General features: G+C 70.7%; 47 protein-coding genes and 2 pseudogenes. 30 read left to right on the top strand and 19 right to left on the bottom strand.

Features of this window, described 5'->3' with window-relative positions:
- Positions 1–95: 95 nt before the first annotated feature.
- The 16 genes and pseudogenes from AB0N07_RS22905 to AB0N07_RS22830 all read left to right on the top strand — a co-directional run.
- Positions 96–254, top strand: a pseudogene (locus AB0N07_RS22905) (TOBE domain-containing protein); the annotation flags it as partial.
- 27 nt (positions 255–281) lie between these two features.
- A complete protein-coding gene (locus AB0N07_RS22900) occupies positions 282–1,484 on the top strand; it encodes an ABC transporter substrate-binding protein (RefSeq protein ID WP_365837831.1) in 1,203 nt (400 codons plus the stop codon).
- A 3-nt stretch (positions 1,485–1,487) separates the two neighbouring features.
- The gene (locus AB0N07_RS22895; protein ID WP_365837829.1) at positions 1,488–2,351 is read left to right on the top strand and encodes an ABC transporter permease; all 864 of its coding nucleotides are present in this window, start codon (positions 1,488–1,490) and stop codon (positions 2,349–2,351) included.
- An 11-nt stretch (positions 2,352–2,362) separates the two neighbouring features.
- Positions 2,363–3,178 (top strand): ABC transporter permease, encoded by an 816-nt coding sequence (locus AB0N07_RS22890; protein ID WP_365837827.1) that lies wholly within the window; start codon positions 2,363–2,365, stop codon positions 3,176–3,178.
- A gap of 94 nt (positions 3,179–3,272) precedes the next feature.
- Complete coding sequence (locus AB0N07_RS22885) at positions 3,273–4,424, top strand: FAD-binding oxidoreductase (protein WP_365837825.1); 1,152 nt, start codon at positions 3,273–3,275, stop codon at positions 4,422–4,424.
- Positions 4,421–4,723, top strand: coding sequence for a (2Fe-2S)-binding protein (locus AB0N07_RS22880; protein WP_365837823.1), 303 nt, complete (start codon positions 4,421–4,423; stop codon positions 4,721–4,723). Before AB0N07_RS22885 ends, AB0N07_RS22880 begins: the two co-directional genes overlap by 4 nt.
- Positions 4,713–6,125, top strand: coding sequence for an FAD-dependent oxidoreductase (locus AB0N07_RS22875; protein WP_365837821.1), 1,413 nt, complete (start codon positions 4,713–4,715; stop codon positions 6,123–6,125). The genes AB0N07_RS22880 and AB0N07_RS22875 overlap by 11 nt, the downstream gene beginning before the upstream one ends.
- Positions 6,116–7,012, top strand: a complete 897-nt coding sequence (locus AB0N07_RS22870; RefSeq protein ID WP_365837888.1) for a dihydrodipicolinate synthase family protein — start codon at positions 6,116–6,118, stop codon at positions 7,010–7,012. Before AB0N07_RS22875 ends, AB0N07_RS22870 begins: the two co-directional genes overlap by 10 nt.
- Before the next feature lie 18 nt (positions 7,013–7,030).
- Positions 7,031–8,032, top strand: a complete 1,002-nt coding sequence (locus AB0N07_RS22865; RefSeq protein WP_365837819.1) for a proline racemase family protein — start codon at positions 7,031–7,033, stop codon at positions 8,030–8,032.
- A gap of 41 nt (positions 8,033–8,073) precedes the next feature.
- The gene (locus tag AB0N07_RS22860; RefSeq protein ID WP_365837817.1) at positions 8,074–8,745 is read left to right on the top strand and encodes a GntR family transcriptional regulator; all 672 of its coding nucleotides are present in this window, start codon (positions 8,074–8,076) and stop codon (positions 8,743–8,745) included.
- Positions 8,746–8,802: 57 nt separating this feature from the next.
- Complete coding sequence (locus AB0N07_RS22855) at positions 8,803–9,798, top strand: LacI family DNA-binding transcriptional regulator (RefSeq protein WP_365837815.1); 996 nt, start codon at positions 8,803–8,805, stop codon at positions 9,796–9,798.
- 110 nt (positions 9,799–9,908) lie between these two features.
- The gene (locus AB0N07_RS22850; protein WP_365837813.1) at positions 9,909–11,258 is read left to right on the top strand and encodes an extracellular solute-binding protein; all 1,350 of its coding nucleotides are present in this window, start codon (positions 9,909–9,911) and stop codon (positions 11,256–11,258) included.
- A 4-nt stretch (positions 11,259–11,262) separates the two neighbouring features.
- Positions 11,263–12,219, top strand: a complete 957-nt coding sequence (locus tag AB0N07_RS22845; protein WP_365837811.1) for a sugar ABC transporter permease — start codon at positions 11,263–11,265, stop codon at positions 12,217–12,219.
- A complete protein-coding gene (locus AB0N07_RS22840; RefSeq protein ID WP_365837809.1) occupies positions 12,216–13,094 on the top strand; it encodes a carbohydrate ABC transporter permease in 879 nt (292 codons plus the stop codon). The genes AB0N07_RS22845 and AB0N07_RS22840 overlap by 4 nt, the downstream gene beginning before the upstream one ends.
- Positions 13,095–13,124: 30 nt before the next feature.
- Positions 13,125–14,705, top strand: a complete 1,581-nt coding sequence (locus AB0N07_RS22835) for a glycoside hydrolase family 13 protein (protein WP_365837807.1) — start codon at positions 13,125–13,127, stop codon at positions 14,703–14,705.
- Positions 14,706–14,760: 55 nt separating this feature from the next.
- A complete protein-coding gene (locus AB0N07_RS22830; RefSeq protein ID WP_365837805.1) occupies positions 14,761–16,923 on the top strand; it encodes a discoidin domain-containing protein in 2,163 nt (720 codons plus the stop codon).
- A gap of 73 nt (positions 16,924–16,996) precedes the next feature.
- Here the strand turns inward: AB0N07_RS22830 and AB0N07_RS22825 are convergent, their stop codons facing one another.
- Genes AB0N07_RS22825 through AB0N07_RS22815 form a run of 3 tightly spaced genes read right to left on the bottom strand, consistent with a single transcriptional unit; the run spans position 16,997 to position 19,178 of the window.
- Positions 16,997–17,932 carry a PDR/VanB family oxidoreductase gene (locus tag AB0N07_RS22825; RefSeq protein WP_365837803.1) on the bottom strand — a complete coding sequence of 312 codons (936 nt, stop codon included), beginning with the start codon at positions 17,930–17,932 and terminating at the stop codon, positions 16,997–16,999.
- Positions 17,929–18,108 (bottom strand): hypothetical protein, encoded by a 180-nt coding sequence (locus AB0N07_RS22820; protein WP_115910368.1) that lies wholly within the window; start codon positions 18,106–18,108, stop codon positions 17,929–17,931. Before AB0N07_RS22820 ends, AB0N07_RS22825 begins: the two co-directional genes overlap by 4 nt.
- A complete protein-coding gene (locus AB0N07_RS22815; protein ID WP_365837800.1) occupies positions 18,105–19,178 on the bottom strand; it encodes an aromatic ring-hydroxylating dioxygenase subunit alpha in 1,074 nt (357 codons plus the stop codon). The genes AB0N07_RS22820 and AB0N07_RS22815 overlap by 4 nt, the downstream gene beginning before the upstream one ends.
- A gap of 193 nt (positions 19,179–19,371) precedes the next feature.
- On the opposite strand from AB0N07_RS22815, the gene AB0N07_RS22810 reads away from it, so the two are divergent.
- The 6 genes from AB0N07_RS22810 to AB0N07_RS22785 all read left to right on the top strand — a co-directional run bounded on the left by AB0N07_RS22810 (position 19,372) and on the right by AB0N07_RS22785 (position 25,654).
- A complete protein-coding gene (locus AB0N07_RS22810; protein WP_365837798.1) occupies positions 19,372–19,899 on the top strand; it encodes an ATP-binding protein in 528 nt (175 codons plus the stop codon).
- A gap of 302 nt (positions 19,900–20,201) precedes the next feature.
- On the top strand, positions 20,202–20,324 hold the full coding sequence (locus AB0N07_RS22805) for a hypothetical protein (protein WP_365837796.1): 123 nt from the start codon (positions 20,202–20,204) through the stop codon (positions 20,322–20,324).
- A 324-nt stretch (positions 20,325–20,648) separates the two neighbouring features.
- A complete protein-coding gene (locus AB0N07_RS22800; RefSeq protein WP_365837794.1) occupies positions 20,649–21,008 on the top strand; it encodes a signal peptidase I in 360 nt (119 codons plus the stop codon).
- A gap of 795 nt (positions 21,009–21,803) precedes the next feature.
- Complete coding sequence (locus tag AB0N07_RS22795; protein ID WP_365837792.1) at positions 21,804–22,538, top strand: polysaccharide deacetylase family protein; 735 nt, start codon at positions 21,804–21,806, stop codon at positions 22,536–22,538.
- 150 nt (positions 22,539–22,688) lie between these two features.
- Positions 22,689–24,746 (top strand): phosphocholine-specific phospholipase C, encoded by a 2,058-nt coding sequence (locus AB0N07_RS22790; protein ID WP_365837790.1) that lies wholly within the window; start codon positions 22,689–22,691, stop codon positions 24,744–24,746.
- Positions 24,747–24,823: 77 nt separating this feature from the next.
- Positions 24,824–25,654 carry a phospholipid scramblase-related protein gene (locus AB0N07_RS22785; RefSeq protein WP_365837788.1) on the top strand — a complete coding sequence of 277 codons (831 nt, stop codon included), beginning with the start codon at positions 24,824–24,826 and terminating at the stop codon, positions 25,652–25,654.
- Between the two features lie 19 nt (positions 25,655–25,673).
- Here the strand turns inward: AB0N07_RS22785 and AB0N07_RS22780 are convergent, their stop codons facing one another.
- On the bottom strand, positions 25,674–26,621 hold the full coding sequence (locus AB0N07_RS22780; protein WP_365837786.1) for a hypothetical protein: 948 nt from the start codon (positions 26,619–26,621) through the stop codon (positions 25,674–25,676).
- Positions 26,618–27,460: a phosphatase PAP2 family protein gene (locus AB0N07_RS22775; RefSeq protein ID WP_365837784.1), complete on the bottom strand. Its 843-nt coding sequence runs from the start codon at positions 27,458–27,460 to the stop codon at positions 26,618–26,620. The genes AB0N07_RS22780 and AB0N07_RS22775 overlap by 4 nt, the downstream gene beginning before the upstream one ends.
- Positions 27,461–27,689: 229 nt before the next feature.
- Between AB0N07_RS22775 and AB0N07_RS22770 the strand changes: the two genes are divergently transcribed.
- Positions 27,690–28,304 (top strand): TetR/AcrR family transcriptional regulator, encoded by a 615-nt coding sequence (locus AB0N07_RS22770; protein WP_365837782.1) that lies wholly within the window; start codon positions 27,690–27,692, stop codon positions 28,302–28,304.
- Positions 28,305–28,449: 145 nt separating this feature from the next.
- On the opposite strand, the gene AB0N07_RS22765 is transcribed toward AB0N07_RS22770, so the two are convergent.
- Together AB0N07_RS22765 and AB0N07_RS22760 are read right to left on the bottom strand one after the other, a co-directional pair.
- Positions 28,450–29,460 carry a DUF2510 domain-containing protein gene (locus AB0N07_RS22765; RefSeq protein WP_365837780.1) on the bottom strand — a complete coding sequence of 337 codons (1,011 nt, stop codon included), beginning with the start codon at positions 29,458–29,460 and terminating at the stop codon, positions 28,450–28,452.
- Positions 29,461–29,510: 50 nt separating this feature from the next.
- Positions 29,511–30,534 (bottom strand): annotated as a pseudogene (locus AB0N07_RS22760) (anhydro-N-acetylmuramic acid kinase).
- A gap of 181 nt (positions 30,535–30,715) precedes the next feature.
- Between AB0N07_RS22760 and AB0N07_RS22755 the strand changes: the two are divergent.
- Entirely contained in the window at positions 30,716–33,400 is a 2,685-nt protein-coding gene (locus tag AB0N07_RS22755) for an AAA family ATPase (RefSeq protein WP_365837777.1), read from the top strand.
- Positions 33,401–33,448: 48 nt separating this feature from the next.
- Here AB0N07_RS22755 and AB0N07_RS22750 read toward each other — a convergent pair whose 3' ends face one another.
- The 8 genes from AB0N07_RS22750 to AB0N07_RS22715 all read right to left on the bottom strand — a co-directional run bounded on the left by AB0N07_RS22750 (position 33,449) and on the right by AB0N07_RS22715 (position 40,789).
- Positions 33,449–34,240 carry an SDR family NAD(P)-dependent oxidoreductase gene (locus tag AB0N07_RS22750; RefSeq protein ID WP_365837775.1) on the bottom strand — a complete coding sequence of 264 codons (792 nt, stop codon included), beginning with the start codon at positions 34,238–34,240 and terminating at the stop codon, positions 33,449–33,451.
- An 87-nt stretch (positions 34,241–34,327) separates the two neighbouring features.
- Positions 34,328–35,449 (bottom strand): 3-oxoadipate enol-lactonase, encoded by a 1,122-nt coding sequence (gene pcaD, locus AB0N07_RS22745; protein ID WP_365837773.1) that lies wholly within the window; start codon positions 35,447–35,449, stop codon positions 34,328–34,330.
- Positions 35,446–36,780 (bottom strand): 3-carboxy-cis,cis-muconate cycloisomerase, encoded by a 1,335-nt coding sequence (gene pcaB / locus AB0N07_RS22740; RefSeq protein ID WP_365837771.1) that lies wholly within the window; start codon positions 36,778–36,780, stop codon positions 35,446–35,448. Before pcaB ends, pcaD begins: the two co-directional genes overlap by 4 nt.
- The gene (pcaG, locus tag AB0N07_RS22735; protein ID WP_365837769.1) at positions 36,777–37,382 is read right to left on the bottom strand and encodes a protocatechuate 3,4-dioxygenase subunit alpha; all 606 of its coding nucleotides are present in this window, start codon (positions 37,380–37,382) and stop codon (positions 36,777–36,779) included. Before pcaG ends, pcaB begins: the two co-directional genes overlap by 4 nt.
- Before the next feature lie 6 nt (positions 37,383–37,388).
- Positions 37,389–38,162, bottom strand: coding sequence for a protocatechuate 3,4-dioxygenase subunit beta (gene pcaH / locus AB0N07_RS22730; RefSeq protein ID WP_365837767.1), 774 nt, complete (start codon positions 38,160–38,162; stop codon positions 37,389–37,391).
- A 28-nt stretch (positions 38,163–38,190) separates the two neighbouring features.
- Positions 38,191–39,393, bottom strand: a complete 1,203-nt coding sequence (locus AB0N07_RS22725; protein WP_365837765.1) for a thiolase family protein — start codon at positions 39,391–39,393, stop codon at positions 38,191–38,193.
- Complete coding sequence (locus AB0N07_RS22720) at positions 39,390–40,034, bottom strand: CoA transferase subunit B (RefSeq protein ID WP_365837763.1); 645 nt, start codon at positions 40,032–40,034, stop codon at positions 39,390–39,392. Before AB0N07_RS22720 ends, AB0N07_RS22725 begins: the two co-directional genes overlap by 4 nt.
- Entirely contained in the window at positions 40,034–40,789 is a 756-nt protein-coding gene (locus AB0N07_RS22715) for a CoA transferase subunit A (protein WP_365837761.1), read from the bottom strand. Before AB0N07_RS22715 ends, AB0N07_RS22720 begins: the two co-directional genes overlap by 1 nt.
- A 211-nt stretch (positions 40,790–41,000) precedes the next feature.
- On the opposite strand from AB0N07_RS22715, the gene AB0N07_RS22710 reads away from it, so the two are divergent.
- Positions 41,001–41,465, top strand: coding sequence for a MarR family transcriptional regulator (locus tag AB0N07_RS22710; protein ID WP_099932670.1), 465 nt, complete (start codon positions 41,001–41,003; stop codon positions 41,463–41,465).
- A gap of 11 nt (positions 41,466–41,476) precedes the next feature.
- On the opposite strand, the gene AB0N07_RS22705 is transcribed toward AB0N07_RS22710, so the two are convergent.
- Positions 41,477–42,424, bottom strand: a complete 948-nt coding sequence (locus AB0N07_RS22705) for a DUF3048 domain-containing protein (protein WP_365837886.1) — start codon at positions 42,422–42,424, stop codon at positions 41,477–41,479.
- Positions 42,425–42,686: 262 nt separating this feature from the next.
- On the opposite strand from AB0N07_RS22705, the gene AB0N07_RS22700 reads away from it, so the two are divergent.
- Entirely contained in the window at positions 42,687–43,877 is a 1,191-nt protein-coding gene (locus AB0N07_RS22700) for a zinc-dependent alcohol dehydrogenase (RefSeq protein ID WP_365837758.1), read from the top strand.
- A 25-nt stretch (positions 43,878–43,902) separates the two neighbouring features.
- Here the strand turns inward: AB0N07_RS22700 and AB0N07_RS22695 are convergent, their stop codons facing one another.
- Entirely contained in the window at positions 43,903–44,976 is a 1,074-nt protein-coding gene (locus AB0N07_RS22695; RefSeq protein WP_365837756.1) for an ATP-dependent DNA ligase, read from the bottom strand.
- Between the two features lie 74 nt (positions 44,977–45,050).
- Between AB0N07_RS22695 and ligD the strand changes: the two genes are divergently transcribed.
- Positions 45,051–46,076: a non-homologous end-joining DNA ligase gene (gene ligD / locus AB0N07_RS22690; protein WP_365837754.1), complete on the top strand. Its 1,026-nt coding sequence runs from the start codon at positions 45,051–45,053 to the stop codon at positions 46,074–46,076.
- 160 nt (positions 46,077–46,236) lie between these two features.
- The gene (locus AB0N07_RS22685; protein ID WP_365837752.1) at positions 46,237–47,274 is read left to right on the top strand and encodes a LacI family DNA-binding transcriptional regulator; all 1,038 of its coding nucleotides are present in this window, start codon (positions 46,237–46,239) and stop codon (positions 47,272–47,274) included.
- Between the two features lie 62 nt (positions 47,275–47,336).
- On the opposite strand, the gene AB0N07_RS22680 is transcribed toward AB0N07_RS22685, so the two are convergent.
- Entirely contained in the window at positions 47,337–47,678 is a 342-nt protein-coding gene (locus AB0N07_RS22680; RefSeq protein ID WP_365837750.1) for an ArsR family transcriptional regulator, read from the bottom strand.
- Between the two features lie 132 nt (positions 47,679–47,810).
- Here AB0N07_RS22680 and AB0N07_RS22675 point away from each other — a divergent pair, with 132 nt between their 5' ends.
- Positions 47,811–48,491: an ANTAR domain-containing protein gene (locus AB0N07_RS22675; RefSeq protein WP_365837748.1), complete on the top strand. Its 681-nt coding sequence runs from the start codon at positions 47,811–47,813 to the stop codon at positions 48,489–48,491.
- A 21-nt stretch (positions 48,492–48,512) separates the two neighbouring features.
- On the opposite strand, the gene AB0N07_RS22670 is transcribed toward AB0N07_RS22675, so the two are convergent.
- The gene (locus AB0N07_RS22670) at positions 48,513–49,298 is read right to left on the bottom strand and encodes a VOC family protein (protein WP_365837746.1); all 786 of its coding nucleotides are present in this window, start codon (positions 49,296–49,298) and stop codon (positions 48,513–48,515) included.
- A gap of 215 nt (positions 49,299–49,513) precedes the next feature.
- Between AB0N07_RS22670 and AB0N07_RS22665 the strand changes: the two genes are divergently transcribed.
- Positions 49,514–49,765, top strand: coding sequence for a WhiB family transcriptional regulator (locus AB0N07_RS22665; protein ID WP_365837744.1), 252 nt, complete (start codon positions 49,514–49,516; stop codon positions 49,763–49,765).
- Positions 49,766–49,817 lie beyond the last annotated feature (52 nt).

Below are 49,817 nucleotides of genomic sequence, written 5' to 3'. Positions count from 1 at the left end.
TCTCCTGCGTCTGAATCTGGTGCGGGGGGGGCGCATCCAGTCCGTAATCCGCATCGACCACTGGATCTTGCGGTTTTTTTTTCTCAGGGGCTCCCGCCACCCGCTTCCTCGTCGACCTCGACGCCGGCGGCCGCCTCACCGCACTCCAGCAGAACCTGGAGACCTCCGCCGAGGACGTCGCCGCCTACCGCGGCACCCGGGTGCGACTGCAATGGCACCACCGCCACACCGTCCAGGTCCCCGACGCCCGCTGAAGCCCCTTGTCCCGTAGGGAGAACGTCGTGCGCCCCACCCGAACCCTCCAGGTCGCGGCCTGCGCCGCCGCACTGCTCCTCGCCGCCACCGCCTGCGGCTCCTCCGGCAACGGCGGCGGCTCCGCGGCCACCGGCCTCAACCCCCCGGACCTCAAGGCCCCCACCAAGCTCGGCAGGACCGAGGGCAAGGTCAACCTGATCGCCTGGGCCGGCTATGTCGAGAACGGCTCCAACGACCCCAAGGTCGACTGGGTCACCCCCTTCGAGAAACAGACCGGCTGTCAGGTCGACTCCAAGGTCGCGGCCAGCTCCGACGAGATGGTCAAACTGATGAAGACCGGCGAGTACGACGCCGTCTCCGCCTCCGGCGACGCCTCCCTGCGCCTGATCGCCTCCGGCGACGCGGCACCCGTCAACACCAAGCTGGTACCGAACTACAAGGACATCTTCAGCGGCCTGAAGAACGGCAGCTGGAACTCGGTCAAGGGCCAGATGTACGGCATCCCGCACGGCCGCGGCGCCAACCTGCTGATGTACAACACGCAGAAGGTCACGCCGGCGCCGACCTCCTGGGCCGCCGTCTTCGACGACGCCGCCAAGTACAAGGGCCACGTCACCGCGTACGACTCGCCGATCTACATCGCCGACGCCGCCCTGTATCTCAAGGCCACCAAGCCCGAGTTGAAGATCAGGAACCCGTACGCGCTCGACCAGAAGCAGTTCGACGCCGCCGTCGCCCTGCTGAAGAAGCAGAACGGCAGCATAGGCGAGTACTGGAGCGACTATCTGAAGGAGATCTCCGCCTTCAAGAGCGGCGACTCCGTCGTCGGCGCCACCTGGCAGGTCATCGCCAACCTCGCCGCCGGCGAGGGCGCGAAGGTCAAGGCCTTCGTGCCCAAGGAGGGTTCGACCGGCTGGTCCGACACCTGGATGGTCTCGGCCAAGGCCAAGCACCCCAACTGCGCCTACAAATGGCTCGACTGGATCATCTCCCCGAAGGTCAACGCCCAAGTCGCCGAGTACTTCGGCGAGGCCCCCGCCAACTCCAAGGCCTGCGACCTGACCAGCGACAAGAACTTCTGCACGACGTTCCACGCCGCCGACGAGAGCTACTGGAAGAACATCGCCTTCTGGAACACGCCCATCGAGCAGTGCCTGGACGGCCGGACCGACGTCAAGTGCGTGCCCTACGCAAAGTGGGTCCAGGCCTGGACCGAGATCAAGGGCTGAGGCATGGCAGTACTGACCCGGACCGCCGGGGTGCTGCACCGGCGCCCCCGCCTCCGGCTGACCCTGCTGCTGACGGCGCCGCTGCTGTGGCTGGCCGTGCTCTATCTCGGCTCGCTCGGTGTGCTGTTCGCCTCCGCGTTCTGGACGACCAACTCCTTCACCTCCCAGGTGGTGAAGGTCTGGTCGACCGACAACTTCCGTGAGCTGTTCACCACGCCCGTGTACCGGCAGGTCGTCTTCCGCAGCATCGGCGTGGCCCTCGCGGTCACCGCCCTGTGCGCGGTGACCGCCTTCCCGGTCGCCTTCTACACCGCCCGGGTCGCCAGGCCCAGGTGGCGTCCGCTCCTCGTCGTCGCCATCCTCACGCCGCTGTGGGCCAGCTATCTGGTGAAGGTGTACGCGTGGCGGCTGATCCTGTCGGGGGGCGGGCTCGCCGACTGGATGCTGAGACCGTTCGGGCTGAGCGGGCCGGGGTTCGGCCTGCCGGCCACGGTGCTGACACTGACGTACCTGTGGCTGCCGTACATGATCCTGCCGATCCACACGGCGCTGGAGCAGCTGCCCGCCGACCTGCTCGACGCGTCCGCCGACCTGGGCGCCCGGGCCTGGCGGACCTTCCGGTCGGTGGTGCTGCCGATGGTGCTGCCGTCCGTCGCCGCCGGGTCGGTCTTCACCTTTTCGCTCAGCCTCGGCGACTACATCACGGTGCAGATCGTCGGCGGTAAGACCCAGCTGATCGGCAACGTCGTCTACTCCAACATCGAACTCAACCTGCCGATGGCCGCTGCGCTGGGCACCGTGCCGGTCGTCGTCATCGTGGTGTATCTGCTGGCGATGCGGCGCACCGGTGCGCTGAGCGCCCTGTAGAGGAGCCTGCCGTGCAACTGACCCGCTCCGCGCGCATCGCTCTGCGCACCGCCGCCGGCCTCGGCTTCGCGGTCGTCTACGTCCCGCTGCTGCTCGTCCTCGTCAACTCCCTGAACCCTGATCGCAGTGCGAGCTGGCCACCGCCCGGACTCACCCTCCACTGGTGGTCCGTCGCCTGGCAGAACTCCGGTGCGCGGGAAGCCCTTTGGGTCTCCGTCGAGGCGGGCCTCGGCGCCACCGCGATCGCCCTGGTCCTCGGCACCCTGATCGCCTTCGCCGTGGCCCGGCACCGGTTCTTCGGCCGTGACGCCGTCTCCTTCGTGGTCGTCCTGCCGATCGCCCTGCCCGGCATCGTCACGGGCATCGCCCTCAACTCGGCCTTCGGCACGGTCCTTGCGCCGCTCGGCGTCGGGCTCGGCCTGTTCACGGTGGTCGTCGGACATGCCACCTTCTGCATCGTCGTCGTCTTCAACAACGTCGTGGCCAGGCTGCGACGCACCGCCGGCTCGTACGAGGAGGCGGCGATGGACCTCGGTGCGAACGCCTTCCGCGCCTTCGTCGACGTCACCTTCCCGCTGGTGCGCTCGGCGCTGTTCGCGGGCGGGCTGCTCGCCTTCGCGCTCTCCTTCGACGAGATCGTGGTGACGACCTTCACCGCCGGGCCCGGTGTCGAGACCCTGCCCATCTGGATCTTCAACAACATGACCCGCCCGCAACAGGCACCGGTGGTGAACGTGGTGGCGGTCGTGCTCGTTCTGCTCTCCGTCGTTCCGATCTACGTCGCTCAGCGGCTGTCGGCGGACACGGCGACCGGAGGCCGGGTCTGACTGCACCCCGGCGGGGCCGTGGAGGTGATGGCGGCGGCGGCCGGCCGTGTGCGTGCCATGTTCAGAATCAGTGGTATGTGACATAGTACTGTTCGTGAGTCAGCCACTGACCTGCGATGTCGTGATCGTCGGAGCCGGCATGACGGGCGCCGCCTGCGCCCTCTGTGCCGCCCGCGCAGGCCTGGACGTCATCGTCGTGGACCGCGGCCCCGTGGCCGGCGGCACGACCGGCGCGGGGGAGGGCAACCTCCTCGTCTCCGACAAGGAGCCCGGCCCGGAGCTCGACCTCGCGCTTCTCTCGAACCGCCTGTGGGCCGAACTGGCGCAGGAGTTCGGGCAGACCATCGAGTACGAGGCCAAGGGCGGCGTGGTCGTGGCCGCCTCTCCCGGCGGTCTCGTCGCGCTGGAGGACTTCGCCGCCGGGCAGCGAGCCGCCGGAGTGACCGCCACGACCGTCGCGGGCACCGAACTGTACGAACTCGAACCCCATCTCGCCCCCGGCCTGCCCGGCGCCGTCCACTACCCGCAGGACGCCCAGGTCATGCCTGCCCTGGCCGCCGCCCACCTCGTCAGGGCATCCGGCGCGCGCCTGCTCACCGGCCGGACGGTGACGGGCGTGCTACGCACAACTGACGGGAAAGTACGGGCAGTTCGCACAGACCACGGTGACATCCACACTCCGGCCGTGGTCAACGCGGCCGGCACCTGGGGCGGAGACCTCGCCGCCCTCGCAGGCACCTCCCTGCCCGTCCTTCCGCGGCGCGGCTTCGTCCTCGTCACCGAACCGCTGCCCCGCATGGTCCACCACAAGGTGTACGCCGCCGACTACGTGGCCGACGTGGCCAGCGACTCGGCCGCGCTGCAGACCTCACCGGTCGTGGAGGGCACGGCCGCAGGACCGATCCTGATCGGCGCGAGCCGGGAACGGGTCGGCTTCGACCGGTCGTTCTCGCTGCCGGCCCTGCGCGCCCTCGCGGCCGACGCAACCCGGCTGTTCCCTTTCCTGTCCGACGTCCGCGCCATCCGCTCGTACGCCGGTTTCCGCCCGTACATGCCCGACCATCTGCCCGCCATCGGCCCCGACCCCCGCGTCCCCGGCCTCTTCCACGCCTGCGGCCACGAGGGCGCGGGCATCGGACTCGCGACCGGCACCGGACACCTGATCGCCCAGACCCTGACCGCCAAGACACCCGACCTGGACCTTGCCCCGTTCCGCCCCGACCGCTTCCCCGAGGAGACCCCGTGAGCTCCCCACTGGACCTGGCACAGGCCCATCCGCGCCCGGCCTTCACGGTCACCCTGGACGGCCGGGAGATCGAGGTGCTGCCCGGCCGGACGGTCGCCGCCGCGCTCTGGGCGGCAGGCGTCACCTCCTGGCGCACCACCCGGGACGGAGGCCGCCCGCGCGGCGTCTTCTGCGGGATCGGCGTCTGCTTCGACTGCCTGGTGACCGTCAACGACCGTCCCAATCAACGGGCTTGCCTCGTTCCCCTGCGGCCCGGCGACGCGATCCGCACCCAGGAGGGGACCGGCCATGACGACTGACCGACCCCACCTCGCCGTCATCGGCGCGGGCCCGGCGGGCCTGGCCGCGACGGTGGCCGCCGCCGCGCACGGCGTGCGGGTCACGCTCCTGGACTCGGCCGCACAACCGGGCGGCCAGTTCTACCGGCAGCCCGCCGCCGAACTGCGCGCGCACCGCCCCCAGGCGCTGCACCACGACTGGCGGACCTGGGAGCGACTGCGGGACGCGCTCGACACATACGTAGAGGCAGGTGCCGTAACGCACTTGACGGACCATCATGTCTGGTTCGTCGAACGGCATGCGGACCGGTTCACCGTGCACGCACTGCTCGGCCCCGAGCAGGAGGACCCGGTCGCCGCGCACGCCGACGCCGTGCTCCTGGCCACCGGGGGCTACGAGAAGGTGCTGCCCTTCCCGGGCTGGGCCCTTCCCGGCGTCCTCACCGCAGGCGGCGCCCAGGCCTTGCTCAAGGGAACCCTCGCGGTGTCCGGACGTACCGCCGTGGTCGCCGGCTCCGGGCCGCTGCTGCTGCCGGTCGCGACCGGGCTCGCCGCGGCCGGGGTGCAGATTGCCGCGCTGGTCGAATCCGCGGATCCCAAGGCGTTCGTACGACGGTCCCGGGCGCTCGCGGCGCAACCGGGCAAGCTCGCCGAAGGGGCCGGATACGCGGTCCGGTTGCTCCGGCACCGCGTGCGCACCCTCACCCGGCACACCGTCGTCGAGGCGCACGGCACCGGGCGACTGGAGGCGGTGACCGTTGCCGCGCTGGACGGCGAGGGGCGGGTCCGGCCCGGCACCGGGCGCCGCATCGCCTGCGACACCCTCGCCGTCGGCCACGGCATGCTCCCGCACACCGACCTCGCCGAGACCCTCGGCTGCCGCCTCGACGGTATGAACGTGCAGGTGGACGACGAGCAGCGCACCGACGTCCCCGGCGTCTGGGCCGCGGGCGAGACCACCGGCATCGGCGGCTCGGCCCTCGCACTGGCCGAGGGGCACATCGCGGGACGCTCGGCTGCGGCCCGCCTCGCGGGCCGTGCACCGGACCCGCACGGGTGGGCCGCGGCCGCCAGGGCCCGTACCCGACTACGGGAGTTCGCGGCCGCCCTCGACGCCGTGTACGCGCCCCCCGCCCACTGGAGCGAGCTGATCACCGACGACACCGTCGTGTGCCGCTGTGAGGAGGTCACCGGCGGCGTGATCCGCGAGGCCGTCGCGGAACTCGGTGCCGGCGACGTCCGTACCGTGAAACTGCTGACCCGGGCCGGCATGGGCTGGTGCCAGGGCCGGGTGTGCGCACCCGCGGTCGCCGGGCTCGCCGGGTGTCAACTCGCCCCGTCGAGACGGCCGTTCGCACGTCCCGTACCGCTCGGTGTCCTCGCCCGCGAGGACACGCACCCCACCGGGAGAGGATCCTCATGACCGACCACCGTCCCTGGCGCGGAGTGCTCGTCGCCACCGCGCTGCCGCTGAACGACGACCTCACGGTGAACCACGACAAGTACGCCGAGCACTGCGCCTGGCTCGTCGAGAACGGCTGCGACGGCGTCGTCCCCAACGGCTCGCTGGGGGAGTACCAGGTGCTCACCCCCGAGGAACGCGCCAAGGTCGTCGAGACGGCCGTAGCCGCGATCGGCGGGCAGCGGGTCATGCCCGGGGTGGCCGCGTACGGGTCCGCGGAGTCCCGCCGTTGGGCCGAGCAGGCCCGCGACGCCGGCTGCCACGCGGTGATGCTGCTGCCGCCCAACGCCTACCGCGCCGACGAACGTTCGGTGCTCGCCCACTACGCCGAGGTCGCGAAGGCGGGCGTGCCGGTCGTGGCGTACAACAACCCGATCGACACCAAGGTCGACCTCGTGCCGGAACTCCTCGCGAAGCTGCACGGCGAGGGGTACATCCGCGCCGTCAAGGAGTTCTCCGGGGATGTCCGCCGCGCCTACCGGATCGCCGAACTAGCCCCGGAACTGGACCTGTTGATCGGCGCCGACGACGTCCTGCTGGAGCTGGCGATCGCGGGCGCGAAGGGCTGGGTGGCCGGCTACCCGAATGCCCTGCCGGCGGCGAGCGTGGAGCTGTACCACGCGGCCGTCGACGGCGATCTGACCACCGCAGACCACCTCTACCGGCAGCTGCATCCGCTGTTGCGGTGGGACTCCCAGGTCGAGTTCGTACAGGCGATCAAGCTGTCCATGGACATCGTCGGGCGGCACGGCGGGCCGGTCCGGCCGCCCCGTGTGCCACTGCTGCCCGAACAGGAGGCGGCGGTCCGCGCCGCCACCGAGAAGGCCGTCGCCGCCGGACTCGCGTAACCCACAAGGAGGCAGGCCATGCGCAGCAGACTCGTCCTGCCCGCCGTCGACTCGCACACCGAGGGCATGCCCACCCGCGTGATCACCGGCGGGATCGGGACCATCCCCGGCGCGACGATGAACGAACGGCGGCTGCACTTCCGCGAACACCGCGACGACATCAAGCAGTTGCTGATGAACGAGCCGCGCGGGCACTCCGCGATGAGCGGCGCGATCCTCCAGCCGCCGGCCCGCGCCGACTGCGACTGGGGTGTCGTCTACATCGAGGTGTCCGGCTATCTGCCGATGTGCGGGCACGGCACGATCGGCGTCGCGACCGTGCTCGTCGAGACCGGCATGGTCGAGGTCGTCGAACCGGTCACCACCATCCGCCTCGACACCCCGGCCGGAGTCGTGGTCGCCGAGGTGGCGGTGGAGGGCGGCGCGGCCAAGGCGGTGACGCTGAGGAACGTGCCGTCGTTCGCGGTGGGGCTCGATCGCAAGGCGACATTGGCTGACGGGCGGTCGGTGACGTACGACATGGCATACGGCGGAAACTTCTACGCCATCCTTCCCCTGGACCAGTTCGGCCTCCCCTTCGACCGCGCCCGCAAGGACGACATCCTCGCGGCGGGGCTGGCGTTGATGGACGCCATCAACGCCGAGGACGAGCCCGTCCACCCCGAGGACCCGTCCATCCGCGGCTGCCACCACGTCCACCTGCTGGCCCCCGGCTCCGACGCCCGCCACTCCCGGCACGCGATGGCGATCCACCCAGGCTGGTTCGACCGCTCACCCTGCGGCACCGGCACCAGCGCGCGCATGGCGCAGCTGCACGCGCGCGGGGAACTCCCCCTGCACACCGAGTTCGTCAACGAGTCCTTCATCGGCACCCGCTTCACCGGACGCCTCCTCGGCACCACCGAGGTGGCGGGCCGCCCCGCCGTCCTGCCCAGCTTCACCGGGCGTGCCTGGATCACCGGAACCGCCCAGTACCTGCTCGACCCGGAGGACCCGTTCCCCGCGGGGTTCGTGTTGTAGGCGGCCCGATAGTGTCCGGTGACCCAAGGAGGACGATCACCATGGCCCAGCAGCACCGCCCTGACATTCCCTCGCTCGGCGGCAGGAAGCCCAGCTTCCGGGAGAAGGTCGTGGACGTGCTGCGGGCCGCGCTGATCTCCGGTGAACTGCGCCCCGGCCAGGTGTACTCGGCGCCGGCCCTCGCCCCCCGCCTCGGTGTCTCCGCGACTCCGGTGCGCGAGGCGATGCTCGAGCTGGTGAAGGAGGGCATGGTCGAGATCGTCCCGAACAAGGGCTTCCGGGTCACCGAGGTCTCCGAGAAACAGCTCGACGAGTACACCCACATCCGGTCCCTGATCGAGATCCCGACGACGGTCGGCCTCGCGACCACCGCCGACCTCGACGACCTGAAGGCACTGCGCCCGCTCGCCATGGAGATCGTCACCTCGGCCACCCGAGGCAACCTCACCGACTACGTCGAGGCCGACCTGCACTTCCACCTCGCACTGCTCGCCCTGGCCGGCAACGACCACCTCGTGCAAGTCGTACGGGACCTGCGGCAGCGGTCACGGCTGTACGGACTGACGGCCCTGGTCGAAACCGGACGGCTGAAGGCCTCCGCCGAGGAGCACCTCGAACTCCTCGATGCACTGCTCGCACGCGACACCGAGGCCGTGCGCGAGGTGATGACCCGGCACCTCGGGCACGTCCGGGGGCTCTGGGCCGCCCACTGAGAGCCCGCTTTCGCCGTTACGCAAGCCTCTTGCAATTCTTGCGCTATTCTTGCGTGCATGACGCGACGACTTGCTGAGGTGGCGAAGAAGGTCGGGGTCAGCGAGGCCACGGTCAGCCGGGTGCTGAACGGCAAGCCCGGGGTCTCGGAGTCCACCCGGCAGGCGGTGCTCAGTGCCCTGGACGTCCTCGGCTACGAGCGCCCCACGCAGCTGCGCGGCGAGCGCGCCCGGCTCGTCGGACTCGTCCTGCCCGAGCTGCAGAACCCCATCTTCCCGGCGTTCGCCGAGGTGATCGGCGGGGCCCTCGCCCAGCTCGGCCTGACCCCGGTGCTGTGCACGCAGACCAAGGGCGGCGTCTCCGAGGCCGACTACGTGGAGCTGCTGCTGCAACAGCAGGTCTCCGGCGTCGTCTTCGCCGGCGGCCTGTACGCCCAGGCCGACGCCCCGCACGACCACTACCGCCGGCTCGCCGAGCGCAACATCCCGGTGGTGCTGGTCAACGCATCCATCGACGACCTCGGTTTCCCGGGCGTGTCCTGCGACGACGCGGTGGCGGTGGAGCAGGCCTGGCGGCATCTGGCCTCCCTCGGGCACGAGCGGATCGGGCTGGTGCTGGGGCCGGACGACCACGTTCCGTCGGCCCGCAAACTGGTCGCCGCCAAGCCCCTCGGAGACCTCCCGGACGAGTATGTCGCGCGCGCGATGTTCTCCATCGAGGGCGGTCACGCGGCCGCCTCCCGCCTGATCGACCGCGGTGTCACCGGCTTCATCTGCGCCAGCGATCCGCTCGCCCTGGGCGTCATCCGGGCCGCCCGCCGCAAGGGACTGGACGTGCCGGGCCGGATCTCGGTCGTCGGCTATGACGACTCGGCGCTGATGAACTGCACCGAGCCGCCCCTGACCACCGTCCGCCAGCCCATCGAGGCGATGGGCCGAGCGGCCGTGGAGCTGCTGAACGCGCAGGTCGGCGGCGGTTCCGTAGCCGCCGAAGAGCTCTTGTTCGAGCCGGAGCTGGTGGTGCGCGGATCGACCGCGCAAGCCCCTCGTCCCTGAGATCCGATCACCTGTCGAATAATTACAGATTCTGCGCGACATCTTGCGGACGGATGTCGGCGGTGCTTGAGTGTGCGGCGCCCACCGCTCCTGCCACGAGGGGTCCACCGATGAGAAGTACCGGGTTCCGCCGTACGTTCGTCGCGCTCAGCGTCTGTTCTCTCGCACTCGCCGCCTCCGCCTGCGGATCGGGCGACGACGGGTCGGCGAGCGGGAAGACCCGTATCACCGTCAACTGCGAGCCGCCCCAGAGCGCCAAGGTCGACCGGGGGTTCTTCGAGCAGGACGTCGCCGCCTTCGAGAAGCAGCACCCGGACATCGACGTCGTCGCGCACGACGCGTTCCCCTGCCAGGATCCGAAGACCTTCGACGCCAAGCTCGCCGGCGGGCAGATGGAGGACGTCTTCTACACGTACTTCACCGACGCCAGGCACGTCGTCGACATCCACCAGGCGGCCGATCTCACGCCGTACCTCAAGGAGTTGAAGAGCTACGACACCCTCCAGAAGCAGCTGCGCGACATCTACACCGTCGACGGGAAGGTCTACGGCATCCCGCGCACCGGCTACTCGATGGGCCTGATCTACAACCGCAGGCTCTTCCGGAAGGCCGGCCTCGACCCCGACAAGCCGCCGGCCACCTGGGACGAGGTCCGCGCCGACGCCAAGAGGATCGCGGCTCTCGGCGACGGCACCGTCGGATACGCCGACTACAGCGCGCAGAACCAGGGCGGTTGGCACTTCACCGCCGAGCTGTACTCCCAGGGCGGCGACGTCGTCAGCGCCGACGGCAAGCAGGCCACCATCGACACCCCCGAGGGGCATGCCGTGCTGCAGAACCTGCACGACATGCGGTGGGCCGACGACTCGATGGGCAGCAAGCAGCTCCTGGTCATCAACGACGTGCAGCAGATGATGGGTTCGGGCAAGCTCGGCATGTACCTCTCCGCGCCGGACAACATCCCGATCCTGGTGAAGGAGAAGGGCGGCAACTACAAGGACCTCGCCCTCGGCCCCATGCCCGGCGGCAAGGGCACGCTCATCGGCGGCGACGGCTACATGTTCAACAAGCACGACACGCCCGCCCAGATCCGCGCCGGCCTGCAGTGGCTCGACCACATGTTCCTGACCCCCGGCAAGGGCTTCCTCGGCGACTACGCCCGCGCCAAGAAGGCGAACGCCCCGGTCGGACTGCCCGAGCCGCGCCTGTTCACCGGCGCCGCCGACGCCAGGGACCAGCAGGCCAAGAAGGCCAACGCCAATGTGCCGGTGGAGAACTACCGGGCCTTCCTCGACGGCAACCACGGCCTCCAGCTGAAGATCGAGCCGCCCGACGCCCAGCAGATCTACTCGGTCCTCGACTCCGCCGTCTCCGCCGTCCTCACCAAGAAGGACGCGGACATCGACCAGCTGCTGAAGGACGCCTCCGGCAAGATCGACAGCATCCTGGCGCGGGGCTGACGACATGACGAAGACGGCCGAGCGGCAACCCGTACGGACGGCCGCCGTCCATCCGGTCCAGGCGTCGTCCCCGGCAGGGGACCGGGGACGACGCCGCCTCGTCGACCAGGCCCGCGCCTACGCCTTCCTCCTCGGCGGCCTCCTCTGCTTCGCCCTGTTCTCCTGGTACCCGGCGATCCGTGCCGTCGTGATCGCCTTCCAGAAGTACACGCCGGGCTCACCGCCCGAGTGGGTCGGCACCGCCAACTTCACCCGCGTCTGGCACGACCCCGAGTTCACGGCCGCCTGGCGCAACACGCTCACCTTCACCCTGCTCGCCCTGCTGCTCGGCTTCGCGATCCCCTTCGTGCTGGCCCTCGTCCTCAACGAACTGCGCCACTGGAAGGCCTTCTTCAGGGTCGTGGTCTACCTGCCGGTGATGATCCCGCCGGTGGTCAGCGCGCTGCTGTGGAAGTGGTTCTACGACCCGGGGGCCGGCCTCGCCAACGAGACCCTGCGCTTTCTGCACCTGCCCACCTCGAACTGGTCCAACGGCACCGACACCGCCCTCCTCTCCCTTGTCGTCGTCGCCACGTGGGCCAACATGGGCGGTACCGTCCTGATCTATCTGGCAGCGCTCCAGTCCATCCCGGGCGAGCTGTACGAGGCCGCCGAACTGGACGGCGCGAACCTGCTCCAGCGCGTCCGGCACGTGACGGTCCCCCAGACGCGCTTCGTCATCCTCATGCTGATGCTCCTGCAGATCATCGCGACGATGCAGGTCTTCACCGAACCGTTCGTGATCACGGGCGGCGGCCCGGAGAACGCCACGGTCACCGTCCTCTACCTGATCTACAAGTACGCGTTCCTCTACAACGACTTCGGCGGCGCCTGCGCGCTCAGCGTCATGCTCCTCATGCTGCTCGGCGCCTTCTCCGCCGTATACCTGCGCCTGACCCGCTCCGGAGAGGAGGACGCATGAGCGCCACCCGCACCCTCGTGTCCCCGGCGACGCTGGCTCGCCCACGGGGGAGGACCGTGTACTGGACGGTGTTCGGTGTCGTCCTCGTCCTGTTCGCGCTCGCCTTCCTGTTCCCCGTCTACTGGATGGTGACCGGCGCGATGAAGTCGCCGGACGAGGTGGCGCGGACCCCGCCCGCGCTCGTCCCCGAGCACTGGCGCCTCGGCGGCTACGCCGACGCCTGGGACCTCATGCAGCTGCCGCAGCACCTGTGGAACACCGTGGTCCAGGCGGCCGGTGCCTGGCTGTTCCAGCTCGTCTTCTGCACGGCCGCCGCCTACGCCCTGTCCAGGCTCAGGCCCGCCTTCGGCAAGCTGATCCTCGGCGGCATCCTCGCCACCCTGATGGTCCCGGCGCAGGCGCTGGTCGTGCCGAAGTACCTGACCGTCGCCGACCTCCCCCTGATCCACACCAGCCTGCTCAACGACCCCTTGGCCATCTGGCTGCCGGCCGTCGCCAACGCCTTCAACCTCTACCTGCTCAAACGGTTCTTCGACCAGCTCCCGCGAGACGTCCTGGAAGCAGCCGAGATCGACGGCGCCGGAAAGCTGCGCACCCTGTGGTCGATCGTGCTGCCCATGTCGCGGCCGGTGCTCGGGGTCGTGTCGATCTTCGCGCTGGTCGCCGTGTGGCAGGACTTCCTCTGGCCGCTGATGGTCTTCTCCGACACCGGCAGACAGCCGATCAGCGTGGCACTCGTGCAACTGTCGCAGAACATCCAGCTGACCGTGCTCATCGCCGCGATGGTGATCGCCAGCATCCCGATGGTCGCGCTGTTCCTGCTCTTCCAGCGGCACATCATCGCCGGTATCAGCGCGGGCAGCACCAAGGGCTGACGCCCTCCCTCCGACAGAAAGGCAAGCACAGTGGGACAGCCCCGCCATGTCCGCACGGAGTGGTGGCGCTCCGCCGTCATCTACCAGGTCTACGTCCGCAGCTTCGCCGACGGCGACGGCGACGGAACCGGCGACCTCGCCGGCGTCCGCACCCGACTGCCCTATCTCGCCGAACTCGGCGTGGACGCCCTGTGGTTCAGCCCCTGGTATCTGTCACCGATGAAGGACGGCGGCTACGACGTCGCCGACTACCGCACGATCGATCCGGCCTTCGGCACCCTTGCCGAGGCGGAGAAGCTGATCGCCGAGGCCCGCGAACTCGGCATCCGCACGATCGTCGACATCGTCCCGAACCACGTCTCCGACCAGCACCCCTGGTTCCGTGCCGCGCTCCTCGGCGGCCCCGAACGCGAGCTGTTCCACTTCCGCCCCGGCCGCGGCAAGCGCGGCGAACTCCCGCCCAACGACTGGACGTCCCAGTTCGGCGGCCCCGCCTGGACCCGGCTGCCCGACGGCGACTGGTACCTGCACCTCTTCGCCCCCGAGCAGCCCGACCTCGACTGGGCGCACCCGGCCGTCCGCCAGGAGCACGAGGACATCCTGCGGTTCTGGTTCGAGCGGGGCGTCGCCGGAGTCCGCATCGACTCGGCCGCCCTCCTCGCCAAGGACCCCGCCCTGCCGGACTTCACCGAGGACCGCGACCCGCACCCGTACGTCGACCGGGACGAACTCCACGACATCTACCGCTCCTGGCGCGCCGTCGCCGACGAGTACGACGGCATCTTCGTCGGCGAGGTCTGGCTCCCCGACACCGAACGCTTCGCCCGCTATCTGCGCCCCGACGAACTCCACACGGCCTTCAACTTCGCCTTCATGACCTGCCCCTGGGACGCGCGCAGGCTGCGTACCTCAATCGACGAGACCCTCGCCGAGCACGAACCCGTGGGCGCCCCCGCCACCTGGGTGCTGTGCAACCACGACGTCACCCGCACGGTCACCCGCTACGGCCGCACGGACACCGGCTTCGACTTCGCCACCAAGGCCTTCGGTACCCCGGCCGACCTCGCCCTCGGCACCCGGCGCGCCCGCGCGGCCGCCCTGCTGTCACTCGCCCTGCCCGGCGCGGTCTACCTCTACCAGGGCGAGGAGCTGGGACTGCCCGAGGCCGACATCCCGCTCGACCGCATCCAGGATCCGATGCACTTCCGGTCGAACGGCACCGACCCGGGACGCGACGGCTGCCGGGTGCCGCTGCCCTGGGCGGCCGGGGCGCCGCATGCGGGGTTCGGCAGCCGTGCGGAGCCCTGGCTGCCGCAGCCGGCCGGCTGGGCGTCGTACGCCGTCGACCGCCAGGACGCGGACGCCGGCTCGATGCTCGCCCTCTACCGCGCGGCCATCGGGCTGCGCCCCGTGTTCGGTGGCGGGCCGCTCACCTGGCTGCCCGCACCCGAGGGCGTCCTCGCCTTCACCCGGGCCGGGGCCCGGTGCCTGGTGAACATCGCCGACGCCCCCGTCGACCTTCCCGCCCGCGCCCGACTCCTCCTCGCCAGTGGCCCCTTGGATGCCGAGGGACGACTGCCGAAGGACACCGCGGTCTGGCTGCGCGTCTGAGCCGCACCGCACCCTCCCCGCTATCCCCGCACCCCCACCCCGAAGGGATCAGCACATGCACAGGACTGTCAGGGGCATGCCAGCCGCCATGGTCGTTGCCCTCTCCGCCGGTCTGCTCACCGCCACGGCCCCCGCCGCACACGCGGCCACCGGCGCCACCCTGCCCTTCACCTCGGTCGAGGCCGAGGCGGCGACGACCACCGGCACCAAGATCGGCCCGGACTACACCCAGGGCACGCTCGCCTCCGAGGCCTCCGGACGTGAGGCCGTACGTCTCACCTCGGGCCAGCGCATCGAGTTCACAGTGCCGCGCGCGGCCAACGCCGTGAACGTCTCCTACAGCGTCCCCGACGGCCAGTCCGGCACGCTCGACGTGTATGTCAACGGCCAGAAGATCACCAAGACTCTCGCGGTCACCTCCAAGTACTCGTACATCGACACCGGCTGGATCCCGGGCGCCCGGACCCACCACTTCTTCGACAACGCCCGACTGCTGCTCGGCCAGAACGTCCAGGCCGGTGACAAGATCGCCTTCCAGTCGACCGGGACCCAGGTCACCGTGGACGTGGCCGACTTCGAGCAGGTGGACGCGGCTGCCACCCAGCCCGCCGGATCCGTCTCGGTCACCTCCAAGGGCGCCGACCCCAGCGGCAACGGCGACTCCACCCAGGCCTTCCGGGACGCGATCTCCGCCGCGCAAGGGGGAGTGGTGTGGATCCCGCCGGGCGACTACAGGCTGACGTCCTCGCTGAGCGGCGTCCAGAACGTGACCCTCCAGGGCGCCGGCAGCTGGTACTCAGTCGTGCACACCTCCCGTTTCATCGACCAGTCGAGTTCGTCGGGCGGTGTGCACATCAAGGACTTCGCCGTGATCGGCGAGGTCACCGAGCGCATCGACTCCAACCCGGACAACTTCGTCAACGGCTCGCTGGGACCGAACAGTTCGGTTTCCGGCATGTGGATCCAGCACCTGAAGGTCGGCCTCTGGCTGATGGGCGACAACGACAACCTGGTCGTCGAGAACAACCGCATCCTCGACACCACCGCCGACGGCCTCAACCTCAACGGCAGCGCACGCGGGGTCCGCGTCCGCAACAACTTCCTGCGCAACCAGGGCGACGACTCCCTCGCCATGTGGTCGCTGTACTCGGCCGACACCGACTCCAGCTTCGAGAACAACACGATCTCGCAGCCGAACCTCGCCAACGGAATCGCGATCTACGGCGGCACCGGCATCGCCGTGAGGAACAACCTGGTCGCCGACACCAACGCCCTCGGCAGCGGTATCGCGATCTCCAACCAGAAGTTCCTCGACCCGTTCTCCCCGCTGGCCGGCACCATCACCGTCGACGGCAACACGCTCGTGCGCACCGGCGCCATGAACCCCAACTGGAACCATCCGATGGGCGCGCTGCGCGTCGACTCCTACGACAGCGCCGTCAACGCCACCGTGAACATCACCGACACGACCGTCACGGACAGCCCGTACAGCGCCTTCGAGTTCGTCTCCGGAGGCGGGCACGGCTACCCGGCCGGCAACATCACCGTCAGCGGTGCGACCGTGAGGAACACCGGCACGGTCGTCGTCCAGGCGGAGACACAGGGCGCGGCGAAGTTCAGCGACGTCCAGGCCACAGGGGTGGGGGCGGCGGGCATCTACAACTGCCCCTACCCGTCCGGGTCCGGCACCTTCACCCTCACCGACGGCGGCGGCAACTCCGGCTGGAGCAGCACCTGGGCCGACTGCTCGACCTGGCCGCAGCCCGGCCAGGGCAACCCCGACCCCGATCCGAACCGCAACCTCGCCAAGGGCCGCCCGGCCACCGCCACCGGCTCGCAGGACGTCTACACGCCCGGCAAGGCGGTCGACGGCGACGCGAACAGCTACTGGGAGTCGACCAACAACGCCTTCCCGCAGTCCTGGACGGTCGACCTCGGCTCCCCGCAGACCGTGCGCCGGCTGGTGCTGAAGCTGCCGCCGTCCTCCGCCTGGGGCGCCCGCACCCAGACCATCACCGTGCTGGGCAGCACCGACGGTTCGACCTTCTCGACCGTCGTCGGCTCCACCGGCTACCGCTTCGACCCGGCGACCGGCAACACGGCCACGGTGTCCCTGCCGTCCACTGCCGGCCTGCGCTACCTGCGGCTGACCGTCAGCGCCAACACCGGTTGGCCCGCGGGGCAGTTCAGCGAGGTGGAGGCGTATCCGACTCCGTGACCGCGGCTGCGCCCCCTGACATGTGCTGCGTCAGGGGGCGCCGTCGTCGGCCAGGAGCGGGCCGGCCCCGGGATCACAGGTCCAGCACGAGCTTCTTCCCACGGCAGCGGGACACACAGATCATCATCGTCTCCCCGCTCTGCTGTTCCTCGGCGGTGAGCACCGAGTCCCGGTGGTCCGGGGTGCCGTCGAGGACGTCCGTCTCGCAGGTGCCGCAGGTGCCCTCCGTGCAGGAGAACAGCACCTCCACTCCGGCCGCACGGACGGCATCCAGCACGGAGACGTCCGGCCCGACCCTGACGGTACGGCCGCTCCGCGCCAGCTCGACCTCGAACTCGCTGTTCTCCCCGGCCTCCTGGGCCTTCGGCGAGAACCGCTCGACCCGCAGCCGTTCGGCCGGGCACCGCTCCTCGACCGCGTCCAGCAGCGGCCCGGGACCACAGCAGTACACGAGCGTGCCCTCGGGCAGGTCGTCCAGCACGGAACCGAGATCGAGGAGCCCGGTCTCGTCCTGCGGGCAGACCCTCACCCGGTCCCCGTAACGCCCCAACTCCTCAGTGAAGGCAATGGAGTTGCGGGTGCGGCCGCCGTACAGCAGAGTCCACTCGGCGCCCGCGGCCTCCGCGGCGGCCAGCATCGGGAGGATCGGGGTGATGCCGATCCCGCCCGCGACGAAGCGGTAACGCGGCGCGCTCTCCAGCCGGAAGTGATTGCGCGGCCCGCGCACCCGCACCTTGTCGCCCTGTCCCACCTGCTCGTGCACATGGGCGGACCCACCGCGCCCCTCCGGCTCCCGCAGCACGGCGATCCGCCACACCGAACGGTCCGCGGGATCCCCGCACAGCGAGTACTGCCGCTCCAGCTCCGGCCCGAGCACGACGTCGACATGGGCGCCCGGCTCCCAGGCCGGCAGATCCTCGCCGAGCGGGTGCCGCAGCGTCAGGGCGACCACTCCGTCGGCCGCGAACTCCCTGCGCTCGACGACGAGTTCGGCTTCGTACACGGTCATGAGCTGTTTCCTCGTGGCGCGGCGGGCTCGTGTCCTTCGGGGTGGCCGAGCATCCACTCCCACATCTCGACCGGGTCCTGGGCGCTGTGCTCGGCACCGCAGTGACAGGTGCCGTGCAGGACGTCGGTGCCCGGCAGCCAGTCGATGCGGTAGATCTCGCCGGTGGGGCTGCTCACAGGACCTTCTCCACGGGCTTGTCGCCCTCCTCGACCAGGCGGGCGAGGATACGGCGGGCGGCGAGACCGCCGGTGTCGATGTTGATGCTGAGTTCCTGGTACCCCGTCCGCTCCGTGCCGAGTGTCTTGTACAGCAGGTTGAGCGCGACCACGTCCTGCATGACCACGGTGTGGTTGTTGCTCCGCAGGAACTCGGTGACCTCGCTGTCGTCCGTCGCCCAGTCGCGTGAGACGGCCCAGAAGTCGTACACCTTGCCGTCCGTGGACGGCGTGATCGCGTAGGTGATCTCGGTGTGGAAGCCGTTCGGGTCGCTGCCGTCGGCCTCCGGCACCACGCCCACCGGCGCGATCCGGCTGTGCAGCAGATACAGACAGGGCGCGTGGTACTCGATGTCCTGCCAGCGCGTGATCCGGCCCTGGATACCGGTGGAGTCGGCGTAGAACGGCGGGCACTCGGCGTCGTCCATGTGCCGGCTCACCCGCACGATGCCCGCGCCCTCGTCGACCTCGGTGGTGATCGGCGTCTCGGCGACCTCGGGGGTGCCGATGTAACCGCCGTGCAGATACGTCTCGTGGGAGAGGTCGAGGAGGTTGTCGACCAGCAGTCCGTAGTCGGCGTCGATGGGTTCCATGCCGCGGATGGTGACCCAGCCGGGCGCGTCGAGGTGCCGGGCCCGGGGGATGGTCTGCGCGTCGGCGAGGGCCGGGTCGCCGATCCACACCCACACCAGGGAGTCCAGCTCGACCACCGGGTACGAGGCGACCCGGGCGGTGCGCGGGACGCGCTTCTGTCCGGGCACGTACACGCAGGTACCCGTCGTGTCGTACGTGAACCCGTGGTAGCCGCACACCAGCTTGTCGCCGTCCAGCCGGCTGGGCTTCTCGTGCAGCGGGAAACGGCGGTGCACACAGCGGTCGGCGAGCGCGACCGGCGTCCCGTCCTCCTCCGTGCGGTAGAACACGAGCGGTTCACCGAGGATGGTCCGGCCGAGCAACTCCTCGCGCCCGACCTCGTGGCTGTAGGCGGCGACGTACCACTGGTTCCTGGCGAAGGCGGTCATGTGAGGCATAGGGGTTCCCGTCCCTGTCGGCGGGGCGCCGTCGCCCCGCGTGCCGTGGTTGGACTCAGCCTCCTGACGGCTGCGGGACGCGCGCAAGGCGGCTTCTGCCAGGCGGAAGGGGTTCCGTGAACAGGCTGGCCGGAGCGCCGGCACACCTTGGCCCTGCCGTTCCACGACCCGCACGGCGCTAGCATCGGGCCCCATGATCGTATGGATCAACGGCACCCACGGCGCAGGCAAGACGACGACCAGTCCGCTCGTGCAGCAACTCATCCCGGACTCACGGGTGTTCGACGCCGAGAAGGTCGGCGAGACACTCATGGACATCACGCCGGCGCTGCCCGGGTCCGGGACGGACAACTTCCAGCACTGGCCGCCGTGGCGGCCACTCGTCGTGGAGACCGCCCGCCGCGTACTCGACTACACCGGCGGCACCCTGGTGATCCCGATGACCGTCCTGGTCGAGCAGTACTGGCGCGAGATCAGCTCGGGTCTCGCCCACCATGCCATCCCGGTACGGCACTTCGTCCTCCACAGTGACCAGGCCACCCTCCGCGGACGCATCGCAGGCGACCCTCTCGGACCCGACTCCCCGTTCCGTCTCCAGTACCTCGAGCCCTACGCCGAGGCGGCCCGCACATGGCTGCACAAGGAGGCAGAGGTCGTCGACACCACCCACCTCACGCCCGCCGAGGCCGCCCTGCAGATCGCAGAGGCCGTCAAGAGCTGAGGCCCGCTCGGACCGTCAGTGCGCCTCGGCCGGCGGAGCGCCCGGAACACCGCGACCGGGGATCGCCCGCAGCTCGCCCTATGCGTTCGTGGCCGACTTCCGCCGCCACCATGGGGACCCCCTAGGCGCCTGGCGACAACGAGAGTCGACACGCGACAAGGAACGCCGACCGGACGGTCCTCACATCCACTGACACGGCTCGCGCTCGGCGAAGGTCCCCCGCTCCAACGCCCTCGATCCACCGCGCGTACCCGCGCGCGTTCTCGCCGCTGTCCTCGATGAAGCCCGGAGACTTTCGACGCGTGCAACGCCTCCCCTCCTGCGCCGGGACACATATGGCCGCGGGCATCCTGACCCGCGACGTCGGCGGCACCGCCTCCACCGAGGAGGTCACCAAGGCCCTCATCGACGCCCTGACGGCCTGATCCCCCGAGCCCCCGACGGCTGCATGGAGCCGCAGCGCCCCACACGCGCTTGCCGCCGCCCCGCGGGCGGGCATGGGTTGAGTGCCTCTCATCCTGATGCGGACGGCCGGCACATGACGGATTGCGCGCGCCGCCGCTGACGAGCAGTCGCTGCCCCGCTGATCCAGCGGGCCAAGCGGACCGGCGGCGCCCCAGAACCGGGCCGACGTCAGCCTCGCGTGCGGCACCAGCGGCGTACCGCACGACCTCATGGACGCGGGCCCGGTCTTCGCCCCCGCCCACCGCTCCCACCACGCGCACCTCCTGCTGCTAGCGTCCGGGTACGTGAGTGACAACGTGTACGTGGGGAACGCCGGCGAGGACGCGGCACTCGACCGGGGCTGGCTGCTCGGGCACTTCAAGGACGCCGGCGACCCTCGCCACAGTACGGACGTGGAGATCAAATGGGGCGTCCATCCGCCCGGCGACGAGCGGGCGGAGTGGGTGAAGGGCGAGGGGCGGACCGCTCTCCTGGTCCTCGTCAGCGGCCGCTTCCGCGTCGAACTCCCCGGCCGCAGCGTCCTCCTGGAACGGCAGGGTGACTATGTGGTGTGGGGGCGCGGAGTCGAGCACTCCTGGTTCGCCGAGGAGGAATCGGTGGTGCTGACGGTCCGCTGGCCGTCCGTGCCCGGTTACGCCGCCTGAAACGCACCACCGACGCCCGTCAGCGGACCGGTACTGTGCCGGGCCGCAGGCCGGAGACGACGAACAGGCGCTCTGCACCAGTAATGTGACGTGACGTCAGGGTTGACGCCCGGCGCTCGGCGAACGGTTCGCCGCCGAAAGCACCCACGAACCGCAGTCCGGGGCGTCCGTAGAGTGCGGCCGGCAGCCGCTCCTGGCGCGCCGTCTGAATCCGCGCCCGTGTCAGAGCGCTCATGAGGCGGCCTCTCCCGCAGGGTCCGGCCGGCCCAGCACGACCAGGTCCGCATACACGGCACGCCGTGAGCGCCGGGCGAACCCGGCCGCCCCGGCAAGCGTCCATGGCAGGGGGTGGCCGCCGAGCGCCGAATGCGGTTGGCACCACGCTTGTCGGCGGCCGGCTGCCGACAGCTCGCCTCGGGCCGATGGAGTCCTGGCGGCCCGACTCGGCGGTGGGGAGGGGACTTCGGCGGTGGTCCGTCCGTGATCGCCGTCCGGGCCAACTGCACATGAACCTCCATGGGCTTGCTCTCCGGAGCCCCAGGTTCGGTGGGGATGCGCAAATCATCAGCAAAGGATTCTTGAGCAAGGCTTGTCCGCTTTGCGGGGGGCGGGGAGTGAGCGCTGCCTAACATTGCCGCCGTGCGTCCGGACAGGTGGGAGTGGATGAGTACGAGTCGACGTGTGGTGCTGGCGGCCTTGGCCGGGGGAGCTCTGGCCGGTTGTACGGCACCGAAGGAGGCAGCAAAGGCGCAAACGGCTGCCTCTGCCCCCTCCTCCGCTGCCCCTTTGCCCTCGGTGAGCGCCAGGCCGGGCCGCCTGCCCGCCGCGACCCGCGCTGAGATCGTCGCCCGCTACGGTCACGCCGTGCCGCACACCTGGGGCTTCGACGGGCCCGGTGTCGTGCACCGGCTCCCCGCCGGTCATCGGGGCATAGCGCTGACCTTCGACGCTTGCGGCGGCCGGGGCGGCAGCGGCTACGACCGTGTCCTGATCGACTTCCTGCGCAGGCGGGAGATTCCGGCGACGCTGTTCATCAACTCCCGCTGGATCGAGGCCAATCCGGCCGTCTTCCGCCGACTGGCCGCCGAGCCGCTCTTCGAGATCGCCAACCACGGCACCCGCCACCTCCCCCTCTCCGTGACCGGCCGCTCCGCCTACGGCATCCCCGGCACCCGCGACGCCGCCGAGGTCTACGAAGAGATCACCGGCAACCGGGCGAAGCTCACCCGTCTGCTGGGGCACCCGCCGCGTTTCTTCCGCTCCGGGACCGCGTACTGCGACGACGTCGCGGCCAGGATCGTCACCGCCCTGGGCGAGCGGTTCGCCGGCTTCTCGGTCAACGGCGACGGAGGGGCCACGTTCAGCCCCGAGCAGGTCCGTGCGACGGTGGGGTCCGCGCCCGCAGGCTCCGTCGTCATCTGCCACATGAACCACCCGGAGGGCGGGACGGCAGCGGGTATCACCGCCGCAGTACCCCGACTGCTGGCCTCCGGCCATACATTCGTACGACTGTCGGATGCGATGCCCTGAGCGCACGGGCCGCGGCGCACCTCCCGTACCGACGACTTTCACATGGGCGCCACCGGACCCTTCCCTGACGTTTGGTGCTCTTGGAACACTCGCACCGCGCGCAGTCCGTCATGTTCCGGCCATCCGTACCAGGATGAGAGGCACTCACCCATGCCCGAAGTCAATCGGCGCCGATTCCTGCAACTCGCGGGCGCGACCACCGCCTTCACGGCCCTGTCGAACAGCATCCAGCGCGCCGCCGCGCTGCCCGCGAACCACCGCACGGGATCCATCGAGGACGTCGAGCACATCGTCGTCCTGATGCAGGAGAACCGTTCCTTCGACCACTACTTCGGCACCCTCAGAGGCGTCCGCGGCTACGGCGACCCGCGTCCGGTGGTGACCCGGCAGGACGGGAAGCCGGTCTGGTACCAGGCGGACGCGAGCGGCAAGGACATCCTCCCCTTCCACCCGGACGCCGACGACCTGGGTCTGGCCTTCATCCAGGACCTCCCGCACGGCTGGAACGACGGACATGCCGCCTTCAACGGGGGAAAGTACGACAAATGGGTCCCCTCCAAGGGCTCCACGACGATGGCGTACCTGACCCGCGACGACATCCCGTTCCACTACGCGCTCGCCGACTCCTTCACCGTCTGCGACGCGTACCACTGCTCGTTCATCGGCTCGACCGACCCGAACCGCTACTACATGTGGACCGGTTACACGGGCAACGACGGCCAGGGCGGCGGGCCGGTCCTCGGCAACGACGAGGCCGGCTACAGCTGGACCACCTACCCCGAGCGCCTGGAGAAGGCCGGCGTCTCCTGGAAGATCTACCAGGACGTCGGCGACGGCCTCGACGCGAGCGGCGGCTGGGGCTGGATCCAGGACGCCTACCGCGGCAACTACGGCGACAACTCGCTGCTCTACTTCAAGCAGTACCAGACCGCCCAGCCCGGCAGCCCGCTCTACGACAAGGCCCGCACCGGCACCGACGCCCGCAAGGGCGAGGGCTTCTTCGACCAGCTGAAGGCCGACGTGAAGGGCGGCAAGCTGCCGCAGATCTCCTGGATCGTCGCTCCCGAGGCCTTCACCGAGCACCCCAACTGGCCGGCCAACTACGGCGCCTGGTACGTCGCCCAGGTCCTCGACGCGCTCACCTCCGACCCGAAGGTGTGGGCGAAGACGGCCCTGTTCATCACGTACGACGAGAACGACGGCTTCTTCGACCACCTCGTCCCGCCGTTCGCCCCGGGCTCCGCGGCACAGGGCAAGTCGACGGTCGACGTCGGCCCGGACCTCTTCAAGGGCAACAGCAGCCACCCCGCCGGTCCCTACGGGCTCGGCCAGCGGGTGCCGATGATCGTCGTCTCACCCTGGAGCAAGGGCGGTTACGTCTGCTCCGAGACGATGGACCACACCTCGATCATCCGGTTCATGGAGCGTCGCTTCGGTGTCCACGAACCGAACGTCTCGCCCTGGCGGCGGGCGATCTGCGGCGACCTGACCTCCGCGTTCGACTTCTCCCGCACCGACACCAAGCCGGTCGCCCTGCCGGGCACCGACGGCTACCGGCCGCCGGACCACAACCGTCACCCCGACTATGTGCCGACCCCGCCCGCCAACCCTGTCCTGCCCAGGCAGGAGCGCGGCCTGCGCCCGGCGCGTCCCCTCAAGTACGCCCCGCACGTGGATGGTTCGGCGGACACGGCCTCCGGGAAGTTCACGCTGACCTTCGCCTCGGGCGCCAAGGCGGGCGCCGCCTTCCTGGTGACCTCCGGCAACCGCACCGACGGGCCCTGGAGCTACACCACCGAGGCCGGCAAGACCGTCTCGGACGCCTGGAACTCGGCGTACTCGAACGGCTCGTACGACCTGGCCGTGCACGGCCCGAACGGCTTCCTGCGCGTCTTCAAGGGACCGAACAAGGTGGCGGGGCCCGAGGTCACCGCCCGCCACCGCGGCGACGACATCGAGCTGACCTTCACCAACAAGGGCTCCGGCGCGGTCCGTCTGAAGCTGACCGGTGGATACGGCTGCAAGCCCCGGACCATCACGGTGCGGCCCGGAGCCACGGTGAAGCACACCGTCGACCTCGCCGCGAGCCTGCGCTGGTACGACCTCACCGTCACGTCCGAGGCCGACGCGAAGTTCCTGCGACGGTTCGCCGGACATGTGGAGAACGGGCGGCCGGGAGTGAGCGATCCGGCGATCATCACCGGGTGAACTGCCGGGCAAATGCTGCCGAACAGCGGTTCGCGAGTACTGGCCAGGAGTTGGTCGGGCCGGGGTAGTGTGCCCCGGTGACCACGCATTCGAACACTCCTGCAGGCTGGTACCCGGATCCGCACGGAGCGCACCAGACGCTCCGTTACTGGGACGGCGCCCAGTGGACCCAGCACACCAGCCCGGACCAGGGCGGCCCGCAGGCCCAGGCCGCCCAGCAGGTGCCGCAGCAGGCCGCCGCGCCGGACCCGCGTGTGCAGCGTCAGGTGCAGCAGCAGGCCGGGGTCGCCGCCGGTGGCCCCGGCGGCGGCAGCCTGTTCACCGAGCCGGTCCTGGTGGTCAACCAGAAGGCCAAGCTGATCGAGCTGACCAACGAGTACAAGGTCATGGATCAGAACGGCAACCAGATCGGCTCGGTGACGGAGGTCGGGCAGAGCACGCTGAAGAAGGTGGCGCGCTTCGTCTCCAGTCTCGACCAGTTCATGACCCACCGGCTGGAGATCCGGGACGCCCACGGCCGGCCGCAGCTGGTGCTGACGCGGCCCGCCAAGGTGTTCAAGTCCCGTGTGCTGGTGTCGCGTCCGGACGGCTCGCCCGTCGGTGAGATCGTTCAGCAGAACATGATCGGGAAGATCAACTTCGCGATGAACGCGAACGGTCAGCAGGTCGGAGCGATCAAGGCGGAGAACTGGCGGGCGTGGAACTTCGCGATCGTCGACCACGCGGACCACGAGGTTGCCCGGATCACCAAGACCTGGGAAGGCCTTGCCAAGACGATGTTCACGACTGCGGACAACTATGTGCTGCAGATTCACTACCAGCTGCCTGAGCCGTTGTTGAGTCTTGTGGTGGCGACGGCGTTGACTGTGGACACGGCGCTCAAGCAGGACTCCCGCGGGTTGGGGTAGCCCACGCGGGACGGGTCGCTCAGAGCGGGGTCAGGTGTCCTGGCTCTGCGGACTGCCGGGGTGCCAACGCCGGTTCAGGCGTTGCTGTTTCCGGCTTCAGGGCCAGGACCGCGGCCACCGGGTGTTCCTCGTCGACCGATGTGACCGGAGCAGGCGTTGCCCTGGTCAGGAGTACGACGCCCCGGGAGGCCAGGGCCGCGCCTGCGAGGGCGAGGAGGATGCCCTCCGGGCCGCCGCGCAGGCCCTGGCCGAGCAGGGTGAGGCCGATCAGCGAGGCTGCCACCGGGTTGGAGAGCGTCACCATGGCGAGGGGGGCGCCGAGCCCGCCCCGGTAGGCCGTCTGGGAGAGCAGCAGTCCGCCGACCGCGAAGGCGGCCACCAGTACCGCCACCAGGACGACCTGGAGGCTCAGTGCGGAGCCGGACCGGTCGGTCGCGGCGACCGTCACGGTCTGCGTGAGTGCCGACGCGACGCCCGAGGCGAACCCGGACGCCGTGGCGTGCCGCAGGCCCGGCCGGGCTCCCGGCCGCGACAGCAGCCCGATCAGCGCGGCCGTGGCGCCCGCGACCGCCAGTGCCTCGGTCAGGCTCAGCACCTGCTCGGGCGCCGACCCGGACGCGGTGACCAGCAGCGCGGCCAGCCCGGCCAGCGTCAGCGCGGTGCCCCGCCACTCGGTCGCGCTGACCCGCCGCCCGGCCGCCCGTGCCCCCATCGGCACCGCGGCGACCAGAGTGAGCGCGCCGAGCGGCTGGACGACGGTGAGAGGACCGTACTTGAGGGCCACGACGTGCAGCACCGCCGCGCCGGCGTTGAGCCCGACCGACGCCCACCAGGCGCCCGTTCCCAGCAGCCGCAGCATGCCGGTGCCGGAGCTGCGGGAGGCGAGCCGCTCCTGGGCCACCGCGGCGGCCGCATAGGCGACGGCGGAGACCAGTGACAGGGCGACGGCGACGAGTGTGGCGGTCATCGGCCCGCTCCTGCGAGGACGTGGTCGTCGGCGACGGGTGCGGGGAGCTCCTCGCTGCCGCGCCCGGCCGTGCTGACCCTGCGGTGCGGCGAGCGAAGCGAGATGGGGGTCCCCCCGGACCAGGTCTGGGGGCGCATCAGTGCCAGCGCGGCACCGAGCATGGCGGTCGCGACGATCGCGTCGAGCCAGTAGTGGTTCGCCGTGCCCACGATGACCAGCAGCGTCACCAGCGGGTGCAGCAGCCACAGCCAGCGCCAGCGGGACCGGGTCGCCGCGATCAGACCGATGGCGACCATCAGGGCCCAGCCGAAGTGCAGTGACGGCATCGCCGCGAACTGGTTGGAGAGGTGGTCCGAGGACGGCGGGCCGTAGACCGAGGGCCCGTACACGTGCGCCGTGTCGACGAGGCCGGTGGCGGCCAGCATCCGCGGCGGCGCCAGCGGGAACAGGAAGGGCAGCACCAGGGCCGCGGAGGTGAGGGTGGCCAGGACCCGGCGGGCCCACACGTAGTGCGCGGGGCGCCGCAGGTAGAGCCAGATCAGGAAGGCAACGGTGGCCGGGAAGTGGACGGTCGCGTAGTAGGTGTTCGCGAGGTGCGCCAGGGTGTCGCTGTGCAGCAGTACGGACTGCACCGAACCCTCGCCGGGCAGCTGGAGCGTCCGTTCCAGGCCCCACACGCGGTGCGCGTTGCGCAGTGCTTCGCCGGTGTGGCCGGTCGCCAGCCGGCGGCCGAGCTTGTAGACGAGGAAGAGCCCTGCGACGAGCAGGAACTCACGGACGACCGGAGGCCGCGCTATCGCGTCGGTCTCTCCCTCTGCAGGCTCGGTGCGGGCATTCATCCCCCGGCCCCTTCGCTGACGGTGGTGCGTGTGCTGGTACGTGGTGAGCCCCGGGCCGGAGCCCGAGCTCATCGGTACGCTTGCGTACCGAAACGAAAGCGTTCCGATACGGCAGTGTACCGATACGGGAGCGTTCCGGTACACTGGCGTATCGATTGAGGTACGACACACTGGAAGCCGGGAATAAAGCGCGAATAAAGCCGGCGCTCGGAGTGAGGGAGAAGAGCAGATGACGTCGCAGGCCGCGGACGGACCGCAGACGGTCGCCGCCTCGCGCCGCTCCAAGATCACGCGCGAGCGTGAACAGGAGTTCTTCGACGCCGTCCTCGAGCAGATCCGCGAATGCGGATACGAAGCCGTCACCATGGAGGGGGTCGCCGCCAGTACGCGCTGCAGCAAGTCCACGCTGTACCGGCAGTGGAAGACCAAGCCCCAGTTCGTGGTGGCCGCCCTGCGCTCCCGCCGCAAGGCCCGCTTCGAGGGGATCGACACCGGATCGCTCGCGGACGACCTGCGCGAGGCCGCGCGGGCCGTGGGCCGCTGGTCGCAGAACGACACCAAGCTGCTGCAGGCCCTCGGTCACGCCGTCACCCAGGACGCCGACCTCGCCAAGGCGCTGCGGGAGGCGCTCGTCGACCCGGAGATCGCCGCGCTGAAGGAGATGCTCAGGTGCGGGGTCGAGCGCGGTGAGATCGCCGCCGGCCATCCGGCGCTGGAGTACATCCCTGCGCAGATGTTCGGCGTCGTACGCGCCCGCCCCGTGGTGGACGGCGAGTACGCCGACCCCGACTACCTGGTTCGCTTCGTGGAGGCCGCGGTGCTGCCGGCACTGGGTCTGACCTGAGAATCAGGTCGCCGTCCATGGGATGACTGGACGGTGACCTGTCGGCGCCGCACCGTGGGGACGGGGGCGGCGCGCACCCCCGGCCGGGTGGGGCTCCTCTTGAGCGGAGGGGCGCCCCACCCGGCCGAACGCTGTCCGGGGCGGTTCACACCGTCTGGCCGTCGCCGCCGCCGGTCGACACCTTGATGCCCTTGGTGATGTCGTCGATGACCGACTGCTTCTCGGCGACGTCCACGCCGAAGCGGACCACGACGATCTGCGACGGGTTCGCGGGGGAGGGGAAGGCGAGCGACTCGACATAGCCGTCGGAGCCCTTGCTGGTGATGGCCTGCCAGCGGACCAGGTAGCCCTTCTGTCCGGCCACGGTGACCGCCCTGGAGTCCAGCACCTTGTGCGAGGTGATCGAGCCGTAGGTCTTGCCGCCGTAGGACTGCTCGGCGTTGGCCCCGATGTCGGCCTTCGCGACCTCCTCGGCCGTGCTGCCGGCGGTCTTGAGGAGCGCGGCCGGCGCCGAGAACGCGCCGCCCTTGGTGCAGGTCTGCGAGGTGTCCCCGGGGCACTTGTAGGAGTCGTTCGACGTGATCGAAGCACCCGCCGGGAGCTGCTGGCCGTACCAGTCGGCAGGGATGGGCAGGCTGATCCCGCTGATCGGATCGGACACCGAACCGCTCTTGATCTTCGGAGCATCGGACTGGCCGGGGCCGGGCGACTGGTTCCCGCCCGAACCGCCGGAACCACCGGACCCGCCGCCCGGACCGCCCTGACCGCCGCCCGGACCCTGCTGCGTGTTGACGTTGCCGCCCGAACCGTCGTTGCCGGCCAGCGCATACACACCCACACCGATGCACGCGAGGACGACCACGGCCGCCCCGACGGCGATGCCGGTGCGCAGCCCGCTCCGCGAAGCGGCCGGGGGCTGGACGGGATAGGCCGGATGGTCGGGGTATGCCGCATAGGCCGGGGCCTCCGGAGGGACCGTGCTCGCCGGATCCGGCCCGGACGTCGGCGTCCGAGCCGGGGGACCCCATACGGCGGCCGACCCCGCGGGGCGCGTCCGGTCCGTCCATGCCTTGCCGTCCCACCAGCGCTCGGTGGCGGGAGCCTCACTTGTCTGCCCGGGGTCGGGATACCACCCGGGAGGAGTCACCTGCGTCATGTCCCCACCGTATGAGGCCTCGGTGAAAGCGCGATGAGAGGATTCCGGCGTCAGGCCACCACCAGCCGTTTCGGCGCCCGCGCGCCCGGCGGCGGCAGCCGCAGGCCGTCCCGGCCGGGCGTGATCGAACCCAGCACGCTCGCATGCCGTGCCCCGGTGCTCGCGGGCTCGCTGCCGGCCAGACCGTGCGCGGTCAGAAACCCGAGCACCGCGAACGCGTAGGCCTCCTTCGCGTCCGAGGCCGGCCCCAGCTCCTCGGAGGCGCGCACCGGAATCCCAGGCAACCGCTGCCCCAACATCCGCATGAGCACCGGGTTGCGGACCCCGCCGCCCGAGGCGATCACCTCGGTGGCACCCAGCGTGCTCTGCAGATACGTCGGCAGCACGACCAGGGCGGTGTACCCGGCCGCCGCCCAGCCCATGACCCTCGCCGCGCCCGGCGCGATGGCCCCGGCGACCTCGCGCGGAGGAGGACTCACGGCCGCGGTCTCCCGCCGGAACGCCGGCGTCTCCGCCAGCCGCAGCCTCAGCCACAGTGCCGCCACCCCCGCACCGCCCAACAGCCCCAGCGCCACCGTGAACGACTGCCACGACCCCTACAGCCCACGCCGCCCCAGCGGCGCGAACTCCGTCATCACCGCCACCGCCCCACCGAACTCGCCACCCGCGGACAGCCCCTGAAGCACCCTCAGCAACGTCAGCGGCCACGGAGCGAGCCCCCCGACGACCGCATACGTCGGCAGCGCGCCGATCAGCGCCGTCGCGACCGTCATCAGCACGATCACCGCGATCAGCACCGGCGGCCGCCCGATCCGGTCACCCAGCCGCCCCGAACAGGGCAGCCCCGACCGGCCGGAAGAAGAACGCCAGCGCGAACGACGCATACGTGCTGACCAGCGCCTCGACCTCGTTGCCGCCCTCCGGGGTGAAGAACCGCGCCGCGATGACGGTCGCGAAACAGCCGTAGACACCGAACTCGTACCACTCGACGAAGTTGCCCACCGAACCCGCCGCGAGAGCCCGTACCGCAGACGACTCCCGCACGGCCCGGCGTTGTCCGAAAAACAGCGTCATTTCAGCGCCTTTTGACTGTCGGTTACCTTCAGACAGGCAGATGACAGGCTTCTTGCGTCGCCTGCCCGCACCCGCTGTCACCCATCACGGCAACAGCTACCCGGACCCCCCTCCACTTCTGCAATCCGACGGCTACGCTCGATGTCTGTACGTCGTTCGGGCGACTTGGGGAGGTAGCGGGATGACGGAGGTCCGGCCCATGGAGGCCGCCTCGGCCTCCCTGTGGGAGCGCGACGAGGAGATCACCGCCATCAAGCAGGCGATCGACACGCTGTGCGCCGACCGCTCGTCCTCGGGCAGCCTGCTGATGGTCCGCGGCGAGGCGGGCCTCGGCAAGACCGCCCTGCTGGCCGAGATCCGCCGCATCGCGGAACAGCGCAACTGCACGGTGTGGTCGACCCGCGGCGGCGAGACCCTCAGATCCGTTCCGTTCAATGTGGTCCGCCAGTTGCTGCAGCCCGCACTGGTCTCCCTCATGCCGGAAGAAGCCCGCGAGTACCTCGGCGACTGGTACGACATCGCAGGTCCCGCCCTCGGCATCACGGAACCCGGCGAACGCCAGGCCGACCCGCAGGGCGTCTGCGACGGCCTGGTCGCCGGGGTACGCCGGCTGGCCCGCCGCGACTGGCCGCTGGTCCTGCTGATCGACGACGCGCACTGGGCCGACCAGGAGACGCTCCGCTGGCTCGCCGCGTTCGCCCAACGTCTCGACGACCTGTCCGTCCTGGTCGTCGTGGCCCGCCGGCCCGGCGAGGTCAGCGGCGAGAGCGCCCGTCACCTCGATGCGATCGCCGCCGCCTCGGGCCACCCCGACGCCGACCTGAACGCCCTCACCCCGGACGCCACCGCGGGCCTCACCCGCGCCACCCTCGGCGCGCACGCCGACGCCCCGTTCTGCCGCGAGGTCTGGGCCGTCACCGGCGGCAACCCGTACGAGACCGTGGAACTCCTCGCCAAGGTCCAGGACAGCGAACTGGAGCCGACCGAGGGCGCGGCCGCCGAGCTGCGCGCCCTCAACCGCTCGGCCCGCGGCGGCGGCCTCGTCGCCCGCCTCGAGGAACTCGGCATCGCCGCCACCCGCTTCGCCTGGGCGGCCGCCATCCTGGGCACCGGCATCTCCGTCGGCCTGGTCGCAGAGCTCGCCACCATGGACCACGACGAGGCACTGCGCTGCGCCGAGCTGCTGCAGGACGCCCGCATCCTCACCGAACCCGACCCGGCGAGCGCCCAGGCCGGCGACGGCGACCTGGAGTTCGTGCACCCGCTGATCGCCACCGCCGTCTACAACTCCATCCCGGACGCCCTGCGCACCGCCATGCACGGCATCGCCGCCCAGGTCGTCACCGAGTCCGGACGAGGTGCCGCCATGGCCTCCCGGCACCTCCTGCAGGTCCACCCGGACGACGACGAGGAACTCGTCGAGCAACTGCGCGAGGCGGCCCGCGAACACCTCGCCGTCGGCGCCCCCGACGCGGCCCGCCGCTGCCTGGAGCGCGCCCTGCTGGAACCGCCCCTTCCCGAGATCCACGCGCGCGTGCTCTACGAACTCGGCTGCGCCACCCTCCTCACCGCCCCGGCCACCACCATCGACCACCTGCAGTCCGCGCTCGGCATGCCCGGCCTCGACGGCGACGAGCGCGTCGACGCCGTCTTCCGCCTCTCCCAGGCCCTCCTCCACAACGACCAGATGGAGGAGGCCGTCCGGACGGTCGAGGCGGAGGCGGCCCGGCACCCGGAGGGGCCCGCGAAGATGCGGCTGCAGGCCGTGCAGTACATGTGGGAGGGCATCTACTCCGGTGAGTCGAACTCGCCGGGACGCTCCGAGCGGCTTGCCGAACTGGCCCGCACCTGCACCGGCCGCAACAACTCCGAGCGCGTCCTCCTGATGCTGCGCGGCTTCGACGCCCTGATCCGGGGCGAGAACGCCGAGGAAGTCGTCGAGGTGTGCGACCGTGCCCTCGTCAACGGCCGCCTCGCACCGGGACTCGGCTGGACCGACACCGAGTGGGGCATCGAACTGCTGGTGATGCTCGCCAACTCCTACGCCTACACCGACCGCCTCGACCGCGCCGAGAGCTTCTACAACGAGGCCGTGCGCACCTACGAGTCGGCCGGCTGGAGCGGCGGTCACCTCTCCCTCGCTCATGCCCACATCGGCCTCGGACACCGCAGGCGCGGTCGGCTCAGGGAGGCGGAGGCGTCCCTGCGCGAGGCGCTGCGCCTCGCCGAGCGCGTCGGCCGCGGACTGCCCCTATACTGGTGCGCCACCAGCAATCTCATCGACGTCCTGCTCGCCCGCGGCCATGTCGACGAGGCCTGGGCGATCGCCGACCAGTGCGGTTTCGCGCCGCCCTACCCGTCCCCCATGGTGATGCTGGACCCGCGCTCCGTGCGCGGTCGGCTGCTGCTCGCCGTCGGCCGCACCCAGGACGGCATCAACGAGCTGGAGGAGGCCGAGAAGGCGGCGGCTGCGCGCGGCCACCACAACCCCCTGGTCATTCCCTGGGCCTTCGACCTCGCCCGGGCCCTCGCCAAGAAGGACCCGGCCCGGGCCGCGCAACTGGCCACGGATGCCCGGCGGCGCGCCGAGCGCTTCGGTACGGATACCGCCATAGGCGAGGCGCTCAGGTGCGCCGCCGCGCTGGAGACCGGGCAGCGGGCGGTTCGCTTGGCCGCGCAGGCCGTGGCCTACCTGGAGGCCTCGCCTTGCCAGTACGAACACGCCGCGGCGCGGGTTGAGTACGGGATCGCTGCGAGGTCCGTCACCGAGCTGAACCGTGGGTTGGCGCTGGCTCGTTCGTGTGGGGCGGACGGGTTGGTGGCGCAGGCTCGGGTGGCGCTGGAGAGTGGCCTCGGGGTCCGCTGAAGAGCTCAAGGGCGCAAGGTCGTGCGACGGCCCCGCGCCCCTGGGGGCTTACAGCGCCAGGAGTTGGTCCGTGACCGTCGACAGACGCTTGTGTACCTCTCGGTCGTACGTCGACTCGTGTGCCCTCGACGGGGTTGTGCCGTCGAAGTAGCCGCCTGTGCCCAGGTCCTGGGTGGCCAGGGCCAGTACGCCCGGGGCGCCGTCTGCGACCGTGTTCCACGGGGTGACTCCGCCCTCGCGGACCATGGCTGTGTCCATGAAGGTGGCCGGGTGGAGGACGTTGACCGAGATGCCGGTGTTCGCCAACTCCTCGGCCAGGGCGAAGGTGTGGGCGGCCAGGGCGAACTTGGCGCGGCGGTAGGCGGCGAAGCCGTCGTACTGGCGCCTGAATTCGATGTCGTCGAAGTCGAGGGGATCCTGGCCGACCGAGCCGACGTTGACGATCCGTGCGGGTGTGTTCGCGCGCAGTACCGGGAGCACGGCGCGGGTCAGCACGACCGGTGCCAAGTAGTTCACGGCGAGGCGCAGTTCGTGGCCGTCGGCGCTCAGTTCACGCCCGGCGCCGGGCGCGCCCGCTCCCACGCCCGCGTTGTTGATCAGGACGTCGAGGTCGGGGTGGGCGTCGGCGACGTGGGCGCCCAGCTCGCGCACCTGCGTCAGCGAGGCGAGGTCGGCGACGAAGCCGTCCGCGTCGCCCTCGGTGCGCAGCTCCTCGACCAGCCGCTCCGTACGGCCCGGATCGCGGCCGTGCGCGAGCACGAGGTGCCCGGAGCGGACCAGCTCGAAGGCCACGTAGCGGCCGAGGCCGGAGGTGGCGCCGGTGATCAGGATGGTGGACATGCCTCCACCGTAGGCGCGCGGTGCAGGCATGTGCGAGAGGCTGCTGGAGGTACCACCAGCAGGGTCACCCTCTGAGACCGGTTGCCCTCAGAGGCCGTCCTCCTCGGCCAGCACCCGCTGGGCCGCCGCGAACGCCGAGTTCGCCGCCGGGACCCCGCAGTACACGGCCGTCTGCAGCAGTACGGCGCCGATCTCCTCGGAGGTGAGCCCGTTGCGCCGGGCCGCCCGCACGTGCATGGCCAGCTCGTCGTAGTGCCCGTGTGCGACCAGCGCCGTCAGTGTGATCATGCTGCGTTCGCGGCGGCTGAGCGTCGGGTCGGTCCAGATCTCGCCCCAGGCGTAGCGCGAGATGAAGTCCTGGAAGCGGGCGGTGAAGGGCGTCTGCCGGGCCTGCGCCCGGTCCACGTGCGCATCGCCGAGCACCTCCCGCCGTACCTCCATGCCGCGCCTGGCACCTGAGCCGAGGTGGGTCCGGAGGGCGGTCAGCACGGCTTCCGGACACTGGGCGGGCGCCAGATGCGCGGCGTGCGGAAGCTCCACCAGCGTGGCGCCGGGCACGGCGTCCGCGATCTCCCGCAGATGCGGCGGCGGAGTCGCCTTGTCCTCGCGCCCGGCGATCAGCAGCGTGCGCACGGAGATCTCCGGGAGCCGTTCCCGCAGATCGAAGGCGGCCAGCGCGTCACAGCAGGCGGCGTACGCCTCGGGGTCGGCCTCCGCCTGGTCCCGCACCAGCTCCGGCACGGAGAAGCCGGGCGTGAACCAGCGCGCGTCGGCACTGGCCACGAGCGAGTCCAGCCCCTCGCGCCGCACCAGCTCGGCCCGCTCCTGCCACGGCTTCGCGCCGTTGAAGTGGGCCGAGGAGCAGATCACGGCCAGGGAGGACAGCCGTTCGGGGTGGTGCAGGCCGAGATGCAGTCCGACGGCACCGCCGAGCGACACCCCCGCATACGCGAACCGCTCGATGCCCAGCGAGTCGGCGAGCGCGAGCACCAGATCGGCGAGGTCAGCGACGGTCGCGCCGGAACCGATCAGACCGGGCGCCGACCCGCCGTGCCCCGGCAGGTCCCAGCGGATCACGCGGTGGGTGATGGACAGCTCGGGTGCCACCTTGTCCCACAGCGCGTACGACGTCCCGAGCGAGGGACCGAGCAGCAGCGGCGGAGCGGAAGTGGACCCCTCGGCACGGTGGTTGAGGCGTTTGTCGGTCAACGTCGCTCCAGGGCACGGTCGGTGAGGGATCCGGCGGAGCCGGTGTAACGGGCGGGGTCGGTGAGCTCGACGACGTCGATGTCCTTCAACTCCGTTTTCTCGGCGAGCAGTTCGGCCAACGGCCGCCCTTCGGTGTAGGTGCGCTTCGCCAGCTCCGTGAGCAGGGCCTTGGCGCGGGCGCGGCCGAGCACGGGAGCCAGCTCCGCGGACAGCCGCTCCGAGACGATCAACCCGTGGGTCAGATCCAGGTGTTCACGCATGACGTCCGGGTGCACGCGCAGGCCTTCGGCCAGTTCGGCGGCGTTCCGGGCGGCACCGCCGACCAGCCGCAGCAGATCCCGGAGCGGTTCCCACTCGGCGTGCCAGGCCCCGGCCGGACGCTCCTCCTCGGCGGCCAGCGATCCGTACAGGGTCGCCGCGAGCTGCGGAGCACGCCGGGCCGCGGCCGCGATCAGCGTGGACCGCACGGGGTTCGCCTTGTGTGGCATCGCCGACGAGCCGCCGCCGCTGCCCTCCGCGACCTCGGCGACCTCGGTACGGCCGAGAGCCAGCACGTCCGCGGCGAGCTTGCCCAGCGCCCCGGCCGCGAAGGCCAGGCATCCGGCGAGGTCGGCGATCGGCGTGCGCAGGGTGTGCCAGGGCAGAATCGGTTCGCGAAGCCCCAGTTCGTGGGCGTAGGCCGCCGTCAGGGCCTGCGTGTCCTGGGCGCCGTACACGGTGAAGGCCGCCAATGTCCCTGCTGCGCCGCCGAGTTGGGCGGGCAGCGCGTCCCGTACGGCCTTGATGCGGTCCCGCGCGTCGAGGACGAGCGAACGCCAGCCGGCCGCCTTCAGCCCGAGCGTCGTCGGTACGGCGTGCTGGGTGAGCGTCCGTCCCGGCATCGCGGTGTCGCGGTGGTCCGCGGCCAGCCGGGCCAGCGCCCGTTCGGTGCGGCCGAGGTCGGCGAGGACCAGGCCCAGGGTGCGCACGGCGACCAGCATCGTCGCCGTGTCCATGATGTCCTGGCTGGTCGCGCCGCGGTGGACGTAGGGCCCGTACTCCTCGCCGACCGCCTTCGTCAGGTCGGCGAGCAGAGGGATGACCGGGTTGCCGCCCGCGCGGGCGCGCTCGGCGAGGGAGCGTACGTCGAAACGGGCGGCGTCGGCCGCCTCGGTCACCGCGGCCGCCGCCTCGGACGGCGCGAGGCCGAGAGCGGACTGGGCCCGGGTCAGGGCGGCCTCGGCGTCGAGCAGGGCCTGCAGAAAGGCCGTGTCGCCGGTCGCCGAAGCGGCGGGGGAGCCTGCCCACCCGGGGGCGAGCAGGCCGGTGTCGTCGAAGCCGACAGAAGTCACTGGAACTCCAGGAAGACCGTCTCGCCTTCGCCCTGAAGGCGGATGTCGAAACGGTATGTGCCCCTGCCGTCGTCCGTCGCGATCAGCGTGCCGCGTCGCCCGTCCGGTACCTGGGACAGCACCGGGTCCGCGGCGAGCGCCGCCTCGTCACCGGGCAGATAGATCCGGGTGAACAGGTGCACCAGCAGCCCGCGCGCGAACACACAGACGCTGAGGTACGGCGCACTGCGTCCCCGCGCGCCGGGCCGCAGCGTCCGCGCGTACCAGTGGCCGTTGGCGTCCGTCTGGATGCGTCCCCAGCCGGTGAACTCCACGCCGTTGCGGCCCAGATAGCCGCCGCTCGCCGGGTCGCGCCGGATCGAACCGTCGACCTGCGGGATGTTGCCGTCGGGGTCGGCGCCCCACAGCTCCACGAAGGCGTCCGGCAGCGGGTTGCCCTCTCCGTCGTAGATGTACCCCTGGACGGTGATCGTGTCCGGGTGGCCGACGGGGGCGATGTCGCCGCCGCCGGGGAAGGGCAGGGCATGGCCGTAGAAGGGGCCCACCGTGTGCGACGGGGTCGGGAGCACCGTCTCCGGACGGCTCGTGTCGATCTTCGTCATGGCAGGTCAGCGTCCTTCTTCGATCCAGGTGGCGTGCGGCCCGTCCAGCACGATGTCCCAGTGGTAACCCATCGAGAACTCCGGCACGGACAGGTTGTGGTCGTATGTGGCGACCAGCCGCTGCCGGGCCGCGTCGTCGGTCACCGACTGGATGATCGGGTCGTACGGGAACAGCGGGTCGCTCGGGAAGTACATCTGCGTCACGAGCCGCTGTGTGAACGCCGTGCCGAAGAGCGAGAAGTGGATGTGCGCCGGCCGCCAGGCGTTGAGGTGCTGACGCCACGGGTACGGGCCCGGCTGCACGGTGGTGAAGTGGTACTGCCCGTCGTCGTCGGTCAGTGTGCGGCCGACGCCGGTGAAGTTCGGGTCCAGCGGGGCGTCGTGCTGCTCGCGCTGGTGGGCGTAGCGGCCGGCCGAGTTGGCCTGCCAGATCTCGATGAGCTGACCGCGGATCGGACGCCCGTCCCGGTCGAGCAGCCGCCCGGAGACGGTGATGCGCTCGCCGATCGGTTCGCCGGTGTGCTGCCGGGTGAGGTCGTTGTCGATCTCGGTGATGTCGCGCTCGCCGAAGGCAGGGGAGGAGAGTTCCACCAGCTCCGGGTCCTTCGTCACGTCGATGGTGATCGGCGGCTGCTCGGGGTGCCGCAGGACGGACGAGCGGTACGGCGCGTAGTCGCGTCGCGGCTGGTGCTCCACGGGCGCCCCGTCGGCGATCCGCTTCTCGTACGCGGCGTGCTCGGCCGCGATCTCCTGGTCGATGTCCTGCTGGGTGAGAGTCATGGGGGTCCCTGGGGCTTCCTGGGTGTTCTTAACGTTCGAGGACGAGGGCGAGGCCCTGGCCGACGCCGATGCAGAGGGTGGCGACGCCGGTTCCGGAGCCGCGGCGGGCGAGCTGGTGCGCGACGGTGCCGGCGAGCCGGGCACCGGAGGCACCGAGCGGGTGACCGAGGGCGATGGCGCCGCCCTGCGGGTTGAGGATCGCGGGATCGAACTCGGGCCATTCGGCGACGCAGCCCAGCACCTGGGCGGCGAACGCCTCGTTCAGCTCCAGCACGGACAGGTCCGCGAAGGCCTTGCCCGCCTTGGCCAGGGCCCGGTTGACCGCCTCGACCGGGGCGAGGCCGAAGTAGTGCGGGTCGACGGCGTTGACGCCGGTCGCCGAGACACGGGCCAGCGGCTCGCGGCCGACCGCTTCCAGGCCCTCCTCGTCGACCAGCAGCAGGGCGGCGGCGCCGTCGTTCAGGGGCGAGGCGTTGCCTGCGGTGACCGTGCCGCCGTCCTTGCGGAAGGACGGCTTCAGCTTGGCCATCGCGGCAAGGGAGGCGTCCGGCCGGACGCACTCGTCGACGGCGAAGGCGACCGGGTCGCCCTTGCGCTGCGGGATGGAGACGGGCGCCGACTCGGCGTCGAACAGGCCCTGTTGCTGGGCGGCGGCGGCCTTGCGGTGACTGGCCAGGGCGAACTCGTCCTGCTGCTCACGGCTGATCTTGTGCTTGTCGGCGATCAGTTCGGCCGACTCGCCGAGCGGAATGGTCCACTGCGGGTCCATCTGCGGGTTGACCATGCGCCAGCCGAGCGTGGTGGAGTACAGCTCGGTGTGGGCGGCGGGGAAGGGCTTGTCGTTCTTGGGCAGCACGTACGGGGCGCGGGTCATCGACTCCACGCCTCCGGCCACGGCGATGTGGGCGTCGCCGACCGCGATGGCGCGGGCCGCCTGGATGACCGCTTCCAGGCCGGAGGCGCACAGCCGGTTGACGGTCACCCCGGGCACGGAGGTCGGCAGCCCGGCCAGCAGCGCGGCCATGCGGGCGACGTTGCGGTTCTCCTCGCCCGCCCCGTTCGCGTTGCCGAAGTAGACGTCCTCGATCCGGGATGGATCCAACTGCGGTGTCCGAGCGAGGAGTTCACGGATCGCGTGGGCGGCCAGGTCGTCCGGGCGGACGGAGGCGAGGCCGCCGTTGTAGCGGCCGATCGGGGTGCGCACCGCATCGACGATGTAAACCGAGTTCACAGCAGCTCCTCCGCAACGGTCAGCTTGGCGCCGGTCCGGGCGACGGCGTCGTCGACGCTCACTCCGGGGGCCACCTCGGTCAACACGAGTCCGTCCGGTGTCACGTCGATCACGCCGAGATCGGTGATGACACGGTCCACACACGCCTTGCCGGTCAACGGCAGCGCACACTCCTCAAGGATCTTCGCCGAGCCGTCCTTGGCGGTGTGGGTCATCACCACGATCACCGTGCGGGCCCCGTGCACCAGGTCCATCGCCCCGCCGATCCCGGTGATCAGTTTCCCGGGGATCGCCCAGTTCGCCAGGTCACCACGGGCGGAGACCTGCATCGCGCCCAGCACCGCGACATCGATGTGCCCGCCCCGGATCATCGAGAACGACAGTGCCGAATCGAAGAAGGACGCCCCCGGCAGGACGGTCACGGTCTCCTTGCCGGCGTTGATCAGATCCGGGTCGACGGCGTCCTCGGTGGGGTAGGGGCCGGTGCCGAGGATCCCGTTCTCCGACTCCAGCACCACCTCCACTCCCGCCGGGAGGTGGTTCGGGATCAGTGTCGGCAGTCCGATGCCGAGATTGACGTACTGCCCGTCCTCCAGCTCGCGCGCGGCCCGCGCGGCCATCTGCTCGCGTGTCCAGGCCATCAGCTGCTCACCGTCCGCTGCTCGATCTTCTTGTCCCGTGCCTGCTCCGGCGTCAGGGCGACCACCCGCTGCACGAAGATCCCCGGCAGATGCACCGCGTCCGGATCGATCCTGCCGGGCTCCACCAGCTCCTCCACCTCGGCGATCGTGACCCGCCCGGCCATCGCGGCGAGGGGGTTGAAGTTGCGGGTGGACTTGTTGAACACCAGGTTCCCGTGCCGATCGCCCTTCGCCGCCCGTACCAGCGCGAAGTCGGTGCGGATGCCCCGCTCCAGCACGTACTCGGTGCCGTCGAACTCCCGCACCTCCTTCGGCGGCGAGGCCAGCGCGACCCCGCCCTGGCCGTCGTAGCGCCAGGGCAGTCCTCCGTCGGCGACCTGTGTGCCGACCCCGGCCGGGGTGTAGAAGGCCGGGATTCCGGCCCCGCCCGCCCGCAGCCGCTCCGCCAGCGTGCCCTGCGGGATCAGCTCCACCTCCAGCTCTCCGGCCAGGTACTGCCGCGCGAACTCCTTGTTCGCCCCGATGTAGGAGCCGGTCACCCGCGCGATCCGCCCCGCCGCGAGCAGCACCGCAAGCCCCGTCTCCATCGCCCCGCAGTTGTTGGAGACCACGCTCAGCCCGGACACACCCCGCTCGTGCAACGCGCCGATCAGCACGTTCGGCACACCGCTCAGCCCGAACCCGCCCACCGCGAGCGACGCACCCTCCGGCACATCCGCCACCGCCTCAGCGGCCGTGGCGACCACCTTGTCCATCCGCGAAGCCCCATCCCGTCAGAGCGCCCGGTCACGAATTAATCAGGGCACTGAGTATTTCAGTGAAGTTTCCTTCACGCTGCCACCGGAGCCGCCGGACGTCAAGACCCTCAAGAACAGCAAGGTCAGTAGCGAAATGCGGCTCTGCAGACAGTCGACTACACGACGAGTATCGTTCAGTGCACCAACGAATTCGACCTCGGGAGCGCACATGGCCGCGGTGGACCTCACCACCCACCCCGGGCACCTGGCCCGGCGGCTGCAGCAGGCCCACTACCTGCTGTGGAACACGATGGTCTCGGAGGAGATCACCTCGCCGCAGTTCGCGGTCCTCAACGCGCTCGTCGCCGAGCCGGGCCTGGACCAGCGCACGGTGGGGGAGCGGGTGGGCCTCGACCGGTCGACGATCGCCGAGGTGATCAGCCGGCTCGGGCGCCGCGGGCTGCTCGACAAGGTGCGTGATCCGCAGGACGGCCGCCGTTTCCTGCTGCGCCTGACCGACGACGGTGTGCGCACCCACCGCAAGCTGACGGTGCGCACGGCCCGGATGAACCAGGTCTTCCTGGCCCCGCTCTCCGCCGAGGAGCAGTCGGTGTTCTTCGATCTCATCCGGCGGGTCGCCGATGCGGCCGAGGGGCTCCGCAACCCGGCGGAACCCCTCGTGGCACAGGGCTGAGCGCTCCGGACCTAGCGTGGTGCCTTCGTCAGTACCACCCATACCTGGCCCTTCGCGAAGGCGACCGGCCTGCCGTCCTTCGTCGTGAACTGTGTGCCGTCGGTGGCCTTCCTGCGCTGCCAGTTGACGTCGTAGACGCGTCCGTCGCGCAGGACCTGCGCCTTCCCGGAGCCGACCGTCTCGGTGTACGGCGTGTTGTTGCCGAGGCGGTCGTGGAAGGCGGACTGCCGCACCTTCACGTACTGCACGACGACCGTCGCCGGCGCCACCCGCCTTCCGCCGGTCGCCGTGGTGGGTCTGCCGTCCATCGCGACCAGGTAGCGGTGCAGGCCCGCGGACCAGGCGAAGGTGAAGCCGGCGGCCGGGAAGCGGATCGTGCGGGTGTTCTCCGGTCTGCCGCCGGCCGGTGCGGCGCCGTAGCGGAAACCGGTGGTCAGCGCCTTCGCACCCGGTGGCGACGGCATCAGGCGGGCGGGGTGCAGGTAGAGGTTGTCCGGCGCGGGTCTGTCGGTGCCGCGGAAGTAGGCTCCGGGCGCCTTTTCGGGCGGCTCCGCCCGCAGGGGCGCGCTGTTGATCAGCGGCAGCAGCTTGTGCTGCGCCCCGGAGAAGGCGAGCGTCGGACGGTGGAACTGGCGCAGCAGCTCCAGATCCGACTCGCGGGCACTGCGCACCGGCCCGACGACCTTCGGCAGTGTGCTCGCGTAGACCGCCATCAGGCGGCTCAGCCCGCCCTCGACCTGTTCCGCGTACACGACGTCCGCCGAGTCGAGTCCCGTCTGGGGCCGGGCCTCGGGCGCGTTGTCGATCTTCACGGCCAGTACGGGGGCGCCGCCGGTGGTCTCCTTCGGCTGCCTGGGGGCCTGCGTCCGGCCGCGCCCGTCCTGCGCCGGGCCGTGCTGATCCGTACAGCCTGCCGCCAGCGCGGCCGTCGCCGTGGCGGCCAGCAGCGCCACTGTCATCGAGGCGCGTCGCGGACGCGCCCGCCGTCCCGTGCTCACCGTGGCATCACATCCCGTGTCATTGATTGTGTGCTTATACGTTCACTTATGCCCATACCCGCTTGGTTCTGATCGCGCGCGTTCGATACGCCCATTGGCCCTGACCCGCTCCGGGCCCTGTTTCCGGCCGTGCTCCCGATCCCGCTTCGGGAAGCGGCGGGGCGGGTACCCGGGCGGCACCGCAGGAGCAGACAGACCTGTGCGATGGAGGGAGCGCCACGCGATGAAGGCTGTGACCTGGCAGGGGAAGCGGGACGTACGAGTGGAGGAGATGCCCGATCCGGGGATCCAGGAGCCGACCGATGCCGTCATCCGCATCACCTCGACGGGGCTGTGCGGCTCCGATCTGCATCTGTACGAGGTACTCACGCCGTTCATGACACCGGGCGACATCCTCGGACACGAACCGATGGGCATCGTCGAGGAGGTCGGGGCCGCGGTGCCGGACCTCGCGGTGGGCGACCGGGTGGTGGTGCCGTTCCAGATCGCGTGCGGCAACTGCTGGATGTGTCTGACGGGGCTGCCGACGCAGTGCGAGACCACACAGGTGACCGGCGAGGGCATGGGCGCCGCTCTCTTCGGCTACACCCGCCTGTACGGCGCGGTGCCGGGCGCCCAGGCCGAGTACCTGCGGGTGCCGCAGGCGCAGTACGGGCCGATCAAGGTCCCGGAAGGTCCGCCCGACGACCGTTTCGTCTATCTCTCCGACGTCCTGCCCACCGCCTGGCAGGCAGTGGAGTACGCGGGGATCCCGGAGGGCGGCAGCGTCGCCGTACTCGGTCTCGGGCCGATCGGTGACATGGCCTGCCGTGTCGCCCAAGTGCGCGGCGCCGGGCGGGTGTTCGGGGTGGACCTGGTGAGCGAGCGGCTGCGCCGGGCGAAGGCTCGCGGCGTGGAGACCTACGACCTGCGGAGCTTCGACAGCGAGAAGGAGCTCGTCCAGGCGATCCGCGACGAGACCGACGGGCGCGGCCCCGACGCCGTGATCGACGCGGTCGGCACCGAGGCCCACGGCAGCGCGGCCGCACGGCTGGCCCAGCAGGCCTCGGCGCTGCTGCCCCGCAAGATCGCGGGCCCGCTCGCCGAACGCTTCAGCATCGACCGCCTCGCCGCTCTGCACACCGCCATCGAACTGGTCCGCCGCGGCGGCACGCTTTCCCTCGTCGGCGTCTACGGCGGCACGGCCGATCCGATGCCGCTGCTCACCATGTTCGACAAGCAGCTCCAGATCCGCATGGGCCAGGCCAACGTACGCCGCTGGAGCGACGAGATCCTCCCGTACCTGACGGACGAGGACCCCCTCGGCGTCGACGACTTCGCCACCCACCGGCTGCCGCTGGCGGACGCGCCGCACGCGTACGAGATGTTCCAGCGCAAGCAGGACGGAGCGGTCAAGGTGCTGATGACACCGTAGGGGCGTGCCACCCGGGCAGCGCCGGTCAGGCGCCCCCGGCCCCGAAGACCTCCGCCAGGTCGTACCGCACCGGTTCCTCCAGCTGGGCGTAGGTGCAGCTCTCCGGGGTGCGGTCCGGGCGCCAGCGGCGGAAGCGTGCCGTGTGCCTGAAGCGCGCCCCGTTCTCCATGTGGTCGTACGCCACCTCGGCCACCCGCTCCGGTCTCAACGGCACCCAGGACAGGTCCTTCTTGCCCGACCAGCGGCTCGGGGCGCCGGGCAGCCGGGCCGTCTCGTGCGCCGTCTCGTCCGACCAGGCCGCCCAGGGGTGCCCCGCTGAGTCCTCCATCCGCAAGGGCTCCAGTTCCTCGATCAGCTCCGCGCGCCGCTTCATCGGGAACGCCGCCGACACGCCCACGTGCTGCAGGGTGCCCCGGTCGTCGTAGAGGCCGAGCAGCAGTGAGCCCACGATCGGGCCGCTCTTGTGGAGGCGGTAGCCCGCGACGACGACGTCCGCGGTGCGCTCGTGCTTGATCTTGTACATGGCGCGCTCGTCCTGGAGGTAGCGGCCGGTGAGCGGCTTGGCGACGACTCCGTCCAGGCCCGCCCCCTCGTACTGCTCGAACCAGCTCTGCGCCACGTCGATGTCGGTGGTGGCCGGCGCGAGGTGGACCGGCGCGGTGACGTCGGCAAGTGCCCGCTCCAGCAGCGCCCGCCGGTCGGTCAGCTGCACGTCCAGCAGCGATTCGTCCGCCAGGGCGAGCAGGTCGAAGACCACGAACGACGCCGGAGTCTTCTCCGCGAGCATCCGCACCCGGGAGTCCGCCGGGTGGATACGTTCGGTGAGCGCGTCGAAGTCCAGCCGCCCCTCCCGGGCGATGACGATCTCTCCGTCCAGCACGCACCGCTCGGGCACCCGCTCCTTCACCGCGGCCACCAGCTCGGGAAAGTACCTGGTCAGCGGCTTGCCGGTACGGCTGCCGAGCTCGACCTCGGTCCCGTCACGGAACACGATCGCCCGGAAGCCGTCCCACTTCGCCTCGTAGTGCATGCCCGGCGGAATCCTCGCCACCGACTTGGCGAGCATCGGCTTCACGGGCGGCATCACCGGCAGATCCATGGTTCCGATTCTGCTCGCATACGATGCTTGTCGCCCGGTATGCGAGGTTTACGAGCTACGCCTACCGTGGCCGCATGGGTGAAGCGGTGGAACTGGAAGCGGGCGGCCGCACCGTCCGCCTGTCCAGCCCGGACAAGATCTTCTTCCCGGAGCGCGGTTTCACCAAGCTGGACCTCGCCCGGTACTACGTCGCGGTCGGCCCCGGCATTCTGCGTGCCCTGCGCGACCGGCCCACCACCCTGGAGCGCTACCCGGAGGGGGTGACCGGCGAGAACTTCTTCCAGAAACGGGCGCCCAAGAACATGCCCGACTGGATCCCGACCGCCCACATCACCTTCCCCAGCGGCCGCAGCGCCGACGAGATGTGCCCCACCGAGGAGGCCGCCGTCCTGTGGGCCGCCCAGTACGGCACGCTCACCTTCCATCCCTGGCCGGTGCGCCGCGACGACGTCGACCGCCCCGACGAACTCCGCATCGACCTCGACCCGCAGCCCGGCACCGACTACGACGACGCCGTCCGCGCCGCCCACGAACTGCGCGTCGTCCTCGACGAGTTCGGCGGGCTCAAGGGCTTCCCGAAGACCTCCGGTGGCCGTGGACTGCACGTCTTCGTGCCGATCGAGCCGCGCTGGACCTTCACCCAGGTACGCCGCGCCGCCATCGCCGTGGGCCGGGAGATGGAACGCCGGATGCCGGACCACGTGACGATCAAGTGGTGGAAGGAGGAGCGGGGCGAGAAGATCTTCATCGACTACAACCAGACCGCCCGCGACCGCACCATCGCCTCCGCCTATTCCGTACGACCTCGCCCGCACGCCCCCGTCTCGGCGCCCCTGAGGTGGGACGAGGTGGGCGTCGCGCACCCGCGGGACTTCGACATCGCGACCATGCCCGCACGCTTCGCCGAACTCGGCGATGTGCACGCGGACATGGACCACCGGCGCTTCTCGCTGGAGGGCCTGCTCGAACTCGCCCGCCGCGACGAGCACGACCACGGGCTGGGTGATCTGCCGTACCCGCCCGAGTACCCCAAGATGCCGGGGGAGCCCAAGCGGGTACAGCCGAGCCGGGCGAAGAAGCAGCCGCCTACAACTCCTTGATCCGGATGTCCCGGTGGGACACGACATCGGTCCTGCTGTGCGCGGCGCGGAGAAGACCTGGCCCTCACGACGGGTCCCGATGATCCGAGAGCGCTCTCACGGCGCCGCCCGCCCGGAGCTATCCTGATCGGCAACCGCCGAGCAGGAGCAGGAGCCCGAAGTGACCGACACAGCGCCGCGCCCCACGCTGGAGGCCGTGGCCGCCCGGGCGGGCGTGTCCCGGGCGACCGCCTCACGCGTGGTGAACGGCGGCGACGGGGTCAGGGAACCCCTGGTGGCACGGGTCCGGCGGGCGGTGGAGGAACTCGGATACGTGCCCAACCAGGCTGCCCGCAGCCTGGTGACCAAACGGCACGACGCCGTGGCCGTGGTCATTGCCGAGCCGGAGACCCGCGTCTTCGCCGACCCCTTCTTCGCGCTGCAACTGAGGGGAATCAGCAAGGAGTTGACGGCCCACGACAACCAGCTCGTGCTGCTGCTCACCGAGGGCCGCGACGACCACGCCCGCGTCGGCCGCTACCTGGCCGGCGGTCATGTCGACGGCGCCCTCGTCTTCTCCCTGCACCTCGACGATCCGCTGCCCGGGCTGATCCGGCATGCGGGTGTGCCAACGGTGTTCGGCGGGCGGCCCGGCTGGAGCGACGGCCGCAGCGGGGTGGTCTACGTCGACAGCGACAACCGCGGCGGTGCTCGTGAGGCCGTACGCCATCTCGCCGGCCTCGGCCGTACCCGGATCGCACACATCACCGGGCCCCTCGACCAGACGTCCGCGGCGGACCGGCTCGACGGCTTCCGGGACGTCATGGTCGACGCCGATCCCAGGCTCATCGTCGAGAGCGACTTCACTCCGGCCGGCGGTGAGCGGGCGATGAGTGAACTCCTCGAGCGCCGCCCCGATCTGGACGCGGTGTTCGCCGCCAACGACCTCACCGCGGCGGGTGCGCTGCGCGTGCTGCGTGAGCGCGGGCGGCGAGTGCCCGAGGATGTCGCCGTGATCGGCTTCGACGACATGCTGCCGGTCGCCGAGCAGACCGACCCGCCGCTGACGACGGTCCGTCAGGACATCGAGGAGATGGGCCGGCTGATGGCCCGACTGCTGCTGCGCCGTCTCGGTCCCCGCCCCGCCGACCAGGGCGTGGCAGACGCACCGTCCAGCGTGGTCCTGCCGACGACACTCGTGCGACGGGCCTCGGCGTAGCCGGGCGGCTCGGCCTGGATCGCCGGGGCAGGCGCAGAGCGCCGTGAACGCCTTTGGTGCGGTCAGGCCCTGGCGTGGCGCCGTGTGTCGTCGGCGGAGCGGACTTCCTCGGCTCGCACGAGCAGGGAGAGCAGTGCTGCGACGGTCAGTCCGGCCTCGGCGGGATGGCGCAGGACCTTGCTGGGATCGATGCGGTAGGTGTTGGTCCGTCCCTCCCGGGTGTGGGAGAGATAGCCGGCATGTTCGAGGTCGGAAATGATCTTCTGAACGGCGCGTTCGGTGAGGCGGCAGTGTGCGGCGATGTCACGGATCCGGGCGCTGTGATCGTCGGCGATGGCTGCCAGTACGCGCGCATGATTCGTGACGAACGTCCATCCAGTGTGTGGCTCGGGCACTCCATCCATGTTCCAACTGTAGCGACTCACTGTTCGCGTATTCAAAAGCACGTACTAGATTTCACGTATTTCTTGACGTGTGCGGGGGAACAGGGAAACCTTGGGAGCGGAGACGGACGAGCACTCGAGGGAGAGAAGGCCATGTCGGAGCCTGCGCAGTCCGCGCAGACATGCCTGGTGACGATCGACGTCGTGCCGGACGGCGATCGCATGAACGTCCGGGTGCGCGGTGAGCTCGACCACGGCGGCCGACAGCTCGAAAACGGCCTGACCGAGGCCCTGGACGGTTCGGCGAGCGGTATCGACCTGGACCTGAGCGCCATCGGTTTCTGCGACTGCTCCGGCCTCAACCTTCTGCTCGGTCTGCGGCGGAAGGCTCTCGACGAGGGCAAGACGATCACCATCAGTTCCAGCAGCCCTTCGGTCGACCGGCTGCTGGAGCTGACCGGCGCCCGGGAGCTGTTCGCGCTCCCCGGCTCCGACGATGCCGGGAGCACCGAGCCGGATGCTGCCGGTGGCGGTCCGACGGCGCCGGAGGCGGTCGATCAAGAGCTGCGCAAGGAGGTCGCCGAGCTGCGACGGGCGATGCAGACGCGGCCGTCCATAGACCTGGCCCGCGGCATCCTGATGGCCTCCTTCAGCCTGAGCCCCGAGGTGGCGTGGACCGTGCTCGTCAGCGCCTCCCAGAACACCAACACCAAGCTGCACGTCCTGGCCCAGGACCTGGTCGGCACCGTTCAGGGCACGCCGCTGCCCGAGGAGGTGCAGCACCAGCTGGCGGCCGCGGTCGCCCAGGCGCGTGCGGCCGTCCCGCTGGCATGACCGTCCGGTGTCCTCGTCACCTCACGTCTGCGGCGCTGCGCTCTTGATCACCGCGAAGCGGGCGCCGTAGGGGTCTGCGAGTTTGGCGAAGCGGCCCACGCCCTCGATGTCCGTGGCGGCAACGCGCACCTCGCCGCCCAGTTCCTGTGCCCTGACGAGCATGGCGTCCGTGTCGGCGACCTCGAAGTACGGCAGCCAGTAGGCGCGGTCCTCCGACGGGTCGTCGGCGAGCGGGACGATGCCGCCGAACATGGAGTCCTCACCGCCCCCGGCGGGATTGACGGTGGTGTACGTGCCACCGGGGAAGTCCACCGCAGCCGTCTCCAGGCCCAACGTCTCGTGGTAGAACCAGGCGGCCGCGGCGATGTCCGGGGTGTACAGCTCGACCCATGACAGCGCGCCCGCCTCGTTCGCCACGTCGAGGCCCTTGGTCCGGCCCGGCTGCCAGATGCCGAACGGCACGCCCGCCTTGTCGGCCAGGATCGCCATGTGCCCCTCGCCCATCACGTCCATGGGCTGCATCAGCACACTGCCGTGTGCCTGCTCGGCCGCCTTGGCGGTGGCCTCGGCGTTCCCGCTCTGGAAGTACACGGTCCAAGTCGGCGGCCCCTGCTCGGGCGTGGTCTGCACACCGCCCGCCGCGGTCTTCCCGTCCAGCTGGAAGAAGCCGTATCCGCCGGCGTCCGGCCCCGCCGACTGGAACCGCCAGCCGAACAGGCCGCCGTAGAAGGAGATGGCGCCGTCGATGTCGGAGGTGCCGACGTCGAGCCAGTTGGGAGCGCCGTTGACGAAACGGGTGGTGAGCATCTTCGCCCTCCTCGGAAGGGTCCCGTTCTCTGCACTGCCGAGTCTTGCACCGCCCACTGACAATCGCTGCCGGAGCCCTCTTTCCACCGGCTTCCGCGCGCCGCCGTGCGCCGCGGTGGGTCCGGGCGCCACCATCAGGGTGGCCGGGGGCCGCGCCGGGCGGCGTTGATGACGCGTTGATCGAACGTTTTTCGGCCCCCGGCACGATCTCGTCCATGCACATCGACACCATCACCCCGGCCGACTTCGCCTGGCAGGCCCAGGCTCAGGCGCTGTGCGCACAGACGGGGGCGGACTTCTTCTTTCCGGAGCCGGGCAGCTCGGTGCGTGAGGCGAAGCGCATCTGCGGCATGTGCGAGATCCGCCCGGCCTGCCTCGAGTACGCCCTGCAGAACGACGAACGCTTCGGCGTCTGGGGCGGCCTGTCGGAGAAGGAACGCCTCGAACTCAGGCGGACGACACGCTGAAGCGGGCGGGTAGCGCGGGGGTTCCGGCCCCGTCCCGGCCCCCAGGCGGGCC

The sequence above is a fragment of the Streptomyces sp. NPDC051172 genome, from assembly GCF_040682555.1.
GTDB lineage: Bacteria > Actinomycetota > Actinomycetes > Streptomycetales > Streptomycetaceae > Streptomyces.
Note: the sequence above shows the minus strand (reverse complement) of the source record. Positions and strands in the feature narration are given on the sequence as shown.

What these genes read in the sequence shown, in the direction of transcription:
- AB0N07_RS22895 (WP_365837829.1), top strand. Translation starts at nt 1,488, where the DNA reads ATGGCAGTACTGACCCGGACCGCCGGGGTGCTGCACCGGCGCCCCCGC.
- AB0N07_RS22875 (WP_365837821.1), top strand. Translation starts at nt 4,713, where the DNA reads ATGACGACTGACCGACCCCACCTCGCCGTCATCGGCGCGGGCCCGGCG.
- AB0N07_RS22865 (WP_365837819.1), top strand. Translation starts at nt 7,031, where the DNA reads ATGCGCAGCAGACTCGTCCTGCCCGCCGTCGACTCGCACACCGAGGGC.
- AB0N07_RS22860 (WP_365837817.1), top strand. Translation starts at nt 8,074, where the DNA reads ATGGCCCAGCAGCACCGCCCTGACATTCCCTCGCTCGGCGGCAGGAAG.
- AB0N07_RS22855 (WP_365837815.1), top strand. Translation starts at nt 8,803, where the DNA reads ATGACGCGACGACTTGCTGAGGTGGCGAAGAAGGTCGGGGTCAGCGAG.
- AB0N07_RS22850 (WP_365837813.1), top strand. Translation starts at nt 9,909, where the DNA reads ATGAGAAGTACCGGGTTCCGCCGTACGTTCGTCGCGCTCAGCGTCTGT.
- AB0N07_RS22845 (WP_365837811.1), top strand. Translation starts at nt 11,263, where the DNA reads ATGACGAAGACGGCCGAGCGGCAACCCGTACGGACGGCCGCCGTCCAT.
- AB0N07_RS22840 (WP_365837809.1), top strand. Translation starts at nt 12,216, where the DNA reads ATGAGCGCCACCCGCACCCTCGTGTCCCCGGCGACGCTGGCTCGCCCA.
- AB0N07_RS22830 (WP_365837805.1), top strand. Translation starts at nt 14,761, where the DNA reads ATGCACAGGACTGTCAGGGGCATGCCAGCCGCCATGGTCGTTGCCCTC.
- AB0N07_RS22825 (WP_365837803.1), bottom strand. Translation starts at nt 17,932, where the DNA reads ATGACCGTGTACGAAGCCGAACTCGTCGTCGAGCGCAGGGAGTTCGCG.
- AB0N07_RS22815 (WP_365837800.1), bottom strand. Translation starts at nt 19,178, where the DNA reads ATGCCTCACATGACCGCCTTCGCCAGGAACCAGTGGTACGTCGCCGCC.
- AB0N07_RS22810 (WP_365837798.1), top strand. Translation starts at nt 19,372, where the DNA reads ATGATCGTATGGATCAACGGCACCCACGGCGCAGGCAAGACGACGACC.
- AB0N07_RS22790 (WP_365837790.1), top strand. Translation starts at nt 22,689, where the DNA reads ATGCCCGAAGTCAATCGGCGCCGATTCCTGCAACTCGCGGGCGCGACC.
- AB0N07_RS22780 (WP_365837786.1), bottom strand. Translation starts at nt 26,621, where the DNA reads ATGACCGCCACACTCGTCGCCGTCGCCCTGTCACTGGTCTCCGCCGTC.
- AB0N07_RS22775 (WP_365837784.1), bottom strand. Translation starts at nt 27,460, where the DNA reads ATGAATGCCCGCACCGAGCCTGCAGAGGGAGAGACCGACGCGATAGCG.
- AB0N07_RS22770 (WP_365837782.1), top strand. Translation starts at nt 27,690, where the DNA reads ATGACGTCGCAGGCCGCGGACGGACCGCAGACGGTCGCCGCCTCGCGC.
- AB0N07_RS22765 (WP_365837780.1), bottom strand. Translation starts at nt 29,460, where the DNA reads ATGACGCAGGTGACTCCTCCCGGGTGGTATCCCGACCCCGGGCAGACA.
- AB0N07_RS22755 (WP_365837777.1), top strand. Translation starts at nt 30,716, where the DNA reads ATGACGGAGGTCCGGCCCATGGAGGCCGCCTCGGCCTCCCTGTGGGAG.
- AB0N07_RS22750 (WP_365837775.1), bottom strand. Translation starts at nt 34,240, where the DNA reads ATGTCCACCATCCTGATCACCGGCGCCACCTCCGGCCTCGGCCGCTAC.
- pcaG (WP_365837769.1), bottom strand. Translation starts at nt 37,382, where the DNA reads ATGACGAAGATCGACACGAGCCGTCCGGAGACGGTGCTCCCGACCCCG.
- pcaH (WP_365837767.1), bottom strand. Translation starts at nt 38,162, where the DNA reads ATGACTCTCACCCAGCAGGACATCGACCAGGAGATCGCGGCCGAGCAC.
- AB0N07_RS22720 (WP_365837763.1), bottom strand. Translation starts at nt 40,034, where the DNA reads ATGGCCTGGACACGCGAGCAGATGGCCGCGCGGGCCGCGCGCGAGCTG.
- AB0N07_RS22715 (WP_365837761.1), bottom strand. Translation starts at nt 40,789, where the DNA reads ATGGACAAGGTGGTCGCCACGGCCGCTGAGGCGGTGGCGGATGTGCCG.
- AB0N07_RS22710 (WP_099932670.1), top strand. Translation starts at nt 41,001, where the DNA reads ATGGCCGCGGTGGACCTCACCACCCACCCCGGGCACCTGGCCCGGCGG.
- AB0N07_RS22705 (WP_365837886.1), bottom strand. Translation starts at nt 42,424, where the DNA reads ATGACAGTGGCGCTGCTGGCCGCCACGGCGACGGCCGCGCTGGCGGCA.
- AB0N07_RS22700 (WP_365837758.1), top strand. Translation starts at nt 42,687, where the DNA reads ATGAAGGCTGTGACCTGGCAGGGGAAGCGGGACGTACGAGTGGAGGAG.
- AB0N07_RS22695 (WP_365837756.1), bottom strand. Translation starts at nt 44,976, where the DNA reads ATGGATCTGCCGGTGATGCCGCCCGTGAAGCCGATGCTCGCCAAGTCG.
- ligD (WP_365837754.1), top strand. Translation starts at nt 45,051, where the DNA reads ATGGGTGAAGCGGTGGAACTGGAAGCGGGCGGCCGCACCGTCCGCCTG.
- AB0N07_RS22680 (WP_365837750.1), bottom strand. Translation starts at nt 47,678, where the DNA reads ATGGATGGAGTGCCCGAGCCACACACTGGATGGACGTTCGTCACGAAT.
- AB0N07_RS22675 (WP_365837748.1), top strand. Translation starts at nt 47,811, where the DNA reads ATGTCGGAGCCTGCGCAGTCCGCGCAGACATGCCTGGTGACGATCGAC.
- AB0N07_RS22670 (WP_365837746.1), bottom strand. Translation starts at nt 49,298, where the DNA reads ATGCTCACCACCCGTTTCGTCAACGGCGCTCCCAACTGGCTCGACGTC.
- AB0N07_RS22665 (WP_365837744.1), top strand. Translation starts at nt 49,514, where the DNA reads ATGCACATCGACACCATCACCCCGGCCGACTTCGCCTGGCAGGCCCAG.